This is a genomic window from Leucobacter chromiiresistens (assembly GCF_900102345.1).
Taxonomy (GTDB): domain Bacteria; phylum Actinomycetota; class Actinomycetes; order Actinomycetales; family Microbacteriaceae; genus Leucobacter; species Leucobacter chromiiresistens.
This window is the reverse complement of sequence record NZ_FNKB01000001.1, coordinates 1641585-1698043: the sequence shown is the minus strand read 5'-3', so window position 1 is coordinate 1698043 and position 56459 is coordinate 1641585. Positions and strand designations below refer to the sequence as shown.

At 71.2% G+C, this 56459-nt stretch carries 51 protein-coding genes (1 of these 51 only partly in view); 26 read left to right on the top strand and 25 right to left on the bottom strand.

The annotated features are described in order from the left end of the window. From typA to BLT44_RS07740, 11 genes are all read right to left on the bottom strand, one after another. A protein-coding gene (typA, locus tag BLT44_RS07790) for a translational GTPase TypA (protein WP_010157787.1) crosses the window boundary here: on the bottom strand, positions 1-1477 show its 5' portion. Its footprint begins 428 nt before the window's first position; only the first 1477 of its 1905 coding nucleotides appear in the window; its start codon is at positions 1475-1477; its stop codon lies beyond the left edge, outside the window. A 190-nt stretch (positions 1478-1667) separates the two neighbouring features. Further along, a complete protein-coding gene (locus BLT44_RS07785; protein ID WP_074690106.1) occupies positions 1668-3416 on the bottom strand; it encodes a dipeptide ABC transporter ATP-binding protein in 1749 nt (582 codons plus the stop codon). Next, positions 3413-4399 carry an ABC transporter permease gene (locus BLT44_RS07780; protein ID WP_010157696.1) on the bottom strand — a complete coding sequence of 329 codons (987 nt, stop codon included), beginning with the start codon at positions 4397-4399 and terminating at the stop codon, positions 3413-3415. Before BLT44_RS07780 ends, BLT44_RS07785 begins: the two co-directional genes overlap by 4 nt. A gap of 2 nt (positions 4400-4401) precedes the next feature. Next, positions 4402-5469, bottom strand: coding sequence for an ABC transporter permease (locus BLT44_RS07775; RefSeq protein ID WP_010157697.1), 1068 nt, complete (start codon positions 5467-5469; stop codon positions 4402-4404). A 73-nt stretch (positions 5470-5542) separates the two neighbouring features. After that, positions 5543-7144 carry an ABC transporter substrate-binding protein gene (locus BLT44_RS07770; protein WP_010157698.1) on the bottom strand — a complete coding sequence of 534 codons (1602 nt, stop codon included), beginning with the start codon at positions 7142-7144 and terminating at the stop codon, positions 5543-5545. A 202-nt stretch (positions 7145-7346) separates the two neighbouring features. Then, positions 7347-8582 (bottom strand): amidohydrolase family protein, encoded by a 1236-nt coding sequence (locus BLT44_RS07765; RefSeq protein ID WP_074690104.1) that lies wholly within the window; start codon positions 8580-8582, stop codon positions 7347-7349. Between the two features lie 4 nt (positions 8583-8586). Further along, a complete protein-coding gene (gene hutU / locus BLT44_RS07760) occupies positions 8587-10284 on the bottom strand; it encodes a urocanate hydratase (protein WP_010157701.1) in 1698 nt (565 codons plus the stop codon). A gap of 143 nt (positions 10285-10427) precedes the next feature. Next, on the bottom strand, positions 10428-12155 hold the full coding sequence (locus BLT44_RS07755; RefSeq protein WP_010157702.1) for a dipeptide ABC transporter ATP-binding protein: 1728 nt from the start codon (positions 12153-12155) through the stop codon (positions 10428-10430). Positions 12156-12169: 14 nt separating this feature from the next. Continuing rightward, entirely contained in the window at positions 12170-13123 is a 954-nt protein-coding gene (locus BLT44_RS07750) for an ABC transporter permease (RefSeq protein WP_010157703.1), read from the bottom strand. Next, positions 13116-14042: an ABC transporter permease gene (locus tag BLT44_RS07745; protein WP_010157705.1), complete on the bottom strand. Its 927-nt coding sequence runs from the start codon at positions 14040-14042 to the stop codon at positions 13116-13118. The genes BLT44_RS07750 and BLT44_RS07745 overlap by 8 nt, the downstream gene beginning before the upstream one ends. A 187-nt stretch (positions 14043-14229) precedes the next feature. Next, positions 14230-15858 (bottom strand): peptide ABC transporter substrate-binding protein, encoded by a 1629-nt coding sequence (locus BLT44_RS07740; RefSeq protein WP_010157706.1) that lies wholly within the window; start codon positions 15856-15858, stop codon positions 14230-14232. Positions 15859-16095: 237 nt separating this feature from the next. Here BLT44_RS07740 and BLT44_RS07735 point away from each other — a divergent pair, with 237 nt between their 5' ends. Next, on the top strand, positions 16096-16887 hold the full coding sequence (locus BLT44_RS07735; protein WP_010157707.1) for a CPBP family intramembrane glutamic endopeptidase: 792 nt from the start codon (positions 16096-16098) through the stop codon (positions 16885-16887). 67 nt (positions 16888-16954) lie between these two features. Here the strand turns inward: BLT44_RS07735 and BLT44_RS07730 are convergent, their stop codons facing one another. The 4 genes from BLT44_RS07730 to BLT44_RS07715 are packed head-to-tail and all read right to left on the bottom strand — an operon-like array spanning position 16955 to position 19954. After that, complete coding sequence (locus tag BLT44_RS07730) at positions 16955-17662, bottom strand: hypothetical protein (protein ID WP_010157708.1); 708 nt, start codon at positions 17660-17662, stop codon at positions 16955-16957. A 9-nt stretch (positions 17663-17671) separates the two neighbouring features. Next, positions 17672-18634 (bottom strand): homocysteine S-methyltransferase family protein, encoded by a 963-nt coding sequence (locus tag BLT44_RS07725; RefSeq protein ID WP_010157709.1) that lies wholly within the window; start codon positions 18632-18634, stop codon positions 17672-17674. Continuing rightward, positions 18631-19425, bottom strand: a complete 795-nt coding sequence (locus BLT44_RS07720) for a phosphotransferase (RefSeq protein ID WP_010157710.1) — start codon at positions 19423-19425, stop codon at positions 18631-18633. Before BLT44_RS07720 ends, BLT44_RS07725 begins: the two co-directional genes overlap by 4 nt. 46 nt (positions 19426-19471) lie before the next feature. Further along, on the bottom strand, positions 19472-19954 hold the full coding sequence (locus BLT44_RS07715; RefSeq protein ID WP_074690103.1) for a MarR family winged helix-turn-helix transcriptional regulator: 483 nt from the start codon (positions 19952-19954) through the stop codon (positions 19472-19474). A 51-nt stretch (positions 19955-20005) separates the two neighbouring features. Here BLT44_RS07715 and BLT44_RS07710 point away from each other — a divergent pair, with 51 nt between their 5' ends. Beyond that, positions 20006-21259: a multidrug effflux MFS transporter gene (locus BLT44_RS07710; protein ID WP_010157712.1), complete on the top strand. Its 1254-nt coding sequence runs from the start codon at positions 20006-20008 to the stop codon at positions 21257-21259. 40 nt (positions 21260-21299) lie between these two features. Here BLT44_RS07710 and BLT44_RS07705 read toward each other — a convergent pair whose 3' ends face one another. Both BLT44_RS07705 and BLT44_RS07700 read right to left on the bottom strand, forming a co-directional pair. After that, positions 21300-22052: a GTP pyrophosphokinase gene (locus tag BLT44_RS07705; RefSeq protein WP_040504999.1), complete on the bottom strand. Its 753-nt coding sequence runs from the start codon at positions 22050-22052 to the stop codon at positions 21300-21302. Between the two features lie 56 nt (positions 22053-22108). Then, complete coding sequence (locus BLT44_RS07700; RefSeq protein ID WP_010157714.1) at positions 22109-22318, bottom strand: DUF4287 domain-containing protein; 210 nt, start codon at positions 22316-22318, stop codon at positions 22109-22111. Positions 22319-22545: 227 nt separating this feature from the next. Here BLT44_RS07700 and BLT44_RS07695 point away from each other — a divergent pair, with 227 nt between their 5' ends. Then, positions 22546-24033, top strand: a complete 1488-nt coding sequence (locus tag BLT44_RS07695) for a peptide MFS transporter (RefSeq protein WP_010157716.1) — start codon at positions 22546-22548, stop codon at positions 24031-24033. A 135-nt stretch (positions 24034-24168) separates the two neighbouring features. On the opposite strand, the gene BLT44_RS07690 is transcribed toward BLT44_RS07695, so the two are convergent. From BLT44_RS07690 to BLT44_RS07680, 3 genes are all read right to left on the bottom strand, one after another. Further along, positions 24169-24933, bottom strand: a complete 765-nt coding sequence (locus BLT44_RS07690; RefSeq protein WP_074690102.1) for an SDR family NAD(P)-dependent oxidoreductase — start codon at positions 24931-24933, stop codon at positions 24169-24171. Between the two features lie 36 nt (positions 24934-24969). Continuing rightward, positions 24970-26043 (bottom strand): redox-regulated ATPase YchF, encoded by a 1074-nt coding sequence (gene ychF, locus BLT44_RS07685; protein ID WP_010157719.1) that lies wholly within the window; start codon positions 26041-26043, stop codon positions 24970-24972. Between the two features lie 84 nt (positions 26044-26127). Next, a complete protein-coding gene (locus BLT44_RS07680; protein ID WP_010157720.1) occupies positions 26128-26487 on the bottom strand; it encodes a DUF2200 domain-containing protein in 360 nt (119 codons plus the stop codon). Positions 26488-26591: 104 nt separating this feature from the next. Here BLT44_RS07680 and BLT44_RS07675 point away from each other — a divergent pair, with 104 nt between their 5' ends. The 4 genes from BLT44_RS07675 (at position 26592) to BLT44_RS07660 (ending at position 31151) form a co-directional block, all read left to right on the top strand. Beyond that, entirely contained in the window at positions 26592-27176 is a 585-nt protein-coding gene (locus BLT44_RS07675; protein ID WP_010157721.1) for an exonuclease domain-containing protein, read from the top strand. A gap of 124 nt (positions 27177-27300) precedes the next feature. Next, a complete protein-coding gene (locus tag BLT44_RS07670) occupies positions 27301-28713 on the top strand; it encodes a hypothetical protein (protein ID WP_010157722.1) in 1413 nt (470 codons plus the stop codon). A gap of 62 nt (positions 28714-28775) precedes the next feature. Beyond that, positions 28776-30194 (top strand): DNA recombination protein RmuC, encoded by a 1419-nt coding sequence (locus tag BLT44_RS07665; protein ID WP_010157723.1) that lies wholly within the window; start codon positions 28776-28778, stop codon positions 30192-30194. Between the two features lie 75 nt (positions 30195-30269). Beyond that, the gene (locus BLT44_RS07660; protein WP_010157724.1) at positions 30270-31151 is read left to right on the top strand and encodes an HAD hydrolase family protein; all 882 of its coding nucleotides are present in this window, start codon (positions 30270-30272) and stop codon (positions 31149-31151) included. A gap of 407 nt (positions 31152-31558) precedes the next feature. Here BLT44_RS07660 and glpX read toward each other — a convergent pair whose 3' ends face one another. Then, complete coding sequence (gene glpX, locus BLT44_RS07655; RefSeq protein WP_010157725.1) at positions 31559-32542, bottom strand: class II fructose-bisphosphatase; 984 nt, start codon at positions 32540-32542, stop codon at positions 31559-31561. 64 nt (positions 32543-32606) lie between these two features. Between glpX and fbaA the strand changes: the two genes are divergently transcribed. Beyond that, the gene (fbaA, locus tag BLT44_RS07650; RefSeq protein ID WP_010157726.1) at positions 32607-33635 is read left to right on the top strand and encodes a class II fructose-bisphosphate aldolase; all 1029 of its coding nucleotides are present in this window, start codon (positions 32607-32609) and stop codon (positions 33633-33635) included. Then, positions 33635-34429, top strand: coding sequence for a DUF6264 family protein (locus tag BLT44_RS07645; protein ID WP_074690100.1), 795 nt, complete (start codon positions 33635-33637; stop codon positions 34427-34429). Before fbaA ends, BLT44_RS07645 begins: the two co-directional genes overlap by 1 nt. A 105-nt stretch (positions 34430-34534) precedes the next feature. Here the strand turns inward: BLT44_RS07645 and BLT44_RS07640 are convergent, their stop codons facing one another. After that, positions 34535-35566 carry a 4-hydroxy-3-methylbut-2-enyl diphosphate reductase gene (locus BLT44_RS07640; protein WP_040505561.1) on the bottom strand — a complete coding sequence of 344 codons (1032 nt, stop codon included), beginning with the start codon at positions 35564-35566 and terminating at the stop codon, positions 34535-34537. 150 nt (positions 35567-35716) lie between these two features. Between BLT44_RS07640 and xseA the strand changes: the two genes are divergently transcribed. Next, positions 35717-36955, top strand: a complete 1239-nt coding sequence (xseA, locus tag BLT44_RS07635) for an exodeoxyribonuclease VII large subunit (RefSeq protein ID WP_074690098.1) — start codon at positions 35717-35719, stop codon at positions 36953-36955. A 56-nt stretch (positions 36956-37011) separates the two neighbouring features. Further along, positions 37012-37533: an Lrp/AsnC family transcriptional regulator gene (locus BLT44_RS07630; RefSeq protein WP_029608389.1), complete on the top strand. Its 522-nt coding sequence runs from the start codon at positions 37012-37014 to the stop codon at positions 37531-37533. Positions 37534-37581: 48 nt separating this feature from the next. Here BLT44_RS07630 and BLT44_RS07625 read toward each other — a convergent pair whose 3' ends face one another. Further along, positions 37582-38715: a class II histone deacetylase gene (locus tag BLT44_RS07625; RefSeq protein WP_010157731.1), complete on the bottom strand. Its 1134-nt coding sequence runs from the start codon at positions 38713-38715 to the stop codon at positions 37582-37584. Between the two features lie 249 nt (positions 38716-38964). On the opposite strand from BLT44_RS07625, the gene BLT44_RS07620 reads away from it, so the two are divergent. The 9 genes from BLT44_RS07620 (at position 38965) to BLT44_RS07580 (ending at position 47282) form a co-directional block, all read left to right on the top strand. Beyond that, positions 38965-39951 (top strand): sugar ABC transporter substrate-binding protein, encoded by a 987-nt coding sequence (locus tag BLT44_RS07620; RefSeq protein WP_010157733.1) that lies wholly within the window; start codon positions 38965-38967, stop codon positions 39949-39951. Between the two features lie 70 nt (positions 39952-40021). Continuing rightward, positions 40022-41491 carry a sugar ABC transporter ATP-binding protein gene (locus tag BLT44_RS07615; protein WP_010157734.1) on the top strand — a complete coding sequence of 490 codons (1470 nt, stop codon included), beginning with the start codon at positions 40022-40024 and terminating at the stop codon, positions 41489-41491. Positions 41492-41502: 11 nt separating this feature from the next. Beyond that, positions 41503-42537: an ABC transporter permease gene (locus tag BLT44_RS07610; RefSeq protein WP_010157735.1), complete on the top strand. Its 1035-nt coding sequence runs from the start codon at positions 41503-41505 to the stop codon at positions 42535-42537. A 156-nt stretch (positions 42538-42693) separates the two neighbouring features. Then, a complete protein-coding gene (locus BLT44_RS07605; protein ID WP_010157736.1) occupies positions 42694-42933 on the top strand; it encodes an exodeoxyribonuclease VII small subunit in 240 nt (79 codons plus the stop codon). Between the two features lie 3 nt (positions 42934-42936). Next, positions 42937-43620 carry a DUF4245 family protein gene (locus BLT44_RS07600; RefSeq protein ID WP_010157737.1) on the top strand — a complete coding sequence of 228 codons (684 nt, stop codon included), beginning with the start codon at positions 42937-42939 and terminating at the stop codon, positions 43618-43620. Next, positions 43617-44297, top strand: coding sequence for a carbonic anhydrase (locus BLT44_RS07595; RefSeq protein ID WP_010157738.1), 681 nt, complete (start codon positions 43617-43619; stop codon positions 44295-44297). Before BLT44_RS07600 ends, BLT44_RS07595 begins: the two co-directional genes overlap by 4 nt. A 63-nt stretch (positions 44298-44360) precedes the next feature. Then, a complete protein-coding gene (locus BLT44_RS07590; RefSeq protein WP_010157740.1) occupies positions 44361-45788 on the top strand; it encodes a class II fumarate hydratase in 1428 nt (475 codons plus the stop codon). 133 nt (positions 45789-45921) lie between these two features. Further along, a complete protein-coding gene (locus tag BLT44_RS07585) occupies positions 45922-46470 on the top strand; it encodes a tetratricopeptide repeat protein (RefSeq protein WP_074690096.1) in 549 nt (182 codons plus the stop codon). Beyond that, entirely contained in the window at positions 46470-47282 is an 813-nt protein-coding gene (locus BLT44_RS07580) for an SGNH/GDSL hydrolase family protein (RefSeq protein ID WP_010157743.1), read from the top strand. Before BLT44_RS07585 ends, BLT44_RS07580 begins: the two co-directional genes overlap by 1 nt. A gap of 67 nt (positions 47283-47349) precedes the next feature. On the opposite strand, the gene phoH2 is transcribed toward BLT44_RS07580, so the two are convergent. Then, positions 47350-48654, bottom strand: coding sequence for an RNA 5'-3' helicase PhoH2 (gene phoH2, locus BLT44_RS07575; protein ID WP_040505564.1), 1305 nt, complete (start codon positions 48652-48654; stop codon positions 47350-47352). Between the two features lie 384 nt (positions 48655-49038). Here phoH2 and mtnA point away from each other — a divergent pair, with 384 nt between their 5' ends. The 6 genes from mtnA to BLT44_RS07545 all read left to right on the top strand — a co-directional run bounded on the left by mtnA (position 49039) and on the right by BLT44_RS07545 (position 55650). After that, entirely contained in the window at positions 49039-50172 is a 1134-nt protein-coding gene (mtnA, locus tag BLT44_RS07570) for an S-methyl-5-thioribose-1-phosphate isomerase (protein ID WP_269208774.1), read from the top strand. 37 nt (positions 50173-50209) lie between these two features. After that, on the top strand, positions 50210-51259 hold the full coding sequence (locus BLT44_RS07565) for a BMP family ABC transporter substrate-binding protein (RefSeq protein WP_010157746.1): 1050 nt from the start codon (positions 50210-50212) through the stop codon (positions 51257-51259). Positions 51260-51381: 122 nt separating this feature from the next. Beyond that, a complete protein-coding gene (locus BLT44_RS07560; protein ID WP_010157748.1) occupies positions 51382-52989 on the top strand; it encodes an ABC transporter ATP-binding protein in 1608 nt (535 codons plus the stop codon). After that, positions 52986-54233 carry an ABC transporter permease gene (locus BLT44_RS07555; RefSeq protein ID WP_010157749.1) on the top strand — a complete coding sequence of 416 codons (1248 nt, stop codon included), beginning with the start codon at positions 52986-52988 and terminating at the stop codon, positions 54231-54233. Before BLT44_RS07560 ends, BLT44_RS07555 begins: the two co-directional genes overlap by 4 nt. Continuing rightward, entirely contained in the window at positions 54230-55144 is a 915-nt protein-coding gene (locus BLT44_RS07550; RefSeq protein ID WP_010157750.1) for an ABC transporter permease, read from the top strand. The genes BLT44_RS07555 and BLT44_RS07550 overlap by 4 nt, the downstream gene beginning before the upstream one ends. Next, on the top strand, positions 55141-55650 hold the full coding sequence (locus BLT44_RS07545; RefSeq protein ID WP_010157751.1) for a cupin domain-containing protein: 510 nt from the start codon (positions 55141-55143) through the stop codon (positions 55648-55650). The genes BLT44_RS07550 and BLT44_RS07545 overlap by 4 nt, the downstream gene beginning before the upstream one ends. Here BLT44_RS07545 and BLT44_RS07540 read toward each other — a convergent pair. Beyond that, complete coding sequence (locus BLT44_RS07540; protein WP_010157752.1) at positions 55625-56428, bottom strand: CPBP family intramembrane glutamic endopeptidase; 804 nt, start codon at positions 56426-56428, stop codon at positions 55625-55627. The two genes, BLT44_RS07545 and BLT44_RS07540, sit on opposite strands and share 26 nt — an antisense overlap. Between the last annotated feature and the right edge of the window lie 31 nt (positions 56429-56459).

Sequence of the window (56459 nt, the reverse complement as noted above, 5' to 3'; positions counted from 1 at the left end):
TCGCGATGCCGGTGCCGCGGGTGATGGTCATGAACTCGGAGCGGAACCCGATGAGGCCGCGCGAGGGCACGATGAACTCCATGCGCACCCAGCCGGTGCCGTTGTTCACCATGTTCTCCATGCGGCCCTTGCGCGCCGCGAGCAGCTGGGTGATCGCGCCGAGGTGCTCCTCGGGCGTATCGATGGTGAGGTGCTCGTACGGCTCGTGCTTCTTGCCGTCGACTTCCTTGGTGACCACCTGCGGCTTGCCGACGGTGAGCTCGAAGCCCTCGCGCCGCATGTTCTCGACGAGGATCGCGAGCGCCAGCTCGCCGCGGCCCTGCACCTCCCAGGCGTCGGGGCGTCCCACGTCGAGCACGCGCAGCGACACGTTGCCGATGAGCTCGCGGTCGAGGCGATCCTTGATCATGCGGGCGGTGAGCTTGTGGCCCTTCACCTTGCCGACGAGCGGCGACGTGTTGGCGCCGATGGTCATCGAGATGGCGGGCTCGTCGACGGTGATGGTCGGCAGGGGGCGCACGTCCTCCGCGTCGGCGATGGTCTCGCCGATCGTGATGTTCTCGATGCCCGCGATCGCGACGATGTCGCCGGGGCCCGCCTTCTCGGCGGGGTAGCGGGTGAGCGCCTTCGTGAGCATGAGCTCGGTGACGCGCACGTTCTGCACGGTGCCGTCGTGCTTCACCCAGGCGACGGTCTCGCCCTTCTTGATCCAGCCGTGGTGCACGCGCAGCAGCGCGATGCGGCCGAGGAACGGCGACGAGTCGAGGTTCGTGACGTGCGCCTGCAGCGGGAACGTGTCGTCGAACTGCGGTGCGGGCACGCGCTCCAGGATGGTCTGGAAGAGCGGCTCGAGGTCGGGGTTGTTGGGCAGGTCGCCGTCGGCGGGGCGCTCGTGCGATGCGGCGCCGGCGCGACCCGAGAGGTACACCGTGGGCACGTCGAGCACGGCGTCGACGTCGATGTCGGGGTGATCCTCGGAGAGGTCGGATGCGAGGCCGAGCAGGAGATCCTGCGCCTCGCCCTCGACCTCTTCGATGCGCGCATCGGGGCGGTCCGTCTTGTTGACGGCGAGGATCACGGGCAGCTTCGACTCCAGCGCCTTGCGCAGCACGAACCGGGTCTGCGGCAGCGGGCCCTCGGAGGCGTCGACGAGCAGCACGACGCCGTCGACCATCGAGAGCGCGCGCTCCACCTCGCCGCCGAAGTCGGCGTGGCCGGGGGTGTCGACGACGTTGATGACGATGGGGCCGCCCGAGGCGTGGGCGCCCTCGTACGTGATGGCCGTGTTCTTGGCCAGAATGGTGATGCCCTTCTCGCGCTCGAGATCGTTCGAGTCCATGACCCGGTCGTCGACCTCGGCGTGCGCGTCGAAGGAGTTGGTCTGACGCAGCATGGCGTCGACGAGGGTGGTTTTGCCGTGGTCGACGTGTGCGACGATGGCGACGTTGCGGAGGTCTTCGCGTGTGGCGAGAGCCATAAGTAGGTGAGTCCTAACGAGACGAGGGAGCGTCGGCACGGCGGGTTGCCGGCCACGGAGCGGGATCGCCCCGCGGTGACGCCGAAAGACGCCGACGCACTATTCTAGCGGGTCTCCGCGTGAACGCCCCGCGAACACTTCGGAGGGTCGGGCCGGGCGTGCGCTGCGCCCCGCCCGGCGCGACCCCGGGCTAGGCGCCCGCGATGCCGGCGCGCGCGGCCTCTCGGCGGCGGCGCTGCTCGGCGGGGTCGGGAACGGGGATCGCCGCGAGCAGCTGCTGCGTGTACCGGTCTCTCGGGCTGCCGAGCACCTGCGCCGTGGTGCCCTGCTCCATGATGCGCCCCTGCTGCAGCACGATGATGCGGTCGGAGACGGCGTCGATGACGGCGAGATCGTGGCTGATGAAGAGCGACGCGAACCCGAGCTCGGCCTGCAGCTGCACGAACAGCTCGAGCACCGTTGCCTGCACGGAGACGTCGAGAGCGCTCGTCGGCTCGTCGGCGATGAGCAGCTTCGGGTCGAGGGCGAGCGCCCGCGCGAGCGACGCCCGCTGCCGCTGCCCGCCCGAGAGCTCGTGCGGGAAGCGGTCGCCGAACGCGGCGGGCAGGCGCACGGCGTCGAGCAGTTCGTCGACGCGGGCACGCGCGGCCGTGGGGCCTGATGCGCGGCCGTGCACGATCAGCGGCTCGGCGATGCACTCGGCGATCGAGAGCAGCGGGTTGAAGCTCGTCGCCGGATCCTGGAACACGAAGCCGATGTCGGGCCGGAGCGGCGCGAGCGCCCGCTGGCGCACGTCGCGCATCTCCTGGCCGAGCACGCGGAGCGATCCGTCCACGACCTTCGTCAGGCCGACGACGGCACGGCCGATCGTGGTCTTGCCCGATCCGGATTCGCCGACGAGCCCGACGACCTCGCCGGGTGCGACGGAGAAGTCGACCCCGTCGACGGCGACGACGGCGCCGCGCCCGAACCGGGAGGGGTACCCGATCCGCGCGCTCTCGGCGACGATGAGGTGCCCGGCGGTGTCTCGGGCGGCGGTGCGCTCGGCGGCGGCCGCCGTGCCCTCGGCGGCGGCCGCGTCCTCGGCGGCGGCCGCGTCGCCGCCCTCCGCCTCCCGCGCCTGCGTCCGCGATTTGCCGTGGCCCACGTGCGGTACCGCGGCGAGCAGATCGCGGGTGTACTGCTCCTTCGGGGCGCCGAAGAGCTCGGCGACGGGGGCCTCCTCGATGATCTCGCCGCGGTACATCACGATGACGCGGTCGGCGAGGTCGGCCACGACGCCCATGTTGTGGGTGATGAGCACGATCGTCGCCCCGAACTCGTCGCGGCAGATGCGCAGCAGTTCGAGGATCTCGGCCTGCACGGTGACGTCGAGCGCCGTCGTCGGCTCATCGGCGACGATGAGGCTCGCGTCGAGCACGAGCGCCATCGCGATCACGATGCGCTGCTTCTGACCGCCCGAGAACTGGTGCGGGTACTGGTCGACCCGCTGCTCGGGGTCGGGGATGCCGACCCGCCGGAGGAGGTCGACGGCCCGGGCCCGCGCCTCCTTCGCGCTGATGCGGCCGTGCGCGCGGAGTCCCTCGGCGATCTGCCAGCCGACGGTGTAGACGGGGTTCAGCGCCGTCGACGGCTCCTGGAACACCATCGCGGCGGCGCTGCCGCGCATGCTCCGCATCTGCGCGTGGGAGGCGTGCACCACGTCGGTCTCGTCTCCGGCCCGGGTGCGCACGATCACGGTGCCCGACATGGTCGCGGTCTCGGGCAGCAGGCCGAGCAGGGCGTTCGCGGTGACGGTCTTGCCCGATCCCGATTCGCCGACGATCGCCAGCACCTCGCCCGCGTGCGCCGCGAGACTGATGCCCTTCACGGCGTCGACGGGCGCTTCGTCGGTCGCGAACCGCACCCGCAGGTCGGCGACTTCCGCTATGCGGTTCATGAGGTTCCCTTCGCCCGGCGGCGCTGGCGCAGCCGCGGGTCCGACAGATCGTTGAGGCTCTCGCCGACGAGGGTGATGCCGAGCACCACGAGCACGATGGCGAGGCCGGGGAACACGCTCGTCCACCAGATGCCGCTCGTGACGTCGGCGACGGAGCGGTTCAGGTCGTAGCCCCATTCGGCCGCGGAGGTCGCCTCGATGCCGAAGCCGAGGAAGCCGAGGCCGGCGAGCGTCAGCAGGGCCTCCGAGGCGTTGAGCGTGACGACCACCGGCAGCGATCGCACCGAGTTGCGCAGCACGTGGCGCACGAGGATGCGGCCGGTGGGCACGCCGATCACGCGGGCGGCCTCGACGAACGGCTCGGAGCGCACGCGCACGACTTCGGCGCGGATCACCCGGAAGTACTGCGGCACGAACACGACGGTGATGGAGAGCGCCGTCGCGAGGATGCCGCCGAAGAGCGTGGACTGCCCGCGGCTGATCACGATCGACATCACGATCGCGAGCAGCAGCGACGGGAACGCGTAGATCGCGTCGCAGAGCACGACGAGGATGCGGTCGAGCCAGCCGCCGAAGTACCCCGAGACGAGTCCCAGCGCGATGCCGAGGAAGATGGAGCAGAGGATCGCGGCGGCGATCACGAAGAGCGCGGTCTGGGCTCCCCAGACGACCCGCGACAGCACGTCGAACCCGGAGACGGTGGTGCCGAGCAGGTTGGTGGCGTTCGGCGGCTGCTGCGTGCCGAACGCCGTGCGGTCGACCGACTGCTGCGCCCACCCGTACGGGGCGATCAGCGGCGCGAGCAGGGCGAGCAGTACGAACAGCGCGGTCAGGGCGAGCCCGGCGACGAGCATGCCGCGCTGCAGCCCGACGCTCTGCCGCAGCTGCCGGAGCACCGGCACGCGGTCGCGGAGTCGTCGCCCGCGGGGCACGGCGACGGCGAGGGTCTCCGTCGAGGGCGTGGGGAGATCGGGTACGGTCACGATCAGTACCTCACTCTCGGGTCGACGGCGGCCGCGACGAGGTCGACCACGAAGTTCGTGACGGCGACGATCACCGCGATCATCACGACGATGCCCTGCACCGCGACGAAGTCGCGGGCCTTCAGGTATTCGGCGAGCATGAAGCCGAGTCCCTTCCATTCGAATGTCGTCTCCGTCAGCACCGCGCCCGCGAGCAGGAGCGCGACCTGCATGCCCATGACCGTGATGATGGGGATCAGCGCGGGGCGGAAGGCGTGCTTCGTGAGGAGCCGGTACTCGCTCACCCCGCGGGAGCGGCCGCTCGTGACGAACTGCTGCCCGAAGGTGCCGATGACGTTGGTGCGGATGAGGCGGAGGAAGACGCCCGCGGTGAGCAGGCCGAGGGCGACCGACGGGAGCACGGCGTGCCAGAGCACGTCGCCGACGAGTTGGGTGTCGCCGAGCCGGATCGCATCGAGCAGGTAGATGCCGGTCGGCGAGTCGACGCCGCCCATCACGAGCTCGGTGCGGGTGCCCGCGCGCCCGGCGACGGGGAGCCAGCCGAGCCAGACCGAGAAGACGAGCTTGAGCAGCAGGCCGACGAAGAAGATCGGAGTCGCGTAGGCGAGGATCGCCATGATGCGCAGCACCGCGTCCTGCCAGCGGTCGCGGCGGTACGCGGCGATGAGGCCGAGCGGAATGCTGATGATGAACGCGACGATCAGCGCGTAGCAGACGAGTTCGAGGGTGGCGGAGCCGTACTGGAACAGGATCTCGAGTACCGGGCGATTGTCGGTGATCGAGGTGCCGAAGTCGCCGCGGAAGACGCCGCCGAGGTAGTCGAAGTACTGCACGATCAGCGGCCGGTCGAAGCCGGACTCGTGCACGCGCTCCGCGAGCTGGTCGGGCGGGAGGCGCCCGCCGAGGGCGGCGGTGATCGGGTCGCCGGTGAGGCGCATGAGGAAGAAGACGACGGTGACGAGGATGAACACGGTCGGGATGATGAGCAGGAGCCGGATCAGGACGTAGCGTCCGAATCCGCCCCCGGTCGGGGCGCGGCGCGCCGCGACGACAGGTGCGGGAGCAGTCATGTGTGAGCCTGTTCGCGTCGGTCCGCGACGGCGGGCGCCGGCCCGGAGGCCGGGCCCGCCGTCGCGGCGAGCGCTACTGGGTGATCGGCGCGTACCGGAACTTGAACGACGCGTCGAGGGTGGTGCCCTCGATGTCGGTGCCCGTGTAGGCGACCTGCTTGCCCTGCAGCAGCGGCAGCGTGGACAGGTCGGTGGCGACGAGCTCCTGGATCTTCGCGATCTCGTCCATGCGCTTGCCCTCGTCGGTCTGCGTCTGCTGCTCGACGATGAGGTCGTTCACCTCGGGGTTGTCGTAGTGGTTGCCGAGGAAGTTCTCGGTGAGGAAGAACGGCGACAGGTAGTTGTCGGCGTCCGAGTAGTCGGGGAACCAGCCGAGCTGGTACGCCGGGTAGACGTCGGCGGTGCGGTCCTTGGAGTACTGCACCCACTCCGTCTGCTGCAGGTCGACCTCGAAGAGGCCGTCCTGCTCCAGCTGGGACTTCACCATGGCGTACTCGTCGCCCGAGGAGGGGCCGTAGTGGTCTCCGTTGTACTGGAGGCTCAGCTGCACGGGGGTCTCGACGCCGGCGGCTTCGAGCCGCTCCTTCGCCTTCGCCGCGTCGGGTGCGCCGGCGCCGTCGCCGTACATCTCCTTCAGCGGCTCGGTCGCGCCCGGCAGTCCGTCGGGCACGAACGAGTAGAGCGGGCTGTACGTGTCCTTGTAGACCTCTTTCGCGATCGCCTCGCGGTCCACCAGGTCGGCTGCGGCCTGGCGCACGGCCTGCGCCTTCGCGGGGTCGGCGTTCTCGGCGGTCGCTCCGTAGGGCTGCGTGTTGAAGTTGAACACGATGTAGCGGGTCTCGCCGCCGGGCCCCTCGACGAGCTTCACGTCGTCGTTCTTCGCGAGCTCGTCGTTGTCGGTGGCCGACAGGGAGCGGAAGGCGACGTCGATCGCGCCGCCCGCGATGTCGAGCTTCAGGTTCGACGCGTCGGCGTAGTACTTGACGTTGACGCCGCTGTTCGCCGGCTTCCCGAGATTGCCCTGGTAGCCGTCGAACGGCGCGTAGGCGATGAGCTCGTTGAGCTGGTACGAGGTGATCTCGTACTGACCGGCGAAGGGCTTGCCGGCCACGATCTCGTCGTCGGCGGTGAGCGCATCGGCCGCGAACACGTCCTCGTCGATGATGGGGGCGGCCGGGCTCGAGAGGATCAGCGGCCAGACCTGGTCGTCGCCGTTCTTCAAGGTGAACACCACGGTGGTGTCGTCGGGCGTCTCGACGCTCTCGAGGTTGCCGAGCAGCGAGGCGGGGCCGTTGGGGTCGTTGATGGCGACCTGCCGGTCGAAGGAGAACTTCACGTCGCTCGACGTGAGGTCGTTGCCGTTGGCGAACTTCAGGCCGCTCTTGAGCTTCACGGTGTACTCGGTCGGCGAGGTGAACTCGGCCGACTCCGCGATGTCGGGCGTCACCTCCGCGGTGCCGTACTCGCTGTTGAGCAGGAACGGGTAGACCTGGTTCATGACCGCGAACGATCCGTTGTCGTACGAGCCGGCCGGGTCGAGCGAGGTGACCTTGTCGGTGGTGCCGATCATGATCGCGTCACCACCCCCGTCGCCGCCGTCGCCCGATCCGGAGGTGCTGCTGGTGGCGCATCCGGTGAACAGCAGTGCGGCGCCCATCAGGGCGGCCGCAGACATCATCGTCTTCTTCAATCTCTTTCCCTCTCACTTCCCGGGAGCGCGCATCACGACGGTGTCGATGCGCCCGGGGGTTGCACACTCGCAGCCTAGCGAGAATCGCGCCGCCGGTGATACTGACCGGTAACATCTGTCAGGCAGGTCTCTCTGGACCCCGCCAGAGAGGGCCTTGAGCCGCCGCCGCGCGGTCGCAGCGCCCGGCTCAGGCCACCCGCTGCCCCGCGCGCCACACCGCTCCGACGAGCGGCATGCCCGGCCGGTACGCGAGGTGCGTCGCCGACGGCGCCTCGAGCAGTTGCAGGTCGGCGCGGGCGCCGGGCACGATGCGGCCGACCGCGCCCTGCGCCGCGCCGCTCGGGTCGCGCCAGCCGTCGCGCTCCGCGCCCAGCGCGATGGCCCCGCCGAGCGTCGCCGCGCGCACCGCCTCCTGCACCGTGAGCCCCATCTGCAGCACCGCGGTGGCGACGCAGAACGCCATCGAGCTCGTGTACGAGGTGCCCGGGTTCGCGTTCGACGCGATCGCGAGCACCGCCCCCGCGTCGAGCAGTCTCCGCGCCGGGGCGAACGGCACTCGCGTCGAGAGGTCGCAGGCGGGCAGCACCGTTGCGACCGTTCCGCGCGGCCCCGCTCCCCCGTCCCAGTCGCTCCACGACCCGGCGAGCGCCGAGACGTCGTCGTCGCTCAGATACCCGAGGTGATCGACGCTCAGCGATCCGGCCGCGACGGCGAGCCGCGCGCCGGGCCCGTGCCCGAGCTGGTTGCCGTGCACCCGCGTCGCGAGCCCGGCGCGGGTGGCCGCTGCGAGCACCCGCCCGGTCGCCGCCTCGTCGAACGCGCCCGCCTCGCAGAACACGTCGACCGCGCTCGCATGGGGGGCGACCGCGTCGAGCATGGGCCCCGTCACGAGGTCGAGGTAGGCGTCGGGGTCGACCCCGGTCGGCACGACGTGCGCGCCGAGGAAGGTGACCGCGTCGACGTGCCGCCCCGCGAGCACGGCCGCGCGCCGCTCGTCGGCCACGGTGAGCCCGTACCCCGTCTTCGTCTCGAGCGTGGTGGTGCCGCCGCGCCGCGCCTCCGCGACGAGCCGCGCGAGATTCGCCTCGAGCGCCGCGTCGGTGGCCGCGCGCGTCGCCTCGACCGTCACGTTGATGCCGCCGGCGGCGTACGCCTCTCCGGCCATGCGCGCCTCGAACTCCGCGGTGCGGTCGCCGGCGAAGACGAGGTGCGTGTGCGCGTCGACCCAGCCCGGCAGCACCGCGCGGCCCGCGGCGTCGAAGCGGTCGTCGGCGGCGGGCGCGGCGGCGGCGGGCCCGACCCACGCGACGCGATCCTGCTCGATCACCACGGCGGCGTCGCGCAGGCGCCCGCCCTCGGCGTCGTCGTTCGTGGTGAGCTCGCCGATGCGGTCGATGAGCAGGCTGGCCGCGGGGTGCGTCATCGCGTCACCAGGCCTGATCGGTGTTGCGGATGACCGGCGCGACGGGGATGCGCACGCCTCGCTCGCCCGCGACGTCGACGGCCCGCTGGTACCCGGCGTCGACGTGGCGGATGACGCCCATGCCGGGGTCGTTCGTCAGCAGCCGCTGCAGCTTCTCGGCCGCGAGCGGCGTGCCGTCGGCCACCGAGACCTGGCCCGAGTGCTGCGAACGCCCGATGCCGACGCCGCCGCCGTGGTGCAGCGACACCCAGGTCGCACCCGAGGAGGCCGCCGTGAGCGCGTTGAGCAGCGGCCAGTCCGAGATGGCATCCGATCCGTCGGCCATCGCCTCGGTCTCGCGGTAGGGCGAGGCGACAGAGCCGGAGTCGAGGTGGTCGCGCCCGATCACGATCGGAGCCGACACCCGCCCCTCGGCGACGAGCTCGTTGAAGCGCACGGCGGCCCTGGCGCGGTCGCCGTATCCGAGCCAGCAGATGCGGGCCGGGAGCCCCTCGAACTCGACGCGATCCTGCGCTGCGCGGATCCACCGGTGCAGGTGCTCGTTCTCGGGGAAGAGCTCGAGGATCGCCTCGTCGGTCACGCGGATGTCCTCGGGGTCGCCCGAGAGCGCCGCCCACCGGAACGGCCCGAGCCCCTCGCAGAAGAGGGGCCTGATGTACGCGGGCACGAAGCCCGGGAACTCGAAGGCGCGGTCGTAACCGCCCGCGCGGGCCTCGTCGCGGATGGAGTTGCCGTAGTCGAAGACCTCGGCACCCGCGTCCTGGAACTCGACCATCGCCTGCACGTGCGCCGCCATCGCCGCCTGCGCGTCGCGCGTGAACCCCTCGGGGTCCGCCTCGGCGCGCGCGAGGCGCTCGTGCACGTCGTAGCCGATCGGCAGGTAGCTCAGCGGGTCGTGCGCGCTCGTCTGGTCCGTGACGACGTCGATGGAGATCTCGCCCGCACGATGGCGGCGGAGGATCTCGGGGAAGACCTCGGCGGCATTGCCGACGAGGCCCACCGACCAGCCGCGGCGCTCGGCCTTCGCCTGCTGCACCTTCGCGAGCGCCTCGTCGATGTCGGAGACGACTTCGTCGAGGTAGCGCTTGCCGACCCGCCGCTCGAGGCGGCTCCGGTCGACGTCGACGATGAGGCAGGCGCCCTCGCTCAGGGTGACCGCGAGCGGCTGCGCCCCGCCCATGCCGCCGCACCCGCCGGTGAGGGTGATGGTGCCCGCGAGGGTGCCGCCGAAGCGCTTGCGGGCGACCGCGGCGAACGTCTCGTACGTGCCCTGCAGAATCCCCTGCGTGCCGATGTAGATCCACGAACCGGCGGTCATCTGCCCGTACATGGTGAGGCCCTCGGCCTCGAGCCGGCGGAACTCGGGCCAGTTCGCCCAGTCGCCCACGAGGTTCGAGTTGGCGATGAGCACGCGCGGCGCCCACACGTTGGTGCGGAACACGCCGACGGGCTTGCCCGACTGCACGAGCAGCGTCTCGTCGTCCTCCAGGTCGCGCAGGGTGTCGACGATCGCGTCGAACGCCTCCCAGCTGCGGGCCGCCCGGCCGGTGCCCCCGTAGACGACGAGGTCGTCGGGGCGCTCGGCGACCTCGGGGTCGAGGTTGTTCATGAGCATGCGCAGCGGGGCCTCCGTCTGCCAGCTCTTCGCGGTGAGTTCGCTGCCTCGGGGGGATCGGACGGGGCGTGCGCCGGGAAGTGCCATCGTGGGACCTTTCGCTGAAGTGCCGGATCGCGGGGCGTCGCCCCGCTCCCCCTATCCCAGCCGGTCGGCGGCCCTCCGACAACGCGCCGACGCCCGCGCCTGTCCGGGGTTCCAGACAGGCGCGGGCGTCGTGCGGGAGTGGGTCAGCGCGTCTGACCGAGCTCGATGTGCGCGCCGGGAATGGCGGCGAGCAGGTTCTTCGTGTACTCCTCGCGGGGGTTCTCGAACACCTCGTCGGTGGTGGCCTGCTCCACGATGCGGCCCTGCTGCATCACGCACACGCGGTCCGCGATGAGCCGCACGACCGCGAGGTCGTGCGTGATGAACAGGTACGTGAGGCCCAGCTCGCGCTGCAGCTCGGCGAGCAGATCGAGGATCTGCGCCTGCACGAGCACGTCGAGCGCCGACACGGCCTCGTCGAGCACCAGGATGTCGGGCTTGAGCGCGAGCCCGCGCGCCACCGCCACGCGCTGCCGCTGGCCGCCCGAGAGCTCGTTCGGGTAGCGCGTCGCGAGCTCGCGCGGCAGCGCCACCTGGTCGAGGAGCTCGTAGACGCGCGCCTTGCGGCTCGCGGCGTCGCCCACCTGATGGATCTTGAGCGGCTCCATGATGGTGTTGCCGATGTTGTGGAGCGGATCGAGCGACCCGTACGGATCCTGGAACACCGGCTGCAGCGTGCGGCGCAGATCGAACAGCTCGCGGCCCGACATGTTGCGGGTCTCCTTGCCGCCGACCTTCACCGAGCCGCTCGTGGGGGGCTCGAGCTGCAGCACCATCTTCGCGATGGTCGACTTGCCCGAACCCGATTCTCCGACCAGCGCCATGGTCTCGCCGCGGTTCACGGTGAACGACGCCCCCGCGACCGCGTGGAAGTCCTCCGACCCGAAGCTCCCCTTGCGGATCTTGTAGACCTTGCCGAGGTCGGAGACCTCGATCATCGGCTCGCCGTGCTTCACGACCGGCTTCGGCTCGTCGGAGAGCGCCGCGAGGTCGAAAGTGCGCGTCGGCGCCGTCGGCACCGTGGCATCCGAGCCGATGCGCCGCGACGCGAGGCTGGGCGCCGCCGAGACGAGGCGCTTCGTGTACGGGTGCTGCGGCCGTTCGAGGATCTCGCGGCTCGGCCCCGACTCCACGATGTTGCCCTGGTACATCACGATCAGCTTCTCGGCCCGCTCGGCCGCCAGGCCGAGATCGTGCGTGATGAAGACGACCGCGGTGCCGAGCTGCTGCGTCAAGCCCTGCAGGTGGTCGAGCACGACGCGCTGCACGGTGACGTCGAGGGCCGACGTCGGCTCGTCGGCGATCAGCAGCTGCGGGTTCGCCGCGAGCCCGATGCCGATGAGCGCGCGCTGCTTCATGCCGCCCGAGAACTGGTGCGGGAACTGCTTCATGCGCTGCTCGGCGTTCTGCAGGCCGGCCTGCTCGAGCACCTCGATCGCGCGGGCCCGCACCGCCTTCTTCCCCGAGGCGAGGCCGTTCGAGCGGATCGCCTCCTCGACCTGGAAGCCGACCGACCACACCGGGTTGAGGTTCGACATCGGGTCCTGCGGCACGAGGCCGATCTCGCGGCCCCGGATGTGCTCCATGTCGCGCCGGCCGATCCCGACGAGCTCGCGCCCCTGCCAGAGGATCGATCCGCCCGACACCACACCGGTGCCGGGGAGCAGGTTCATCACCGCGTGCATGGTGGTCGACTTGCCGGAGCCCGACTCGCCGACGATCGCGACGGTCTCGCCGGGGTAGACGTCGAAGCCGACGCCGTGCAGCACCTCGCGCCGCTCCTGCTTCACGCCGAACTCGACCTTCAGGTCGCGCACGCTGAGGATCGGGCGCGTCGGGTCGGCGGCGCGCTCCGCGCCGCCGTGGTTCATCTGTCGCTGGTCGCTCATCGCTGCGCCCTCGCCTTCGGATCGAGCGCATCGCGAACGACCTCGCCCAGCATGACGAAGCCGAGCACGGTGGTCGCGAGCGCGAGGGACGGCCAGAGCAGGAGCTGCGGGTCGTTGCGCAGGTCTCGCTGGGCGGCCGAGATGTCGTTGCCCCAGCTGATGTAGTCGGCCGGCGGCAGCCCGACGCCGAGGAACGACAGCACGGCCTCCGCGACGATCGCGGCGGAGAGCGAGAGCGTCGTCACGACGATCAGGGGGGCCATGGAGTTGGGGATCACGTGGCGCACGAGCGTCTTGAACTTCGACAGTCCGAGCGCCGTGGAGGCCATCACGTAGTCGGCGTTGCGCACGCGGAGGATCTCGGAGCGCAGGATGCGCGCGGAGACCGGCCACGAGAAGCCGCCGATCGCGAACGCGATGGTGAGCGGATTGCGGTACTCCTGGAACACCGTCATCACGATCACCGCGGCGAGGATGTAGGGGATCGAGAAGAAGATGTCGCCGAGGCGCGAGATCACGGTGTCGACCCAGCCGCCGAAGTACCCGGCGAGCGAGCCGGCGATCGTTCCGACGACGAAGGTGATGAGCACCACGAGCAGGCCGACGGAGACCGAGGTCGACGTGCCGTAGAGCACGCGGGAGAACACGTCCTCGCCCTGCGCGGTGTAGCCGAGCGGGTGCCCCTCGGAGGGGCCCTCCTTCGACATGCCGAGGTCGGCGGCGCGCGGGTCGACCTGCGTGAACAGCTGCGGGAACAGGGACACGACGAGTACGACCAGGATGATCGCGGCGGAGATCCAGAACATGGGCCGGCCGCGCATGTCGCGCCACGCGTCGAGCCACAGGTTCGACTTCTTCTCGTCGATCTTGACGGCGTCGACTGCGGCGACGGGCGTCTCCTCGAATGGGGCGACGAAGTGCTCCGGAATCGGGTTCTTCGGCTCAGGCATAGCGGATCCTCGGGTCGAGTACGGCGTACAGGAGGTCGACGAGCAGGTTCACGCCGAGGTAGATGAGCACCATGAAGGTCACGAACGACACGACGAGCGAGTTGTCGCCCTTCAGAATGGCGTTGAAGAGCGCGTTGCCGACGCCGGGCACGTTGAAGATGCCCTCCGTCACCGTCGCGCCGACCATGAGCGTGCCGAAGTTGGTGGCCGTGTTGGTGATCGTCGGGATGAGCGAGTTGCGCAGCACGTGCACCGGCACGACGCGGCTCCGGCTGAGGCCCTTCGCGTAGGCGGTGCGCACGAAGTCCTGGTTCAGCGTGTCGATCACCGAGGCGCGGGTGAGGCGCATGCTCGTCGGGTACAGCGACACGGCGAGCACGATGGCCGGGAGCAGGAGATCCTGCAGCGGGGCGCCGGTGCCGACGGTCGTGCGGAACCAGCCGAGCTTGATGCCGAGGCCGAACTGCGCGATGAAGGCGATGACGAAGATCGGGATGCTCAGGAAGACGAGGCCGATGATCAGGTTCAGGTTGTCGAAGAACTTGCCCTTGCGCAGACCCGAGATGAGGCCGATCGTCACGGCGAGCAGGAGCTCGAACACGATGGCCATCGCCGCCAGCTTGATGGTGACGGGGAACGTGCGCTCGAGGATGCTCGAGACGGGCTGCCCCGAGAAGCTCATGCCGAAGTCGCCGACGAGCACGCCCTTGAGGTACAGCAGGTACTGCACGAAGAAGGGCTGGTCGAGGTTGTACTGCTCGCGCAGGCGCTCGATGATCGCCGGGTCGGGCGTCTTGTCGCCGAACATCGCGAGGATGGGGTCGCCGGGCATGGCGAAGACCATGAAGTAGATGAGGAAGGTGGTGCCCAGGAGTACGGGGATCACCTGGAGCAGTCGGAAGAGGATGTATCTCAGCATGCGAGGCATCCTCTCCGAGCGTCGTTGATAAGCATGTCGCGTTTTCTCTCGCAGTGATGGTGCGATGCGGGTGGGCGGAACGACGGTGTTCTCGACCCGCAGGCGTCGGGGAGCCGGGCGCGCGCGGTGGCGCCGCGCCCAGCGCGGAGGCCCCGAGCACGATGCTCGGGGCCTCCGACAGGGGTGATCAGTTCTTGGTGATCTCGTAGTAGAGCGGCACCGAGTTCCACCCGAACTCGACGTTGTCGACGCTCTCGCCGTAGCCGCCGTTCACGTTGGCGTACCAGAGCGGGAACGCGGGGAGGTCTTCCAGGAGGACCTCCTGCGCCTGCTGGAACTTCTCGTTCGCGGAGGCCGGGTCGGTGTCGACCGAGCCCTCCTGCAGCAGCTTGTCGAACTCGGAGTTCGAGTAGTCGCCGTCGTTCGAGGAGGCGTTGGTCGCGTACAACGGCCCGAGGAAGTTGTACAGACCCGGGTAGTCCGCCTGCCACCCCGTGCGGAACGCGGTGGTGATGGTGCGGTTCGTGATCTCCTCGCGCAGCACGTCGAACTTCGGGTACGCCTTGCCCGCGGCCTTGATGCCGAGCGTCGACGCGATGCTGTTCGACGTCGCGTCGACCCAGGCCTGGTGGCCGCCGTCGGAGTTGTAGGCGATCTCGAAGGTGTCGCCCGACCACGGCGCGATCTCGTCGGCCTCGGCCCAGAGCTTCTTCGCCTCCTCGGGGTTGTACTCGAGCACCTCTGCGCCCTCGAGCGAATCGCTCCAGCCGTCGATGACGGGCGAGGTGAAGTCGCTCGCCGGGGTGCGCGTGCCGTCGAAGATCTTGTCCGTGATCTGCTCGCGGTCGATCGACATCGAGATCGCCTTGCGGCGCAGCTCGCCCTCCTCGCCCGAGAAGTGCTCCAGGCTCTCCGGAATGGTGAAGGACTGGAACACGGCCGCGGGCTGGTTGACCGCGCGGTCGCCGAGGTCGCTCTGGAAGTTCGCGAGCTGCGTCTCGGGAATCTGGTCGATCACGTCGACGTTGCCGCCGAGGAGGTCGGAGTACGACGCGTCCTGCGTCGCGTAGAACTTGATCGTCACGCCGCCGTTCTGCGGCTTGCGCGGGCCGTTGTAGTCCTCGTTCACGACGAGCTCGATCTGCTCGTCGTGCTGCCAGGCGCCCTCGCCGGCGAGCATGTACGGTCCGTTGACGACGGGCATCTCGCCCTGCGCCGCCATGTCGTCGAACGCGACATCGGGCAGCGGGTAGAACGCCGAGTAGCCGAGGCGCTGCGGGAAGTCGGACGCCGCCTTGTTCAGCTTCACGGTGAACGTGGTGTCGTCGACGACCTTGAGGCCGGAGAGCTCGGGCACGCTCTCCTCGTAGCTGAAGCCCTCGATGTCTTCGAAGAAGTAGCTGTTGAGCTGGGCGTTGTCGGCGTTCGCGCCGTAGTTCCACGCCTTCACGAAGTTCTCCGCCTTGACGGGGGTGCCGTCGGTGAAGGTCGCATCGTCGCGAATCGTGATCGTGTAGTTCGTCGCGTCATCGCTCTCGATGGACTCGGCGAGGTCGTTGTGCGCCGCGCCCTCGGCGTCGTAGTACACGAGCCCGGCGAAGATCAGGTCGAGGATCTTGCCGCCGCCGACCTCGTTGGTGTTCGTCGCAATCAACGGGTTCTGCGGCTCCGAGCCGTTGGTGGTGATGATCGCTGCACTGTCGGCGTTGCCGCCCTCGCCGTTCCCGCCGTCGCCGCTCGACGAGCAGCCCGACAGCGCGAGCGCGCCTGCGGCGGCCAGCGCGATGAACGCGTATCCGATCCGTGGTCGCTTCACTGGTTTCCTCCTTGAAATGTCCCCCGACATACCGATTGAACGTCCGTTCGCGGCACCCGAAAGGTTCGATAGTACGCACCCAGACTACAGACCTGTCAGACCGGATGCGCACAATTCGCGTCGGCGTAACTCCTTCGTAACAGAGGCTTGTAGCTCTCCGAGAAAGTTCCGAGCCCCGTGCGACGGTCGCTGTGGGCACTCGACACATTCCTGGGAGTCCGGCGATACGCTGACGGCATGACCTCCGCCGCGCTCCGCACTCGCCTCCGCTGGGAGGTCGGCATCGTGCTCGCGCTCTCGTTCGGCGCCTCGGCGGTGTACGCGATCGTCTCGATCGTCGAGCGGCTCACCCGCGACACGGCGCTGTCGCAGCAGACCGCCACGATCAACCGCCCGCTCTCGGATCGACCGGTCTTCGATCTCGTGTCGCAGCTGCTCGCCTTCGCGTTCGGGCTCGCACCCGTCGCACTGGTCGTCTACCTGCTCTGGTCGGGCGCGCGCCCGCACCTGGCGCGCCTCGGCCTCGGCCGCCCGCCGCACGCCCGTGGGGCGTGGTGGGGCCGCGAGATCGGCGGGGGCGTGCTGCTCGCCGCCGCCATCGGCATCCCGGGCATCGCGTTCTACCTGTTCGCGAAGGCGATCGGCATCAACGCGACGGTGGTGCCGACCGCCCTCGACACCGCGTGGTGGACGGTGCCGGTGCTCGTGCTGCAGGCGCTGCGCGCGGCGCTCAGCGAGGAGCTCGTCGTCGTGGCCTACCTCTGCGACCGGTTTCGGCGGCTGGGGGTCGGTCCGTGGGCGACGATCGTCTCGAGCGCGCTGCTGCGCGGCAGCTACCACCTCTACCAGGGGTTCGGCGGGTTCATCGGCAACGTGGTGATGGGCGTCGTCTTCGGCTGGGCGTACCAGCGATGGGGCCGCGCGCTCCCCCTGATCGTCGCCCACTGGGTGCTCGACATCGTGAGCTTCGCCGGGTACCCCCTCGCCCTCGCCCTCTGGCCGGCGCTCTTCGCGGCGCCCGCCGGCTGAGCGGGGGTCGGGGCGCCGCACCCGGGTGCGGGGCCCGGCGCCGACGCCCCCGGGAGCGGATCGGTCGCTAGCCGACCGGCGTCACGCTCTTCGCGAAGGCATCGGTGAGGCCCCAGAGCTCGTCGTACAGCTCGGGCGCGGCCTCGCACCGCTCGGCGGGCTTGAGCACCGAGTACGACCCGTCGGCGCCCTGCGTCACTCCCCACTGCGACCGCATTGCAGCGCACTCCTCGGGCAGCGAATCGATGAGCGGGCTGCTCAGCTGCAGGTTCACGTTGTCGGGGATCACGTAGCTCGTCATCCCGAACTTCTGGCTGAGCTGCGAGGTCACTCCCCACGCAGGGATGTCGAGCGTGCTCGTCGGCCCGACCTCCACAGCGGGCACCTCGTTCGGATCCTCCGCCTCGGCATCGTCGGTGCCATCGGCGTCGTCCTCCGCGTCGCTCGAGGGCGACGGCGACGGCGACGCGCTCGGCGCCGAGGTCGTCGGCTTCCCCGTCGACGCCTCGTCCGCACCCGCATCGCCGCGGGCGAGGTTCACGAGCACGATGCTCACGACGATCGCGATGACGGCGACTGCGCCGACCACGATCCACGGGAGCGCCTGAGGGGCTCTCCGGGTGACCGTGCGCTTCGGCTCGGTCGCCAGCTGAGCCGTGCGCACGCGCTCCGCCTGCTCGTACGACAGACGCTCCCGCGCGGGCACCGGCCGCGGCTCGGCCGGCGAGCCGGCGTCCGCGGGCCCGAAGAGTTCCTCGAATGGGTCTTTACTCACGTCGACAGCCTAACCGCGCTTGTTGGGAGCCTCGTTCGCGTCGTCCGCGCCGCCGCCGCGTCGCCCGAGCTCGGCGAGGGCGGTGATGTGCGGGACGTCTGTGCCGCAGCACCCCCCGAACACGGTGGCGAGCGGAGCGAGGGTGCGCAGGGCGAACTCGGCCTCGGCGAACGCGCGCGGATCGTCGGCGGGGCGCTCCGAAGCGGCGGCCGGGTCTTCGGTCAGGGCGGCGTTCAGGCGGAAGCCGACGATGCGCTCGAGCTCCGCCGCGCCGGCCGAGCGGGCCAGGCCGGCGGCCACCTCGCTCGGATGGGCGCAGTTGATCAGGTAGCCCTCCGGCGCGGCGTCGGTCTCGCGATCCACGGCGGCGATCGCCTCGACGATCGCGCTGCCGTCGGCGAGCCGGCCGTCCGCGGTCACCGCGAACGAGACGAACACCGGCACGCGCGACGCGAGCGCGGCGCGCACCACCCCGGTGGCCTCGGCGGCGTCGAGTGTCGTCACCGACGTCACGCGATCGGCCCCCGCCTCCGCGAGCGCCCGCACCTGCGGCGCGTGGTACGCCTCCGCCTCGTGCGCGCTCATCCGCTCGGCCGCGACGTAGTCGTCGAACCGCGGGCCGACGCAGCCGTTCACGATGATCTCGGGGCCCGCGACGGGCGCACGGCCCGGCACGGGCTCGTCGAGCTCGCGCACGAATGCCGCGGCATCGGCGTTGACCCGGGCCAGCTCGTCGGCGCCGTAGCCGAGCCGCTCGCCCCAGTCGGGGTTCGCCCGCCAGGTCGGCGTGTCGAGCACGATCGGCAGGCGCTGCTCGCGGGCCAGCGCCAGGAAGGGCGCGTAGTACTCGCGCAGCGCGATCCGGCCCTCCGCCGTGTCGAGCAGCACGAATGCCGCGAACTCCGGCAGCTCCTGGCCGAGCCGGTCGGTGAGCGCGGTCTCGATGCCGCCGTCGGTGACGATGAGCGTCATGGTGCCTCCTTCTCGTTCCGGCGCGCGCCGCCCGGGGGCAGCGCCGCCATGATCTCGCCGCGGCGCCGCGAGAACTCGTCGACGCGTCGATGATGCCGATCCATGATGCCGGCGTCGCGCAGCGCGAGCGTGCCGGGGTCGCCGCGCTCGATCCCGGCGCGCCACCGCTTCGAGATGAGGGCCATGCGCCGTTCGACGGCGTCGAGCAGCGCTCTCGGGGTCACTCCCCCGTACGTCTCCGCGGCGAGCGCGAGCCGCCTCGCCGCGTCGGCCGGGGGGATCTCCCGCAGCAGCGGAACGCCCGACCAGCACAGGAACGCGAGATCGTCGATCGGATCGCCGGGGCCGGCGCGATCCCAGTCGATCATGCCGGCGAATGCGCCGTCGACGACCACCCAGTTGTAGAGCCCGGGGTCGTTGTGGCACACCACCTGGCCCGCCTCGAGGGCCTGCACGCCCTGACGCCACTCCAGAGCGCCCGGTGCGAAGCTCCGCACCGCGTCGTGGTATCGGCGCAGCCACGAGACGGCCTCGCCGAGCGCCGCGTCGCTCACGCCGTCGACCTCGGGGACGAGGGTGCTGCCCGGAAGGTAGTCGAGGATCTCCCGGCCGTCATCGTCGATGCCGTGCACGTGCGGCACCCCGTCGAGGCCCTGCGCCTCGAGATGGGCCAGCAGCGCGTGCACGGCCGGGGTCCAGGGCCCCGTCGGCCGATGCACGCGGGTCTCGCCGTCGGCCTCCCGCACGCGCCATACCCCGCCGGATCCGCCCGGAAGATGCTCCCGCTCCATGCCTCTCACCGTACCCGACCCGGGCGGCGGGAGCGCGCAGGCGGCGTCAGCCCTGCGTGCGCCGACGTTCGACGAGCGCACGAGTCATCTCCTGCAGCGAGGCCGCGACCGGTGCGGTGTCGAGCGCCTGCGGCGCGACCGCGGCGAGCACCTCGGCCCACCGCGCGCGCAGGCGCTCGAGGTTCTGCGCGGCGAGGGGCGTGGGCCGCACGAGCACCCCGCGACCGTCGGGGCTCGATCGGCGGCGCGCGACGAGGGCCTTCGCCTCCAGCCCGCGCAGCGCGATGCTGACGTTCGAGCGCTTGAGGCCGAGCTGCTCGGCGAGTGCACTGGGAGCGGTCTCGCCGCGCCGGTCGAGCGTCGCGAGCACCAGGCGCTCGGTCTGGGTGAGCGGGATGTAGTCGGCGTGCTCGTGCTGGAACTCGATCTCGCGGGCGAGCGCCACGACGGCGCCTGCGAGATCGGCCAGCGCCTCGGGGTCGATCGTCGATCCCGCCGCTGTTCCGGGAGTGGTCGGAGCGTCGTGCATGGATTCATCGTAGGCCACGCACCCCGAACATTTATTGTAAGATAACCACTCGTGACTGCTTCCCCTCTCCCCGCTCCGCACCCCACCGCCGCCGCTCCGGCCGGCAACGCCCTCGGCCCCGGCCTGCTCGTCGTGCTCGGCCTGCTGGCCGCGGTGGCCCCCTTCGGCATCGACCTGTACCTCCCCGCATTCCCCGCCATCGCCCGCGAACTCGGCACCAGCGCGACCGGGGTGCAGCTCACCCTCACCGGCTTCCTCGTCGGCATCATGCTCGGGCAGCTCGTCTTCGGCCCGCTCTCCGACCGCATCGGCCGGCGCCTTCCGCTGCTCATCGGTTCCGTCGTGCTCATCATCGCCAGCGCGGCCGCCGTGCTGGCGCCGAACCTCGGCGTGCTCGTCGCCGCCCGCGTGCTGCAGGGTCTCGCCGGCGCGGCCGGCATGGTGCTCGGGCGCGCCATCATCTCGGACCTCGCGACCGGCGCCGTTGCGGCCCGCGCCATGAGCCTCATGATGATCGTCAGCGGCGTCGCCCCCGTCGTCGCCCCGCTGATCGGCGGCGCCCTCGCCGCACCGCTCGGCTGGCGCGGGGTGCTCGCCGTGCTGTTCGCGATCGCGCTCGTCATGCTCGGCGCCGTCGTCTGGGGCGTGCGCGAGACCCTCCCCGCCGACCGCCGCGCGCAGCTCGCCGCATCGCGGAGCACGCAGGGCTCCCCCCTGCGCCGGCTCGTCTCGCGCCAGTACCTCGGCCACACCGTCGCCTTCGCCGCGGCGTTCACCGTGATGATGGCGTACATCTCGGCATCGCCGTTCCTCTACCAGTCGATGCTCGGCGCGAACGAGCTCCAGTACGGGCTGCTGTTCGGCGCGAATGCCCTCGCGCTCGTCGCGACGAGCGCGGTCTCGGCGCGGCTCGTCACCCGCCTCGGCCCCCGCACCCTCGCGCGCATCGGCCTCGGCGGCGTCGCGGCGGGATCGCTCGTCATGCTCGGCGCGGCGCTCCTCGCCGCCTCGCCGTGGGTGCTCGCGGCGGCCGTCTTCGTCGTGGTGGCCTCGCTCGGTTTCGTCATGGGCAACGTCACCGCGCTCGCGCTCTCGGCCGTGCCCGGCGCGGCCGGAACCGCCTCGGCGCTGCTCGGCGCCCTGCAGTTCGGGTGCGCCGCAGTCGCCTCGCCGTTCGTCAGCATCGGCGGCGAGCGCACCGCCCTGCCGCTCGCGATCATCATGGTCGCCGCATCCGCGATCTCGCTCGTCGCATTCGCCTGCGGGCGGGTGCGCCCCGCCCCGGCGGCGGGCGCGAACGCCTGAGCCGCCCGGGCGCGCGTCAGGGTGCGAGCCCGGGCGGGCGTCAGACGCGGTGGATGCGGTCGCGCACCGCGCGGAGGTCGAGCGGCGGCGTCAGCAGCGGCGGCTCGCCGTGCATCTGCACGTGCAGGCGCTCCATTCGGGTGTCGAGCTCCGCGGCGGTCTCCGCGGCGTGCTTCAGCTCGCGGATCATGGTCTCAGGCACCTGGCGCTCGTACTTGTAGTAGATCTTGTGCTCGAGGCTCGCCCAGAAGTCCATCGCGATCGTGCGGAACTGCACCTCGACGGGCACGTCGACCCGTCCCGTGGAGAGATAGACGGGCACGGAGATAATCGTGTGCAGGCTCTTGTAGCCGTTCGACTTCGGGGTCTCGATGTAGTCCTCGACCTCGAGCACCGTGATGTCGTCCTGCTGCGTGAGCAGATCGAACAGCTGGTAGACGTCGCGGATGAACGCGCAGGTGACCCGCACGCCCGCGATGTCGGAGATCTCCGTGCGGATCACGTCGAAGTCGGTGCCGATCCCGCGGCGCTCGAGCTTCGCCACGAGGCTCTCCACCGATTTCACCCGGCTCGAGACGTGCTCGATCGGGTTGTACTCGTGCATGTGGAGGAACTCCTCGCGCAGAATGGCGAGCTTCGTCTCCACCTCCTCCATCGCGAAGCGGTACTCGAGCATGAACCGCTGCATCTGATCGCCGAGGGTGCGCAGCGCGCTCGGCGAGATGGTGATCTGATCGTCGGCGGGGTCTTCGCGCGCGTCGTGATTCGGCGCGGAGGCCATCGGGGTACTCATGGCTTCAGGCTACCCCTCGGTCGCATGCGCGACCTGAGTTCGGGAGCACGATCCGCTCACGCACCGTCGTGCTCCGCGCGGAAGACGTGCACGAGCGCGTTCGCGTGCCCGTGCCCCATCCCCTGCTCCTTCAGAAACGCGACCTGCTCCATGTGCGCTCGGCCGGCGAGCGGGCGCAGCCGCTCGATCCACGCCTCGATGCTGAGCCCGTACTTCTGCTCGATCGACGGGAAGTACGATTTCGGACCCCTGACCTGCTCCGTCATGGTCGCCTCCTCCTCGAGTGCCATCGCGCGCGGCCGACCGAGTGGGCCGTCGCACCGCCACGGTAGCACGGCGACCTCCTGATGCGAGCAGACGGCCAGCAGACGGCGAGCGCCGGGCTGGCGGCGGGCGGCGGGCGGGCGCAACGCGAGCGGGCAGTCGGCAGTAGGCTGGCTCCTGCATTCCACGAGGGCGGCCGCGCGACACCGACCGCAGAGCAGGGGGAACCATGACCGAGCCCGAGCGCGCGGCGGCACCCGCCGCTTCCGCGGCGACGCACCAGCAGCGCGGCTTCTTCGGCCACCCCTGGGGCCTCGCGAACCTCGCGGGCGTCGAGATGTGGGAGCGCTTCAGCTTCTACGGCATGCAGGGCCTGCTGGCCTTCTACATCTACTACTCGCTCTCGCAGGGCGGCCTCGGCATGTCGGAGGCGGCCGCGACCTCCATCGTCGGCGCGTACGGCGGTCTCGTCTACCTCTCCTCGGTGCTCGGCGGCTGGGTGGCCGATCGCGTGCTCGGGGCGGAGAAGACCCTCGTGGTCTCCGCGGTCGTGATCATGATCGGGCACATCGCCCTCGCCGTGCTCCCCGGGGTCGTCGGGCTGGGCATCGGCCTCGTCTGCGTGGCGCTCGGGGCGGGATCGCTGAAGACCACCACGTCCACCGTGCTCGGCGACCTGTACGAGCCGGGCGACGTGCGCCGCGACGCCGCCTTCTCGATCTACTACATGGGCGTCAACATCGGCGGGTTCATCGGCCCGATTCTCACGAGCCTCGTCTGGGGGTGGCAGGGCTTCCACTGGGGGTTCGGCCTGGCCGCCGTCGGCATGGCGCTCGGCCTGCTGCAGTACCTGCTCCTGCGTCGGCACACGGTCACCGAGGGGGGCTCGCGCCCCACCAATCCCCTCACGCGGGCGGAGCGCGTGCGGTGGATCGCGATCGTCGCGGGTGCGGCCGTCGTCGTCGCAGGCGCCGCGCTGCTCGGGCTGCTGCGCGCCGAGAATCTCTCGGTCGTCGTCGTCGCGCTCACGATCCTCTCGGCCGTCGCCGTCTTCGCGGTGATCGCGTCGAGCTCGCGGGTGAGCGCCGAGGAGCGCAGCCGGGTGTTCTCGTACATCCCGCTCTTCATCGCGTCCGCGGTGTTCTGGACGCTCTTCCAGCAGCAGTTCACCGTGCTCGCGATCTACGCCGATCAGCGTCTCGACCGCAACGTCTTCGGCCTCGAGATCGCCCCGAGCGTCGTCACGTCGATCAATCCCGTGTTCATCATCATCTTCGCGGGCGTCTTCGCGGCCATGTGGACCCGGCTCGGCGAGCGCCAGCCGAGCACCCCGATCAAGTTCGCCCTCGGCACGATAATCATGGGGCTCGCATTCCTCGCCTTCATCCCCTTCTCGGGCGGCGCCGACGGTTCGGTCCCGTTCATCGCTATCGTCGTCATCCTGCTGCTCTTCACGTTCGCGGAGCTCTGCATCTCCCCCGTCGGCCAGTCGCTCGCGACGAAGCTCTCGCCCCACGCGTTCCACTCGCAGATGGTGGCGCTCCACTTCATCTCGATCGCGCTCGGTTCGGCGGCCGCCGGCGCGCTCTCCGGCTTCTACTCGACGGACGACGAGGTGCCCTACTTCCTCACGATCGGGCTGATCTCGATCGCGGTCGGCATCGTGCTCGTCTTCGTGCGGGCGCCGATCCTGCGCCTCATGCGCGGCGTTCGCTGACGGGGTCGCGGCGCGGCGCCCCGCGGCGGCGCGGCGAGCCGTGAGCGGTCAGTAGGGTGCACTCGTGCCCGGCATCATGCGCTGTACTGGCCGGCGAACGGCGGCCACCGGCTCAATGCACCCAGAAGCGCCGGCTCAATGCACGGAGAAGCCGCCGTCGACCGGGATCGCCTGACCGGTCACGTACGCAGCGCCGGGCCCCGCGAGGAACACGGCGGGCGCGGCGAAATCCTCGGGCGCGCCGTTGCGCCCGATGAGCGTGCGCGCCTCGAGCGCGCGCACCGCCGCCGGGTCCGATGCGAGGCGCTCGTTCAGCGCAGTGCGCACGAACCCGGGCACGAGCACGTTCGCGGTCACCCCCCGCGGTGACCACGCCTCCGCCTGCGATCGCGCCAGGGCTTCGACACCGGCCTTCGAGACCCCGTAGGCGCCGCTCGAGGCGAACGGGCGCTGCGCCTGCTGCGAGCTGATGTGGATGATGCGCCCGTAGCCGCGCTCCGCCATGCCGGGGGCGAGACGCTGGCCCAGGATGAACGGGGCGTCGAGGTTCACGCGCATCGTCGCATCCCACACCTCCTCGGTGAGGTCGGGCAGCGGCGGGCGCAGGTTGACTCCGGCGGAGTTCACGAGCACATCGACATCGCCGACACGGTCGGCGAGCGCGTGAGCGCCGGATCGCGCGGCCAGATCCGCCACGATCCCCTCCGCCGCCCCGCCCCGCCCGGCGATCTCCGCGACCGCGGCGTCGAGCGTCGCCCGCGTGCGGGCCGCGACGACGACGTGCGCGCCGGCGTCGGCGAGCGCCACGGCGATGGCGCGGCCGATCCCGGAGCTGCCGCCCGTGACGAGCGCCCGACGGCCGTCGAGTGAGAACAGGTCGCGCAGTGCCTCGTGATGCATGAGGTCACTCTAGCGACGCGCGGCGCGCGGACGCGATCAGACGTTGAACCGCCACTCGCAGACGTCGCCGTCCTGCATCACGTAGTCCTTGCCCTCCATGCGGGCCTTGCCCTTCGCGCGCGCCTCGGCGACCGAGCCCGCCTCGACGAGGTCGTCGAACGAGATGATCTCGCCCTTGATGAAGCCCTTCTCGAAGTCGGTGTGGATCGCGCCCGCCGCCTGCGGCGCCGTGGCGCCGCGCTTGATCGTCCAGGCGCGCGCCTCCTTCGGGCCGGCCGTCAGGTAGGTCTGCAGCCCCAGCGTCTCGAAGCCGACGCGGGCGAGCTGGTCGAGGCCGCTCTCCTCCTGCCCGATCGATGCGAGCAGCTCCGCGGCGTCCTCCGCGTCGAGCTCGATGAGCTCGCTCTCGATCTTGGCGTCGAGGAAGATGGCCTTCGCGGGAGCCACGAGCGCCGACAGCTCGTCGAGCTTCGCGCGATCCTGCAGCACCGTCTCGTCGACGTTGAACACGTACAGGAACGGCTTCGCGGTGAGCAGCCCGAGCTCCCGGATCGGCTCGAGGTCGATGCCCGACTGCGAGAGCACCTTCCCGTCGTTGAGCGCCGCCTGCGCCGCCTTCGCCGTCTCGACGACCGAGGCGTCGATCTTCTTGTTCTTGAGCTCCTTCTCGAAGCGCACCAGCGCCTTCTCGATCGTCTGCAGATCGGCGATGATGAGCTCGGTGTTGATCGTCTCCATGTCGCTGGCCGGGTTCACCGCGCCGTCGACGTGGATCACGTCGGGATCGGAGAAGCCGCGCACCACCTGGGCGATCGCGTCTGCTTCGCGGATGTTCGCGAGGAACTGGTTGCCGAGCCCCTCGCCCTCGCTCGCGCCGCGTACGATGCCCGCGATGTCGACGAAGCTGACGGGCGCCGGGAGGATGCGCTCCGAGCCGAAGATCTCCGCGAGCGCGTCGAGCCGGCGATCGGGCAGATTGACCACGCCGATGTTCGGTTCGATCGTCGCGAACGGATAGTTCGCCGCGAGCGCGTCGTTCTGCGTCAGAGCGTTGAACAGCGTCGACTTGCCGACGTTGGGGAGACCTACGATGCCGATAGTGAGAGCCACGGGAGACGAGTCTACGCGGCTCCGGGGCGCCCCGGCGACGAGCGCGGCGGCGCCGGGGCGACGAGGATCGGTACGGCCGAGGCGTCAGGCCGGCGTTCCGCGCAGTATGGACGTCATCTTCTTGCCGCGGGCGACCTCGTCGACCAGCTTGTCCAGGTACCTGATCTGCTGCATGAGCGGATCCTCGATCTCCTCGACGCGGATCCCGCAGATGACTCCGGTGATCAGGTTCGCGTGCGGGTTCATGCGCGGCGCCTCGGCGAAGAACGTGCGGAAGTCGGTCTCGTCGGCGACGATGCGCGCGATCGCCTCCGCGTCGTAGCCGGTGAGCCAGCCGATCACCCGATCGACCTCCTCGCGGGTGCGCCCCTTGCGCTCCGCCTTCGCGACGTAGTGCACGTAGACGCTGCCGAAGCTCGTCGAGAAGATGCGATGCTCGGTCATGCGGTGCCTCCGATCCGACTGGCGCGGTGCCGCCTCCATTGTCGCACCGCGCGTCAGTGTCAGGGGCGCGCGTCAGTGTCAGGGGCGTGTGTCAGAGTTGATGCGTGCCCGTCGACTTCACCGCCATCGATTTTGAGACCGCCAACAGCCATCCGTCGTCCGCGTGCTCGGTCGGCATGGTGCGGGTGCGGGCGGGCGCGGTCGTCGATCGCGTCCACTGGCTGATCCGGCCCCCGGCCGGCCACGACGCCTTCCTGCCGTTCAACACCCGGATCCACGGCATCACCGCGGCGATGGTCGCCGAGTCCCGCGACTGGGCCGGGCAGCTGGCCGAGCTGCGGGAGTTCATCGGCGGCGACGTCGCCGTCGCGCACAATGCGAGCTTCGACATGGGCGTGATCCGCGCCGCGTGCGCCGAGACCGTGACGCCGACGCCGCGCCTCAAGTACCTGTGCAGCGTGCAGGTGTCGCGCAAGACCTACGCGATTCCGTCGCACCGGCTCCCCCTCTCCGCCGCCGCGGCCGGGTACGGCGAGTTCGCGCACCACGACGCGCTGGCCGATGCGGAGGCGTGCGCGGCGATCATCTCCGACGCCGCCGTGCGCCACGGCGTCGACTCCGTACCCGCGCTCGCGAAGCAGACGGGCGTGCGCATTCAGCAGCTGAAGGCGATTCCCCTGAAGCTGTGACGGGCGCGAGTACGCTCGTCGTATGCGGGTGACGGGCGGAGGCGCGAGCGGGAGCGTACGCGGGGGCGCGGGCGACGGCGCTCGTGCTGCGGGCGCTCGTGCTGCGGGCATTCGCGGGGCCCGGGTGACGCGAGTGCGTCGCGCCGGGGCGCTCGCGGCCGTCGTGCTGCTCCTGAGCGGGTGCGCGAGCTGGGGCCTCACCCAGCGCGAGTGGGCGGCGACGCTCGAGGCGAGCGACGGCGTCGTCTCCGCCGACTGGCGCTACCAGAACAACTGGCCGAGCAGCAGCCCGCGCTACGATGCGACCATCGTCGTCGAGCGAGGCGTCACCGTCGACGAGGCGCGTCGCATCGCCGATGCGAGCTGCGCGACCGAGACCCGCATCGACGGCCTCACCATTCGCACGGACGACGCACCGGCCTCCGAGGGCACTGACGACGCATCGGGCTCCGAGGGCTCGGACGAGGCACCGGCCGAGGGCTCCGTCGAGCTCCGCACGGAACGATCGTGCGCCTCGCGCGCCGACCTCGAGCGCTTCGCCGGCGCCGTCGACGCCCTGAACCGGCTCCCCGACGCGACGGGGGTGCGATTCTCGGTCGACCGCACCGCTCGCCACGATGGTGCCGGCGCCAAGCAGCTCACCGTGCGCGTCACGGCGCCCGACGAGGAGGCGCTCGGGTCGATCCTGCCCGCGCTGCACGAGGCCGCGGGAGACGACGGCCTCGCCCTCACCGCGGAGCGCATCGGCGCACAGGGAGGCGCCGGCACCACGGTCGAAGCGATCCTGCCGCCAGGCGCGCGCATGGACGACCTCATGAGCCTCTTCGCGCTCGCGACGCGCATCGACCACCGGCGCATCTCCCTGACCGATGCCTCGATATCGGTCTCCGCCTCCTCGACTGCGGCTGCGGAGACGGACGCGGCCGCAGAACTCGCCGCAGCGGGGGCGAGACTCGGCATCGACACCCGGGTCGCGTTCGACACCGCCGGCGCGTCCGGCGAAGCAGGCGGCTCGGATGCCGCGGGCGGGTCGAGCGCCTCGGGCGCCGATGCCGAGGCGGCCCGGGCCGCCGCGCTCGAGCGGCTGACCGAGGTGCCGGGCGGCGCGGTCGTCGAGCACGTCGCCGTGGGCGGCGAGCTCTCCGTTCGCACGCAGGGCGCCGGCGGCGTGGAGGCCGCGGTGCGCATCATCGCGGAGACACCCGAACTCGGCGGTGAGTACCGCGTCCATGCGCCCGAGAGCGATGGCCTGTTCTGGGTCGCGATCCGGGCCGGATCGCCCGCCCCCGACGTCGCCGATGCGGCGACGCGGTCCGGGCTGAGCATGCGGGAGCGCATCCCGTCGATCGATCGCACCATCGTGTCGCTCACCGGCGACGAACCGGAGCTGACGGTGTATCTGCGCGATTCGAGCGCCGAGTCGGTAGCGGCGGCGCGCGGCACTCTGGAAGAGGTCGCAGCGAGCGGGGTGTTCGGCGAGGTGCGGCTCGCCGCGGACGGCATCGATTTCGATGATCAGGTCGTGCCTGCGCCCTGAATGTCGGCGGTGCGTGAGACGGTACTTCTGCACACCCACTCCTCCTCGAAACACGGTGCTCCATGAACACACTGACGATCGCGCTGCTGAGCGCCAACCTGCTCCTCCTCATCGCCGTGCTCATCGTGGTGCTGATGCGCACGGGGCGCCGGGTCGACGCCACGTCCCCCTCCGGCGACCTGCGCGCGCTCCCGGCCGAGATCCGGCAGGATCTCTCGGCGCAGCGCGCCGAGATCGGGCAGTCGCTCTCGGGCATCACGGATCGCCTGCACACGAGCGCGCAGGCGACGCTCGCGTCGCAGAACACCCTCCGCGCGAGCGTCGAGGCCCGCTTCGACGATCTCCGAGCCGCGAACGACGCGAAGCTCGAACAGGTGCGGGTGGCGGTCGGCGAGCAGCTGCAGCAGCGCTTGAAGGCGTCGCTCGACGAGAACGCGCGCCGCGTGCAGGCGCTCGGCGAGGTGCACGTCGCGAAGCAGGCCGAGCTGCAGGCCGTGCTGCGGGAGGAGCTCGAGAAGCTGCGACTCGGCAACGAGGCGAAGCTCGAGAAGATGCGCGAGACCGTCGACGAGAAGCTGCAGGGCACGCTCGAGCGCCGCCTCGGCGAATCGTTCCGCCTGGTCAGCGATCGGCTCGAACAGGTGCAGAAGGGGCTCGGCGAGATGCAGACGCTCGCCTCCGACGTGGGCGGCCTGAAGCGCGTGCTGACCAACGTGAAGAATCGCGGCAGCTGGGGCGAGGTGCAGTTGGCCCGCCAGCTCGAAGACATGCTGACGCCCGAGCAGTACGCGGAGAACGTCGCCGTGCGGCCGAGCTCCGCCGAGCGGGTCGAGTTCGCCGTGAAGCTGCCCGGCCGCGGCGACGACCACGAGACGGTGTGGCTGCCGATCGACTCCAAGTTTCCCCAGGAGGACTACGAGCGTCTCCTCGAGGCGCAGGAGGGCGGCGACCGCAGCGCGGTCGAGGCGGCGAGCAAGGTGGTGGAGCGCGTCATCATCACGCAGGCGAAGCTGATTCGCGACAAGTACCTGGAGCCGCCGCACACGACCGACTTCGGCATCATGTACCTGCCCACGGAGGGCCTGTTCGCGGAGGTCATCCGGCGCCCGGGCCTCACGAGCAGGCTGCAGTCGGAGTTCCACGTCACCGTCGCCGGGCCGACCGTGCTGATGTCACTCCTCAACAGCCTGCAACTCGGGTTCCGCACGCTGGCCATCGAACGACGCAGCTCCGAGGTCTGGCAGGTGCTCAGCGCGGCCAAGGGCGAGTTCCAGAAGTACGGGCAGGTCTGGGAGAAGCTCGGCAAGCAGCTCGCCACCGCGCAGAACACGGTGAGCGAAGCGGGGCGCCGCACCCGCGCCGTCGAGAAGCGACTCCGCGCGGTCGAGACGCTGGAGCCGCAGGGCGCGGCCACCGCGATCGACGAGCTCCTCCCCGGGGCGGAACGCGACGGCAGTGAAGCATTCTGGGACGACGAGTGAACGCCCGTTGACGCCGCGGGCGGCAGTACGCGGGTGCGGCCGCGCGGGCGCAACGCCGTGCGCTAGCGTAAGACCATGGCCTCTGACGCGCTCTCGCGCGCCGCGCATCACGGTGCGGCTCCCTCCCCTCGCCCGACGACACCGCTGCGGCTCCTGGCCCTCGACATCGACGGAACGCTGATCGACAGCGCCAAGCAGATCATGCCGTTCACGCAGCAGGAGGTCGCCCGAGTCGCTGCGACGGGCGTGCATCCGGTGATCGTGACGGCGCGCGCCATCAACGCTTCGCTGATCATCGAGCGCAAGCTCGGCGTCGCCGCCTCCCACATCGCATTCGGGGGCGGCACGGTGCACGTCCGCACCGGCAGCGGGCTGACCGTGCTCGAGGAGCACCCGTTCGAGCGTTCCGACGTCGCGCTCATGCTCGACGCCGCGAACGGCGCCGATGTGCACATCGGCGTGTACACCGCGACGGAGTGGCACGTGAGCGACCTCGGGTTCTGGGGGCTGCGCGAAGCGCGCAACACGTCCATCTGGCCCGACTCGGTCGGCGACGGATCGCCGCTCCGGGCCCCCGCCGATGCGGTGTTCAAGCTGATGTTCCGCGGCCTGCCCGAGGCGCTCGCACCGATCAAGGAGACGATCGACCGCGAGCTGCCGGGCGCGTTCGCGCACCTCTCCGCCCGCGTGCTCGAAGTCACGACGTCGCGCAAGCACGGAGCCCTCCGGGCGTTGAGCGATCATCTCGGCATCGCACCCCACGAGGTGATCGCCTTCGGCGACACCGAGGCCGACGTCCCGATGCTCGAAGCGGCCGGTGTCGGCGTCTTGATGGGCAACGCCGATCCCGCGCTCCGAGTCGCGCCGCACGTCGAGCGCACCCTGTCGAACGATGAGGAGGGCGTGGGGCTCAGCCTCCGCAAGCACTTCCCGACCGACGCGCCGTTCCGCATCTGACGCGGGGCCCGCACGGCGCCCGGCTCCGCTCACCGCCTGTCGCCGCCGCCCTGCGTCGCCCTGCGCCGATGCACACCTCTTTCACCGAACCACCCGGGAATCACAGGTGCATCGGTGAGAAAGGGGTACAGCGGCGGAAAGGGGTGCTGCGGCGAGAAGTGGCGCGACCCCGAACGAGGCGCAGCCGAGCACCCCGACGACGCGGGCGCCGCTGCACCGAGAATTCACCGAAGCACCCGGGAATCACAGGTGCATCGGTGAGAAAGCGGTGCGTCGGCGAGAGTTCGCCGAGCCGCGGCGCGCACGCGCGCTTTCACGCCAATGGGCACGCGCGCACCCGAACGCGCCGACGCCGACAACCGCGCGCACGCACGCCGACGAGCACGCCGGAGCGCGCCCGCGGTGGGCTAAGACCAGCGGTTGGGGTCCATGTCGCTCGTGACGTGGCGGATGGTGCCCGAGTGGGCGCGCATCACGATGCTCTCCGCGCGCACGAACGGCCCGTTGCGCTTCACGCCGTCGACGAACTCGGCGTCGGTGATGCCGGTCGCGACGAAGTAGCAGTTGTCGCTCGCGACGAGATCGTTCGCCTCGAGCACGCGGTCGAGGTCGTGGCCGGCGTCGAGGGCGCGCTGGCGCTCCTCGTCGTCCTTCGGCCAGAGCCGGCCCTGGATCACGCCGCCCAGCGCCTTCACGGCGCAGGCCGTGATGATGCCCTCGGGGGTGCCGCCGATGCCGACGCACAGGTCGATGTTCGAGTCCCAGCGCGCCGCGTTCACGCCGCCGGCCACATCGCCGTCCATGAGCAGTCGGGTGCCCGCGCCGGCCGCGCGGATCTCGGAGATCAGCTGCTCGTGGCGCGGGCGATCGAGCACCGCGACGCGGATGTCCGACACATCGACGCGCTTGGCCCGCGCGAGCGCGCGGATGTTCTCGCCGATGGGGCGGCGAATGTCGACGACGCCGACCCCGATCGGGCCGCACACGAGCTTGTCCATGTAGAAGACGGCCGAGGGGTCGTACATGCTGCCGCGGTCGGCGACCGCGATGACGGAGAGCGCGCCGGGGCGCCCCTCCGCGGTGAGCCGGGTGCCGTCGATCGGGTCGACCGCGACGTCGCACTCGGCGCCCTCGCCGTTGCCGACCACCTCGCCGTTGTAGAGCCAGGGGGCGTCGTCCTTCTCGCCCTCGCCGATCACGACGGTGCCGCGCATGTTGACGGTCGAGAGGAAGCGGCGCATCGCGTCGACCGCTGCGCCATCCGCTGCGAGCTTGTCGCCGCGGCCGATCCACGGCGTCGAGCGCATCGCCGCCGCCTCAGTAGCGCGTACGAGCTCCATTGCGAGGTTGCGATCGGGCTGCCATTCGCCCAGCGAATCCGGTTCAGTCATGCCTGCAAGCCTACCGCGTAGACTGGTGCGACGAAGCGGACCCCAACGAAGTCAAGGAGCGCACATGCCCGTCGCAACACCGGAACAGTACGCCGCCATGCTCGACGCCGCGAAGACCGGAGCGTTCGCGTTCCCCGCGGTCAACGTGTCGAGCTCGCAGACCCTGAACGCCGCCCTGCAGGGCTTCGCGGAGTCGGGATCGGACGGGATCATCCAGGTGACGACGGGCGGCTCCGACTACCTCGCGGGGCACACGGTCAAGAACCGCGCGGGCGGCGCGATCGCGTTCGCGAAGTACGCGGAGGAGGTCGCGAAGGCGTACGACGTGACGGTGGCGCTGCACACGGACCACTGCCCGAAGAACGCACTCGACGACTTCCTGCTGCCTCTGGTCGCGGCGAGCGAGGCGCGCGTCGCCGAGGGCGGCCTCCCCTACTTCCAGTCGCACATGTGGGACGGCTCGGCGGTGCCCCTGCCCGAGAACCTCGAGATCGCCCAGGAGCTGCTCCCCCGGCTCGCGGCGATGAACGTCGTGCTCGAGGTCGAGATCGGCGTCGTCGGCGGCGAGGAGGACGGCGTCAGCCACGAGATCAACGATCAGCTGTACACGACGCTCGACGACGCGGTGGCGACGGTCGAGGCGCTCGGTCTCGGCGATCGGGGTCGGTATCTCACGGCGCTCACCTTCGGCAACGTGCACGGCGTGTACAAGCCGGGCGGGGTGTCGCTGCGGCCCGAGCTGCTCGCGGAGATCCAGCAGGGCCTGCAGGCGAAGTACGGCACCGGCGAGAAGCCGCTCGATCTCGTCTTCCACGGCGGATCGGGCTCCTCCGCCGAGGAGATCGCCGAGGCGGTGCGCAACGGCGTCATCAAGATGAACATCGATACCGATACGCAGTACGCCTTCACGCGCGCACTCGCGGGCTACATCTTCACGAACTACGACGGCGTGCTCAAGATCGACGGCGAGGTCGGCAACAAGAAGCAGTACGACCCCCGCGCCTGGGGCAAGGTCACGGAGTCGGCGATGGCGGCCCGAGTCGCGGTCGCCGCCGAGCAGCTCGGCTCCGCCGGGAAGTCGGTGAGCGCGTAGTGGCTCTCTCCAGCGACGACGCACCGCAGGCGCAGCCCGCGGAACGCCCGCGCCCGGCCTACGGCGAGCTCGCTCCCGAGGGCTGGGAGTGGACGCCCGAGACGAGCGACGGCGCGCGCGCGAACGAGTCGGCGCCCGCGGGCGGCCGCTCGGGGTCGCCCGTGACCGGGGTGCCGCACAATCTGGGCGCGCGGGGCGACGGGTCGGCTCCCGCGTCGGCGCCGTCGGCAGCCGCTCCGGGGTCGGGGTCGGGATCGGCGGCGGGGTCGCGCGATCCCGAGCCGTACCGCGCCGCCGCGCCTCAGGCTCCGCGCGAGTCGATGCCGCCTCGGGCGGCCGAGCCCTCGGCTGCGCAGAACGGGTACGGGGCGCCGCAGCGGAAGCCGCGCACTGCGGATCGCGTGATCACGATCATCCTGCTCGTTCTGGGCATGTTCGGGTCGCTGAACTTCGCGGGATCGATGATGAGCCTCCCGGCGAGCTTCTCCCTCATGGGCTCCGCGTTCGAGATCGACGGCTTCACCGTGCCCGCGTGGGTCGGCACTGTCGGCACCGTGACGGCGATCGCGATCTTCGCGGTCTTCGCGGTGAGCCTCATCTTCTCGATCCAGCGGATGCGCGCCCGCAAACTCGCGTTCTGGGTGCCGCTCACCGCGGGCGCGATCGTCGTCGTCGGCACGATCATCGTGACCACGGTGGTGCTGCTCAACGTTCCCGAGCTGATGAGTGCGGCCTCGGATCCGACCGCGATGCAGAAGCTGCTCGACTCGCTGTCGGAGATGAGCCAGCCCTGACGGCGCGCGCGAGCGCTCGATCGGGAATCGGGCGCTCCCGCACCGCTACTCGCACCGCACCGCCCGCACCCCGACCCGCCCTGCGCGCGGCACGGGAACGCGGCCTCAGCGCGCGCGACCGCCCAGTGCGCGGGCGTCGCGATTGCCCGCGGCATCCTGCCGCAGCTCCTTCGGCAGCGAGAACACCAGGTCCTCCTCCGCGGTGACGGCGGCCTCGACGTCGCCGTAGCCGGCGTCGGCGAGGTCGTCGAGCAGCTCCTGCACGAGCACCTCGGGCACCGAGGCCCCGCTCGTCACGCCGATCGTGCGCACGCCGTCGAGCCACTCCTGCCGCACCTCGCTCGCGAAGTCGACGCGGTGCGCGGCGCGTGCGCCGTACTCGAGCGCGACTTCCTTCAGGCGCACCGAGTTCGACGAGTTCGCGGAGCCGACGACGATGACGAGGTCGGTCTGCGGGGCGATCTGCTTGACGGCGACCTGGCGGTTCTGCGTCGCGTAGCAGATGTCGTCGCTCGGCGGGTCCTGGAGGTTCGGGAACCGCTCGCGCAGGCGGCGCACGGTCTCCATGGTCTCGTCGACGGAGAGGGTGGTCTGCGACAGCCAGACGAGGCGGTCGGGGTCGCGCACCTCGAGGCCGTCGACGTCGTCGGGCGAGTTCACGATGGTGATGCGGTCGGGGGCCTCGCCCGCCGTTCCCTCGACCTCTTCGTGGCCGGTGTGGCCGATGAGCAGGATGTCGAGGTCCTGCTTCGCGAAGCGCACCGCTTCGCGGTGCACCTTGGTGACGAGCGGGCAGGTCGCGTCGATCGCGTGCAGCCCGCGCACCGCGGCCTCGTCGACGACCGCGGGCGAGACGCCGTGCGCCGAGAAGACGACGTGCGCGCCCGGCGGCACCTCGTCGACCTCCTCCACGAAGATCGCGCCCATCTGCTCGAGCGTGCGCACGACGTGCACGTTGTGCACGATCTGCTTGCGCACGTAGACGGGGGCGCCGTAGCGCACCAGTGCCTTCTCGACGGCGACGACCGCGCGGTCCACACCGGCGCAGTACCCGCGGGGGGCCGCGAGGATGACCTTCTTCGCCCCCGCCACCGGGAGATCGCGCAGACGCCCCGCCTGCCGGCGCAGCCGGGGCATCGCCAGCGTCACCACGGGTGCGCCGATCGTGCGCTGATCTCGCACCTGGGTGTCGTTCATGCGCCCGATTCTACCGCCGCCATCTGCGGGGATCCGGGGTGCGGCGGCCAGCCCGCGGAGCGCCCGCCGCGGGCTGGCTAGGCTGGACGCATGGCAGACGCAGCATCGGCGGGCCCGGCGACCCGCGACTCCCCGTGGCCGGTCGCGGAGATGAGCGAGAAGATCGCCGCGTGGATCGACCGCCTCGGCCAGGTGTGGATCGAGGGCGAGGTCACGCAGTGGCAGGTGCGCGGCGGCCACGTCTACGGCAAGCTCCGCGACCTGCAGCAGGACGCCACGATCAGCTTCACGGTGTGGCGGTCGGTCGCGCAGCGGCTGACGAGCGACTTCGCGCAGGGCGACCGCGTGGTGGCGCTCGTGAAGCCGAACTTCTGGGTGAAGGGCGGATCGCTCACGGTGCAGGTGCTCGACATCTCGCACGTCGGCATCGGCGAACTGCTCGAACGACTCGAGCGGCTGCGCCGGCAGCTGCAGGCGGAGGGCCTCTTCGACGCGGATCGCAAGCGGCGACTGCCCTTCCTGCCGGGCCGCATCGGGCTGGTCACGGGGCGCGATTCCGACGCCGAGAAGGATGTCGTGCGCAATGCGACGCTGCGCTGGCCGGGCGTGCAGTTCACGATCCGCTACGCCGCGGTGCAGGGGGATCGCGCGGCCGCCGAGGTGACGGCCGCCATCGAGGCGCTCGACCGCGACCCCGAGGTCGACGTGATCGTCGTCGCGCGCGGCGGCGGCGACTTCCAGAACCTCCTCCCCTTCAGTGACGAGCGCGTGGTGCGCGCGGCGAGCGCGGCCTCCACGCCGATCGTGAGCGCGATCGGGCACGAGGCGGATCGCCCGCTGCTCGACGAGGTCGCCGATCTGCGCGCTTCGACGCCGACGGACGCGGCGAAGCGCGTGGTGCCCGACGTCGGCGAGGAGCTGGCGGGGCTCGACCAGGCGCGCGCCCGGCTGACGACCCGGCTCGGCCAGATGCTCGCCCACGAGACCGATCGCATCGCGCAGCTGCGCGGCCGCCCCGTGCTCGCGGCCCCGGTTCGCCTCGTCGACGAGCGGGCGGAGGAGCTCGTGCGGTGGGTCGCCCGCGGCGCCGAGCTCGCCGACCGCGCCGTCGAGGATCGTCGGCGGGCGCTCGTGGAGGCGCGGGGCCGGTTGAACGCGCTCTCGCCGCGCGCCACCCTGGAGCGCGGGTACGCGATCGCGCAGATCGTGTACGGCTCGGGGGCGCCCGGCGCCGTGCTGCGCGATCCGGCGGAGGCCCCGGCGGGCACCGCGATCCGGCTCTCGCTCGCCGACGGGTCGCTCGACGCGGTGGCGGTCGAACCCCGGTAGCGCGGGGCGCGGGGGCGCATGGGCGCCGGGCGCCGGTGCGTGCCATACTGCTGGGCATGGCGAAAGCACGGAAGCCCGGCACCGATGACGGAGCCCGAACGCCCGAGGCCCCCGAGCCGTTCGGCGTGCTCGACGAGCTCGACGAGCGGCTGATCGTGCTGCTCGAGCGCGACGGACGCATGAGCTACTCCGACCTCGCCAACGAGGTGGGGCTGACCCCCGGCGGTGCGCGTGCGCGGGTGAAGCGGTTGCAGGAGCGCGGCGTGGTGCGGGTGCTCGGCGTGACGAGCCCGAACGCGGTCGGCCTGACCAGCATCGCGAGCCTGCAGATCGAGGTGTCGGGCGACATCGACGCGGTGGCCGACCGCATCGCGGCCGTCGACGGGGTGCGCTACGTCGTGCTCGGATCGGGGCGGTTCAGCATTCTGGTCGAGGTCTACGCGACGACGCCCGCCGAACTCTTCACGCTCATCAACCGGCAGATCCGCGAGATCCGCGGCGTCTCGCACATCGAGACGTTCCTCTACGACTCGGTGCACACGCACCGGCCGATCTTCCCGCTGCTGAACGGGCGGTGACGCGCAGGCGCCCGCCCGTTCTGCGCGCGGGCGCCTGCGCTCCGCCGATCAGTCGCCGGCGCGCCGGGCGACGAGCCCGAGGGCGCGGGCGAGCTCGGCCGATCGGTCGATCACGTCGGTCTGCCAGTCGGTGAGCTCCCGCGTGGGGGAATCGCCGATCGAGAGGGCGAAGGGATCCTCGACGCCGGTGCGCACGCCGCTCAGCGCCTCGAGCACGGCGACGCCGCAGAACGGCACGTGCACCGCCGAGTACCCGCCCTCGTGCGAGAAGACGATCCGGCCGTCGCACGCCTCGTCGGCGATGTCGAGCAGCCGCTCGGCGATGCCGCGGAAGCCCTCGGAAGTGACGCTCATCCGCCCGAGCGGGTCGAGCGCCGAGGGGTCGAATCCGCTCGAGACGAGGATCAGGTCGGGCGCGAACGCGGTGATCGCCGGGCGGGCGACCTCGTCGACGGTCGACCAGTACGCCCCGTCGCCCGAGCCGGCGGGGAGGGGCACGTTGATGTTCGTCCCGGCGCCCGCTCCCGCGCCCTGCTCGTCGACGAGGCCGCTGTCGACGGGGAAGAGGCGATCCTGGTGCACGGAGATGGTGAGTACGTCGGGGTCGTCCCAGTAGATCTTCTGCGCGCCGTTGCCGTGGTGGACGTCGTAGTCGAAGATCGCGACGCGGCGCACGCGCCCCGCAGCGCGCAGCGCCTCGATCGCGACGGGGATGTTCGCGAACAGGCAGTAGCCGCGCCCCTGATCGGGCTCGGCGTGGTGCCCGGGCGGGCGCACGAGCGCGTACGCGTTGTCGACGACGCCGTCGAGCACCGCCTCGGCCGCCGCGAGCGTGCCGCCCGCGGCGAGCCGCGCGAGGTCGTACCCGCCGCGCCCGAACGGCGAGAAGCCGTCGCCCGCGTCGCCGCCCGCGTGCTCGGACTGCTCGCGGATCCGCTCGACGTGCTCGGCGGTGTGGACGCGCAGCAGGTCCTCGGCCGAGACCTCCCGCGCTGGGATGCGCACGAGCGAGTCGAGCAGGCCCGACACCTCGACGAGCCCCGCGAGGCGCGCCTTCGACTCGGGGCTCTCGAAATTGCGGTAGGGCTGCACGAATCCCCCGGAGGGGTAGATCCCGGCATGCGTGCCCGTGTCGTGCCATGCGTACCGTTCGTGCCAGACGTATCCGGTTCTGCGCTCCATTGCGTGTGTCCTTCCAGCTCGTCGCGGCCGGTCGCGCCCGATGGCGTCCGCGCCGGTCGGCACCACCGTAGCCCAGCGGATTCACGATCCACAAACAAATATCGCTCTTCGGTGTCGAAATATAAATGAAACAATCGAAGCGTTGACTTTTGGAGCGCCACCGTGGTCTTATGGTGACGCTACGAGCCAGGGTCGGCTCGGCACCGGAGGCAGCGGAGCCCCCGAGCACCCCGACGAAGGAGTCAACTCATGAAACGCACCCGCGCACTGTTCGGCGGCATCGCACTCGCGGCGACCGCCGCGCTCGCCCTCACCGGCTGCTCCTCGGACGCCTCCGGAGGCGACCCCTCCTCCGAATCGGGATCGAAGGGGGCGGTCGCCATGAGCTTCGCCGGCCTCGACATCCAGATCTGGAACGACATGCTCCCCTTCATGGAGACGATCGTGACCGACGCCGGCTACGAGTTCGTCACCGACGACCCCAAGTGGAACGCGCAGACGCAGGTGCAGGACTGGGAGTCGTGGCTCGTGCGCGGCGACATCAAGGCGATCATGGGCTACCCCGTGCAGTCCGACGCCATGGTCGCGGTGACGCAGCAGGCCGCCGACTCGGGCATCCCGATCCTCGGCTACGGCAGCACCTGGGAGGGCGTCGCCGCCGCCGTCACCCTCGACCACGAGGCCGACGGCAAGCTCGCCGGCGAGAAGGCCGCGGAGTGGATCGCGGAGACCTACGGCGACGAGGAGGTCGACGTCGCCTTCCTCGGGTGGCCCGACACCGACCTCGGGCGCCTCCGCGGCCAGGGCATGCTCGGCGCGCTCGAGGCTGCGGACCTGAACCTCGACATCACCGAGCACAAGGTGCTGAGCCTCGACGACGGCTACGCGGCGGTGCAGAACCAGCTCAACGCCGCCCCCGACACGAAGGTCTGGCTCGCCATCGCGAACGATCCCGCGCTCGGCGCCTACCAGGCGCTCACCGACTCCGGGGTCTCCCCCACCGACGACAGCATGCTGCTGCTCAACCTCGACGCCACCGACGCCGAGCTCGAGGTCATCATGCAGCCGGACTCGTTCTGGCGCTACGCCTACATCGCGCCCGCCCGGCAGCTCGCCGAGGCGAACGCGCAGATGCTCGTCGACGCCGCCGAGGGCGACCCCGTCGAAGACCAGTCCGTTCCGGTGACCGAGGTCACGAGCGAGAACGCCGAGGACTTCCTGCTGGCGAACCAGTAGCACCTCCGGGTCGCCCGGCAGCCGCCGGGCGACCCGACGCATCCGTTCGCGGCGCAGAGAGGACCCCCGCATGGCCGCCACCCCTCGACTCGAGTACACCGGAGTGACCGTCGACTTCGGCGCGACGCGCGCACTCGAGGACATCACCTTCGCGATCGCCCCCGGGGAGATCGTGGGCCTGCTCGGCCACAACGGAGCGGGCAAGAGCACGCTCTTCAACGTCACCACCGGGGTGATCGGGGCGAGCAGCGGCGCGTTCAGCATCGACGGCGCGCGCATCGAGAAGCGCCTGACGCCGCGCGAGGCAGCCCAGCACGGCGTGACCGTCATCCATCAGGAGCCCGCGCTCGCCCCGAACATGACGGTGCTCGAGAACCTCTTCCTCGCCCGACCGACCCCGAGGGCCGCCGAGCGCCGAGCGCAGGCGCGCAGCGCCCTCGCGGCGGTGGGCGCCGACCTTCCGCTCGAGATCCCCGTGGAGGCCCTCGGTCTCGGGGAGCGCCAGCTCGTCGACATCGCCCGCGGCATGCTGTCGGGCGAGATGAAGGTGCTGCTGCTCGACGAGCCGACCGCGGCCCTCGGGCGGGCCGAGACCGACGCCCTGCACGAGCTCATCCGCGGCTTCGCGGCGCGCGGCATCGCCGTGGTCTACGTCTCGCACCGCCTCCCCGACATCATGGAGGTGTGCTCCCGCATCGTGGTGCTGCGGGGCGGCCGCCTCGTCGTCGACGGGCCCGCGACCGACTTCACCCCGGCCAGGCTCGCCGACGCGCTCGTGCCCGACCTGAGATCGCTCGACTTCACGCACGTCGACCCGGGCGCCGAGGTCGTCTCCGTCGACGTTCCCGGCGGGGCCGTGCGCGCCCGGGCCGGTGAAGTGGTGGGCCTCTTCGGCATGGCCGGCGGCGAGCAGTTCGAGATCGCGGCCCGCCTCGCGGGGGCCGCGGACTCCGCGCAGCCGTACACGCTGAGCGGCGCCTCCGCGCGGTTCCGCTCCCCGGCGCAGGCGATCCGCCGCGGCGTCTTCTTCGTGCCGCCGGATCGCGATACCGAGGGCCTCATCGCCTCCGAGACCGCGCTCGACAACGTGATGCTCCCCTGGCACTCCACGGGCGGAGCTCGGGGGTGGTGGGTGTCCGCGGGATCGGGTGCCGACGTCTACGAACGGGCGCGCGCCGCGCTCGACATTCGCGGCCCCTCCGGCGATGCCGAGGTCTCGCAGTTCTCGGGCGGCAACCGGCAGAAGCACCTGCTCGCCCGATGGCTCTACCCCGCGCAGCCCGACCTCCTGATCCTCGCCCAGCCGACGCAGGGCGTCGACGTCGGCGCGAAGCTCGACATCGTCGAGGCGACGCGCGACGCGGCGGCGCGCGGAGCCGCCGTGCTCGTCGCGTCCAGCGAATCCGACGAGATCGCGAGCATGTGCGATCGCGCCTACACCGTGCTCGGCGACCGCCTCGAGCCCGTCCCCCGCTCCAGCACCTTCAACGAAGACCTCCTGACCTCGCTCCTCGCCATCGCCGAGCCGACCCGCGCCTGAACGGACCCCTCATGAACGCAGAACGCCTGAAGATCTTCGCCGCGAAGAACGGCATCTTCCTCGCCCTCATCGTGCTCGTCGCCGTCTTCTCCATCCTCCGGCCCAACTTCTTCACCTTCGCGAACGGGCAGAGCATCCTGCTGCAGGCGGCGGAGCTCGGGCTCATCGCGATCCCCGCCGCGTTCCTCATCATGTCGGGCACCATCGACCTCTCGGTCGGCTCGGTCGCCTCGGCGGCAGCCATCACCGGCGGCCTCGCGATGAGCGGGACCGGATCGACGCTGCTCGGATTCGCGGCGGCCATCGGCACCGGCATCGTCGCCGGGGCTCTGAACGGGTTCCTCGTCGCCTACCTCCGGCTGAACTCCTTCGTCGTGACGCTGGGCGCCCTCAGCGTGTGGGGCGGCCTGGCGCTGCTGCTCTCCGACGGACGCACCATTCCGCGCGCGGAGCTGCCCGAGGCGTTCCGTGCCATCGGCACCCTGAAGGTGGGCCCCGTGCCGATCCAGATCGTCGCGCTCATCGCGGTCATCGCCCTCGGCTGGTACGTGCTCAACCACACCGCGTTCGGCAAGTCGGTCAAGGCGATCGGCGGCAACGAGCGGGCCGCCCGGCTCATGGGCGTCGACGTGCAGCGCTCCCGCTTCCTGCTCTTCGTCGCGACCGGCGCGTTCGCGGCCCTCGCCGGCCTCTTCCTCTCGGCGAAGGTGCAGTCGGCCAACCCGAACATCGGCTCGGGCCTCGAGCTCGAGGTGCTCACGGTGGTGCTGCTCGGCGGCGTCGCGTTCGAGGGCGGCGTCGGGCGCATCAGCGGCGTCGTCGCCGGTCTCCTCTTCTTCCGCGTGCTGCGGGCGGGCCTCGTCTTCATGCAGGCGTCGCCGTTCCTCCAGACCATCCTGGTCGGCGCGACGCTGATCATCGCGGTCGCCCTCGACAGCTCGATCCAGCGCATGATCCGCTCCTCCTGGGCGAAGCTCGGCAAGCGGGCGGCGACGCGGGAGGCGGTCGACGAACCGGGGCGGGCGACGACCGTGTCGGGCGGCTGACGCGGGATCGGGGCTTCGGCGGGCCGGCGCGGGCCGGCGCCTGCCGGCTCCCGCCCGATCCGGCCCGATCCGGCTCCGATCCGGCCCGCGACCGGCCCCGAGGGGCCGCTCCGGCACCCGGCATTCGCGTCGGCGGCGGCGGGTAGACTGGTCGGCATGGCAGATACGGTGGTTCCGGATCCCGCCTCCCTCTCGTACGAGGAGGCGCGCGACGAGCTCATTCAGGTGGTCGGCCGCCTCGAGCAGGGCGGAGCGACCCTCGAGGAATCGCTGATGCTCTGGGAGCGCGGGGAGGCGCTCGCGTCGCGCTGCGAGGAGTGGCTGCTCGGGGCGCGCAAGCGGCTCGAGTCGGCGCGCAAGAGCGTCGGCGAGGGCTCCGTCGGGGGTGACGCGTAAGCGATGGCGAAGCAGCGCAAGGCGCCGGCGATCGTCGCCGAGCTCGGCAGGCCTGAGACCCCGCAGGAGACCGCGACGCGCAAGGCCCGCGACAGCCGGCTCTACCGCGAGCGCAAGACGGTCAACAATCTCGTCTTCTCCCTGCTCGTGAGCCTCGGGCTCGTGCTCGTCATCTTCCTCATGGTGCCCCGCGGCACCGGCGGTTTCGCCGAGCACGAGGTGAACGTCGCGTCGCTCGCCGCCGACGCCGCACCGAGCGCCGGGCGAGAGCTGGCCGCACCCGAGGTGCCCGACGCCTGGAAGGCGAAGCAGGCCGAGCTGCGCGGCGGCGACGGGGTGACCGCGTGGCAGATCAACTACACGACGGTCGACGAGGCGACGGGTGTCGAGGCGTACGCCGCGGTGGCGCAGGCGTTCACCCCCGACGGCGCCGCCGTCGACGACGTCTGGATCTCCCAGCAGCTCGAGCAGCAGGCCCCGACCGGCAGCGAGACCCTGGGAGGCCTCGACTGGATCGCCTACGATCACAGTGACCGCGACCCCGACAGCACGAACGTGCTCTTCGCGCTGCAGGCGCAGCACGGCGACGACACGATCCTCGTCTACGGCACCGATTCGCCGGCGACGCTCCGCATGCTCGCGACCGAGGTCGCCGAATCACTCTCCGAACCGAAGGGAACCGCATGACCGCCCCCAGAGTCACGCCGCAGCAGGCGTGGGACGCACTCGTCGCCGGAAACCAGCGATTCATCGACGGGGGGCCGCAGCACCCGCGGCAGGACGTCGAGCGACGCCACGAGCTGACGAAGGGGCAGGATCCCGATGCCGCGCTCTTCGGCTGCTCGGACTCCCGCCTCGCCGCCGAGATCATCTTCGACGCCGGCCTCGGCGACCTCTTCATCGCCCGCAACATGGGGCACGTCGTCGCGGAGTCGATCACCGCATCCATGGAGTACGCCGTCGCGAACCTCGGCGTCGCCGTGATCGTCGTGCTCGCCCACGACTCCTGCGGCGCGGTCGCCGCGGCCATCGGGCAGATGGAGCAGGATCCCGCCGCCGTGCCGACGGCGGTCGAGAACACCCTCGCGCCGATCCTGCCCTCCGTGCAGGAGCTCTGGCTGCGCGAGCACCGCGACACCCCGTACGTCGACGCGGCGTCCATCGACCCCGACGCCGTCGGCCGGGTGCACCTCGCCGCCACCGTGAACCAGCTGCTGCGCAGCTCGCGCATCATCAGCGACGCCGTCGCCGCAGGCCGGCTCGGCATCGTCGGCTGCCAGTACCGGCTCTCCGAGGGCCGCGCCGTCGCCGTGAGCGCCGTCGGCCACCTCGACATCGCCGCAGCCGCGCCGGTCGCCGCCTGAGCGCACGGCTCCGCCACGAACCTCTCCGACCCACGAGCAGTATCCACGAAACGAAGGATGATTGTGACCGAAGATCGCAGCGCCACGGGCGCGGAGACCGAGTACCGCATCGAGCACGACACGATGGGCGAGGTGCGAGTGCCGCAGCACGCCCTGTACGCCGCCCAGACGCAGCGCGCCGTCGAGAACTTCCCCATCTCGGGCTCGGGGCTCGAGCCCGCGCAGATCGTCGCGCTCGCGCGCATCAAGCGAGCGGCGGCCATCGCGAACGGCGACCTCGGCATCCTCGACGCTCCGGTGGCGCAGGCCATCGTGGCGGCGGCCGATGAGGTCATCGCGGGCGACCACCACGACATGTTCCCCGTCGACACCTACCAGACCGGCTCGGGCACCTCCTCGAACATGAACATGAACGAGGTGCTCGCGACGCTCGCCACCCGCCACCTCGGCGCGCCCGTGCACCCGAACGACCACGTCAACGCCTCGCAGTCGTCGAACGACGTCTTCCCCACCTCGGTGCACATCGCCGTGACCGGCGCGCTCATCGAGCAGCTGAAGCCGGCGCTCGCCCACCTCGCCGAGGCGTTCGAGACGAAGGCCGAGCTCTGGAAGACGGCGGTCAAGTCGGGCCGCACGCACCTCATGGACGCCACCCCCGTCACCCTCGGCCAGGAGTTCGGCGGTTTCGCCGCGCAGATCCGCTACGGCATCGAGCGCATCGACGCTGCGCTCCCCCGCGTCGCCGAGGTGCCGCAGGGCGGCACCGCCGTGGGCACCGGCATCAACACGCCGCTCGGCTTCCCCGAGAAGGTCATCGCCGAGATCGCGCAGTCGAGCGGGCTGCCCATCACCGAGGCGCGCAACCACTTCGAGGCGCAGGCCAATCGCGACGGGCTCGTCGAGGCCTCCGGCGCGCTCCGCACCATCGCGGTGTCGCTCACCAAGATCAACAACGACATCCGCTGGATGGGGTCGGGCCCGAACACCGGTCTCGCCGAACTCCACATCCCCGACCTGCAGCCCGGCTCGTCGATCATGCCCGGCAAGGTCAACCCGGTCATCCCCGAGGCCGTGCTCATGGTGTGCGCGCGCGTCATCGGCAACGACGCGACGATCGCCTGGGCCGGCGCCTCGGGCGCATTCGAGCTCAACGTGCAGATCCCCGTTATGGGCACCGCGCTGCTCGAATCGATCCGCCTGCTCGCGAACGCCTCGACGGTGCTCGCCGATAAGACGATCGCCGGGCTCGAGGCGAACCTCGAGCGCGCGGCCGCCCTCGCGGGCATGAGCCCCTCCACCGTGACGCCCCTCAACCGGCTCATCGGGTACGAGGCGGCCGCGAAGATCGCGAAGCACTCGGTCAAGAAGGGCATCACGGTGCGCGAGGCCGTTGTCGACCTCGGCTACGTGGAGCGCGGCGAGGTCTCGGAGGAGGCCCTCGACCAGGCGCTCGATCTGCTGTCGATGACCCACCCGGGCGTCGCCAAGTAGCGCGCTCGAGCACGCCCGTCGGGCCCGGGATCGCAGTGCGCCGATCCCGGGCCCGACGTCGTTCGCCCGGCGGAGCCGGCGCGATCGGCGCGGCCGGTGCGACGTCGGCCGCGCCGCTCCCTAGGATCGAGCCATGACCTCTCCCGCCCCAGACTGGCAAGCACGCGTCGACGACGCCTGGAACGACCCGCTGAGCACCCCTGCGCAGACCGTCGCGCGCATCGCGGCGCTCGCCGCCGAGCTGCCGCACGATGACCCGCGCGGACCGTTCGAGCTCGGGGGCGCCTACGATTCGGCCGGATCCGAAGCCGCCGCCGCGGAGCAGTACGAGCGCGCCATCGCACTCGGCCTCTCCGGCCGCGCGCGCGCCGAGCTCGACATCCAGTACGCATCGACGCTGCGCAACCTCGGCCGCGCCGAGGAGGCCGTGACGACGCTCGAGGCGAGCAGCGGCGACCCCGCGCTCGGCGCCGCGCGCGCCGCGTTCCTCGCACTCGCCCTGCACTCGGCCGGACGGCCCGGCGCGGGCCTCGCCGTCGCGCTCGAGGCGATCGCCCCCTCCCTGCCCCAGTATCAGCGATCGGTGCGCGCGTACGCGGCCGAGCTGCGCCGGGGCGAGAACGGCGGGCAGCACGATCCAGCCGCGGGCGCCGACGCCGCACCCACCGGGCCGAACCCGTGATGCCCGCCGGGGTTCCCCGCGACGGCGTGCGCGCGCTCGCGCTCTCAGCCGCGGCCTCGCTCGCGCGGTCGTTCGGCTGGCACGACGTGCACGAGCGCGTGAACCGGCCGCTCATGGAGCTCGCGGAGATGCAGCCGGTGACCGCCGCGTGGTGGCGGGAGCGCCGCAAGCAGCCGGGCACCTTCGGGTACCTCGCGCTCGGTGATTCCACGGCGCAGGGCATCGGCGCCTCCGTGCCCGGTCGCAGCTACGTCGGGCAGCTGCTCGACCGCATCGAGGCGCGCACCGGGAGGCACGTGAAGGTCGTCAATCTCGCGGTGTCGGGGGCGACGACCGCGCTGTGCGTGCGCGATCAGCTCCCGAAAGCCGAGAAGGTGCTCGCCCGCGGGCCCGAACTCGTGACGGTCGACATCGGCGCGAACGACATCGCCGACTGGAACCCGGTGCGCTTCCACCGCAACATGACGCGGATTCTCGGGGCGCTGCCCGCCCACACCATCGTCGGCGAGCTCCCCTGCTTCCACCTGCCGTGGAACGAGCGGAAGGTGCGCGAGGCGAATCGCATAATCCGCGCCATCGCCGCCTGCCGGGGCATGCGCGTCGTCCCGCTGCACGCCGCGACGCGGGAGCGCGGGGTGCACGGCGTGCTCACCGAGTTCGCCGCCGACGCCTTCCACCCGAACGATCGCGGGTACGAGGTCTGGGCCGACGCCTTCTGGCCCCTCGTCGAGCAGCGGATCGCCGCCGTCGCGCAGCCCCGGACGGGCGCGGCGGGCGGGCACGGGGGCGCGCCGCCGGAACCCGCGGGCTGAGCGAACGGATCGGGCGGATCGGGCGGGCGGTCGAAGCCCGCACCCGCCCGCCCGGCCGGCCGGCGCGCTACGGAGTGTCGAGCAGGTCCGTGACGAGCGCCGCGATCTCGCTCCGCTCCGACCGCGTCAGCGTCACGTGGCCGAAGAGGCGGTGCCCCTTCAGCTTCTCGATGACCGCCGCGATGCCGTCGTAGCGGCCGACGCGGAGGTTGTCGCGCTGCGCGACGTCGTGGGTGAGCACGACGCGCGAGTTCTGACCGATGCGGCTGAGCATCGTCAGCAGCACGCCCCGCTCGAGCGACTGCGCCTCGTCGACGATCACGAACGCGTCGTGCAGCGAGCGGCCGCGGATGTGCGTGAGCGGCAGCACCTCCACGAGATCGCGCGCCACGACCTCGTCGAGCACGTTCTGCGACACGATCGAGCCGAGCGTGTCGAAGACGGCCTGCGCCCAGGGGTTCATCTTCTCCTGGTGGTCGCCCGGCAGGTACCCGAGATCCTGCCCGCCCACGGCGTAGAGCGGGCGGAACACCATCACCCTGCGGTGCTGGCGCCGCTCGAGCACCGCCTCGAGCCCCGCGGCGAGCGCGAGCGCCGACTTGCCCGTTCCCGCGCTCCCGCCGAGCGAGACGATGCCGACCTGCGGGTCGAGCAGCAGGTCGATCGCGAGGCGCTGCTCGGCGCTGCGACCCGTCACCCCGAACACCTCCCGGTCGCCGCGCACCACGTGCAGGGAGCGATCGCCGTCGACGCGGCCGAGAGCGGATCCCCGGGGCGACGTGAGCACGAGGCCCGTCCCGAAGGGCAGGCCGGCCGCGGCCTCCACATCGTCGAGGCGCTCGTCCTCCCACAGCACCCGCATCTGCTCCTCGTCGAGCGGCACGGAGGCGACGCCCGTGTACGCGTCGTCGCGGGCGAGCTCGGCCCGGTACTCCTCGGAGCCGAGGCCCAGCGCGGCCGCCTTCAGGCGCATCGGCAGATCCTTCGAGATCACCGTCACGTCGAGACCGTCGGAGGCGAGGTTCTGGGCCACCGCGAGAATCCTGGTGTCGTTGTCGCCGAGCCGCATGCCGCTCGGAAGCCCGTCGAGACTCGTGTGGTTGAGCTCCACCCGCACCGTACCGCCCGCGTCGCCGACGGGCACGGGGATGTCGAGCCTGAGGTGCCGGCCCCGCAGCTCGTCGAGGATGCGCAGCGCGCGCCGGGCGAAGTACCCGAGTTCGGGGTCGTGGCGCTTCTTCTCCAGTTCCATCACGACGACGACGGGCAGCACGACCGAGTGCTCGGCGAAGCGGAAGAGCGCGGCCGGGTCGCTCAGCAGCACGGACGTGTCGAGCACGTAGGTGCGCAGCTGCTGCAGGGTGCCGCCGATCGGATCGGTCGAGCTCGACGACCCGAGCGCTGCGGTCCGATCGGTCGTCGACGAGGGAGCATCCGGCTCGATGACGGCCGGAGAGGGTGTTGCGGAGTGATGGATCTCAGCCACGATGGCTCCTCTGCACCGGGGCAGGGCCCCGACTCAGCGAGTTGGCCAGTGGCTCCGAGGTGGTGACCGACCGGCCTCCTCGATCGGGCACCCTGCCCGATGCGTCACACGCTACGCCGCCCCCGCAGCCGTGCGCGATGCGACACGCATATCGATCCGTGAACGATGCGTGTACGGTCGGGCAACGAAGCGCGACGCCGCCGACCGGGAACCGCTTGTGGAACTCCCACAGCGGGACCGGCGGGGCGCTCGCGTCGGGTATTCTGAGAGCTGCGATATCGCAGCCCGGGGTGGGGGTGCCGGCACTCCCCGACACGCACCGACCCCTGCGGCGACACTGTCACGAAGAAGGAGCACCGCTTGCGCACGATCGACTGGGTCGACGGGGCCATCGAACTGATCGATCAGACGCTGCTCCCCCAGCGGGTCGAGGTACGCCGCATCACCGAGCTGCCCGAGCTGATCGACGACATCCAGCGCCTCGCGGTGCGCGGAGCCCCGGCGCTCGGGGTCGCCGGGGCGTTCGGGGTCGCGCTCATCGCGGCGTCGGTGCAGGCGTCGCGCGGCGAGGACGAGCTCGACCGCGACGAGGTGCGCCGCCAGGCCGCCGTGCTGCGCGAAGCCCGGCCGACCGCGGTGAACCTCTCCTGGGGCGTCGACCGCGCCCTCACGCGCCTCGACGAGGGGGCCGCCGCCGTGCTCGACGAGGCGATCCGCATCCGCGATGAGGACATCGCGGCGTGCATCTCCATGGGCCTGCGCGGCGCCGATCTGACCCGCGAGCTGGCCGGGCAGGATCGCGTGAGCGTGATGACCATCTGCAACACGGGCAGCCTGGCCACCGTCGAGCGCGGCACGGCCCTCGGCGTGATCCAGACGCTCCTCGAGCAGGGCTCGCTCGTCGAGGCGCTGCCGCTCGAGACGCGCCCGCTGCTGCAGGGCGCGCGGCTCACCGCCTGGGAGCTGCAGCGCATGGAGGCGCCGTTCCGTCTGCTGATCGATTCCGCCGGCCCCTTCCTGCTGTCGCGCGGGATCGCGGACGCCGTGTTCATCGGCGCCGACCGCATCGCCGCCAACGGCGACACCGCCAACAAGGTCGGCTCGTTCTCGCTCGCCCTCGCCGCGCGGCATGCGGGCGTGCCCTTCATCGTGGTCGCCCCCGAGTCGACGATCGACATGCGCACCGCGAGCGGCGCCGACATCGAGATCGAGGATCGCGGCGTCGACGAGGTCGCCGGTTTCGGCGGCACCCGCACGGCCCCCGCAGGCATCGACGCCGTGAACCCCGCGTTCGACGTCACCCCGCACGAGCTCATCACGGCGATCGTCACCGAGCGCCGCGTGATCCGTCTCAGCCGGGACGAGACGCTCGCAGACGTGTCGCTCGAAGCGCTCCGCTCGTAAGCTCATCACCAACCCCTTCCGTTCGAAAGGAACACCCATGTTCTTCACCAAGCGCCGCGCTCGCGCGGCACTCGTCGCGGGCGCGGCCTCGGCCGCCCTGCTCCTCACCTCGTGCTCGGGTGGCGGCGACACCGAAGAGGCGGCCGCCGACGGCCCCAGCTTCATCTACATCACCAGCGACCCGATCGGCCAGAACGAGTTCCTGAAGTCGGGCAAGATCGGCATCGAGTCGGTCGCCGAGGAGTTCGAGGGCACCGCGAAGACCTTCGAGTCGAAGGACGACGCGACGCGGCGCTCGAACCTCGAGGCCGCCATCGCGGAGGCCCCCGAGGTCGTCGTGATGCTCGGGTTCCAGTTCGGCGACGTCGCCAAGGAGCTCGCGGAGCAGAACCCGCAGCAGAACTTCGTGCTCATCGACACCTTCGTCGACGGCGCACCCGACAACCTGTACCAGGCGACCTTCCGCGAGCAGGAGCCGTCGTACCTGCTCGGCATGGAGGCCGGGCTGCTCACCGAGGCGAACAAGGTCGGCTCGGTCATCTCGGTCGACAACGAACTGCTGCAGAAGTACTCCGACGGGTTCGCCGAGGGCGCCAAGAGCGTGAACGCCGACGTCGACACGGTGGCCCCGCAGGTCATCGGCGGCGACAACCCGTTCGCAGACCCGGCCCGCGGCAAGGAGCAGGCCCTCGCCTTCGCCTCGAGCGGCGTCGATCAGGTGTTCGCCGTGGGCGCCGCCTCGAACGGCGGCATCATGGAGGCCGCCGCCGAGAAGGGCTTCTCCGCCTACGGCGTCGACGCGAACCAGTGCCCGATCGCCCCGGGCTCCGTCGTCGACGGCACCGTCAAGTCGGTGAACCGCGTCGTCGAGACCGTGGTCGGCGAGATCATGGACGGCAAGAGCTCGAAGGACGCGACGAGCTCCTTCGGCCTCAAGGAGGAGGGCATGACGATCGTCAGCCTCACCGAGGACGCCGCCGACTCGCAGTGCACCATCATGGAGAACGAGGACGTGCTCGAGCAGGTGACGCAGGCGCGCGACGACATCGTCTCGGGCAAGATCAAGGTCACCGACCCCCTCGCATAACCCCCTCCCGCCGGTCGAGCCGAGCGCTCCGCGGCCGAACCCGTTGCCCGTGCTCCGGGTCTCGGCCGCGCCGCGCTCGATCGACCGGCGGGTGTCATGCACCACCAAGAGAAGGAATGCGGATGGTCGCCGAAGTCTCGATGCGCGGGATCACGAAGCGCTTCCCGGGCGTACTCGCCGATGATCAGGTCGACTTCGAGGTCGAAGCCGGCGAGATCCACGCGCTCATGGGCGAGAACGGCGCCGGCAAGTCGATCCTGATGTCGCAGCTCGCGGGCGTCTACCAGCCCGACGAGGGCGAGATCTTCATCCGGGGCGAGCGCCGCGCCTTCGCGTCGCCCCTCGACGCGATCGACGCCGGCATCGGCATGGTCTTCCAGTCGTTCAAGCTGTTCCCCTCGCTCACCATCGCGGAGAACGTCGTCTTCCGCAGCGAGCCGAGGAAGCGCGGCCTGATCGATCGCAAGGAGGCGAATCGAACGGTCGCCGAGATCGCGGAGCGCTACGGCCTCTCGCTCGATCCGCAGGCGCGCGTCGACTCGGTGCCCGTCGGCGTGCTGCAGCGTGTCGAGATCGTGAAGGCGCTGTACCGCGAGGCCCGTGTGCTGATCCTCGACGAGCCGACCGCCGTGCTCACGCCGCAGGAGACCGAGCGGCTCTTCGACGTGCTGCGCGCGCTGAAGGCCGATGGCCGCACCATCATCCTCATCACGCACAAGCTCGGCGAGGTCATGGCGATCTCCGACCGCGTCACAGTGCTGCGCGACGGCCGCAACGTCGCCCGGCTCGTCACCGCGGAGAGCTCCCCCGACGAGATCACCCGGCACATGACCGGGCGCCACGTCGACCTCACCGCTCCACCGCCGGCCCACGCACCCGGCGAGGTCGTGCTCGACGTGCGCGGGCTGACCGTGCCCGGCTCGGGCGGGCGCGACGCCGTCTCCGATGCGAGCCTCTTCGTGCGCCGCAACGAGGTCGTCGGCATCGCGGGCGTGGCCGGCAACGGCCAGGTCGAACTCGCCGAGGCCGTCATCGGCATGCGCAAGGCGAACGCGGGCGCCGTCGTCGTCGCGGGCCGGGACCTCAGCACCACATCCATCGCGCAGCGCCGCGACGGCGGCATCGCTTACATCCCTGAGGACCGCCACGCCGTCGGCAGTGCGGGAGGCGCCGACGCCATCGACAACCTCGCGCTCGGCCACCACCGCAGCGCCCCGCTGCTCAAGCGCGGGCTGCTCTCCCGATCCGCCATGCTCGACCACGCGAAGCGGCTCATCAGCCGGTTCGGGGTGAAGATCGCCGGGCCGACCACCCGAGTGGGCACGCTCTCGGGCGGCAACCTGCAGAAGGTCGTCGTCGCCCGCGAACTCGACTACGGCTCCCCCGTGCTCATCGCGGAGCAGCCCACCCGCGGCGTCGACATCGGCGCGATCGAGTCGATCCACCGCGAGCTGTGCGCCTACCGCGACACCGGCGGCGCGCTGCTGCTCATCTCCGCGGAGCTCAGCGAGATCATGTCGCTCTCCTCGCGCATCGTCGTGATGTTCGAGGGCCGCATCGTCGCCGAGGTACCGCAGGCCGAAGCGACCGAGGCGCTGCTCGGCCTCTACATGGCGGGCCACGCACCCGAGGAGCGGCACCGCCCGGGCGCGTTCGACGCCCTCCGCGACGCTCCCACCGCCGCGGGCGGGCCGCGAACCGACGTTTCCGAGAAGGGGGCCGCACGATGAACGCCGCACGCAAGGCGGGCCGCTGGCTCTCCGGCCCCATCCCGGTCTCCGTCGTCCTGGCGCTGCTCATCGGCGCCTGCTTCATGATCATCGCGGGAGTCGATCCCGTGAGCGGCTACGTCGCCATGCTCCAGGGCTCCTTCGGCACGGGATCCGGTCTCGCCAACACGCTGCAGCGCGCCGTCCCCATCATCGGCATCGGCATCGCCATCGCCATCGCCTTCCGCGCGGGCGTGCTGAACCTCGGCACCGAGGGGCAGGCGGGCCTCGGCGCGCTGACCGGCGGCATCGTCGCCGTCTACGTGCCCGGCCCCGCGATCCTCGTCGTGCCGCTCGCCTTCGTCGTCGCGATCGCGACGGGCGCCGCCTGGGGCCTCATCTCGGCCCTCCTGCAGAACCTCCTCGGCGTGCCGATCCTGCTCTCCACCCTGCTGCTCAACTACCCGGCGCGGTACTTCTCGTCCTGGCTCATCCGCTTCCAGCTCAACGATCCGAGCACCGACCTCGTCGCCACGCAGCAGCTGCGCCCCGAGGTGCAGCTCGGCATGCTCGTGCCGAAGGACTCGGCATTCGCCGACACGCTGCGCTCGACGTTCGGGCCGACGAGCCCCATCACGGCCGTGCTCACCGGCGTCAACTGGTCGATCATCGTGCTCATCATCGTGATCGCCGCAGCGGTCTTCGTGAACCGCCGCACCCGGTTCGGATTCGAGTCGGGCCTGAGCGGCCAGAACGCCGAGTTCGTGCGCTACGGCGGGGTCAAGCCCGGGCCGCTCGTCACCCGCACCATGGCGCTCTCCGGCGGTCTCGCCGGCCTCTTCGGCGTCATGCTGATCATCGGCGCCCCGAGCACCCGCCTCATCGAGGGCTACTTCGTGCAGACGAACTACGCCTTCACGGCGCTGCTCGTCACGCTGCTCGCCCTCTACCGTCCCATCGGCACCGCGATCGCCGGCCTCTTCTTCGCCGCGATCATGGTCGGCAGCGACGCCATGGGACGCGAACTGGGGCTCTCCCCGCAGATCGCCGCCGTGATCCAGGCCCTCGTCATCGTGCTGCTCGCCTTCCGCGTCGCGCTCCCCCGCATGCGCAGGCGCGGCGCGAACGGCGCCGCGGCCGGCGAGCCGATCGGCGAACCGCCGCTCACCGAGCACGCCCTCGCCGAACCCCACGCCCCCGTGCCCGGGGCACCGCAGCACGCACCGACCGCGACCGGCGCCGACACGAAGGAGTCGGATCGATGAACTTCCTCGATCTCTTCGACCAAGACCTCATCGGCTCCGTGCTGCGATCGCTCATCCCGATCCTGCTCGCAGCCCTCGGCGGCATGATCGCCGAGCGCGCCGGCATCTTCAACATCGGCCTCGAGGGCATGATCCTCGTCGGCGCCTTCGCCGGCGTCGCCGCGTCGTTCTTCACGCACAGCTGGCTGCTCGGCGTCATCGTCGCGATGGTCGCGGGCGCGCTGTTCTCGCTGATCCTCGGCTACGGGGCGGTCTACCGCAAGGGCGACCCGATCGTGCTCGCCGTCGCGATGAACATCCTCGCGGTCGGCATGACCAGCTTCCTGCTGGTCGCGATCTTCAACGTGCAGGGCGTCTTCCAAGACCCCGGCATCGTGGGCATCCCCGTCTGGCGCATCCCCGTGCTCGCCGACATCCCGTGGATCGGGCAGCTCTTCGCGCTCACCCCGCTCGGCTACCTCGCGCTCCTGCTCGTGCCCGCGCTCTGGATCATGCTCTTCCGCACGCCCCTCGGCCTGCGCCTGCGCGGCGTCGGCGAGCGGCCCCTCGCCGCCGCCACGATGGGTGTCGACCCGCAGCGCTACCAGCTCGGAGCGGTGATCGTCTCGGGCGCCCTCGCCGGCCTCGGCGGCGCGCAGCTCGCACTGGGCAACGTCGTGCAGTTCACCGAGAACATGTCGGCCGGGCGCGGGTGGATCGCCGTCGTCGCCGTCATGCTCGCCCGAGCGCACCCCGTGGGCGTGCTCGGCGCCGCGCTGCTCTTCGGATTCGCCGACGCCATCGGGTTCCGCCTGCAGTCGTTCGGCCTGCCGCAGCAGCTGACCGACGCCGGCCCCTACGTGGTCACGCTCATCGTGCTCGTGCTGCTGAGCAAGCGGTTCCGCAAGACCCGCGAAGCCGCGCTCGCGTGAGCGGCGATCCGCGCACGCAGGCGGGCCCCGACGCGACCGGGCTGCCGCCCGAGGCCGCGCGATGGGTGGAGCGCCTCGCACTCGAACCGCTCGAGCACGAGGGCGGGCTCTACCGCCGCATGCACCTCGACGAGCACTCGAGCGCCATCTACTACCTGCTCGCCGACCCCGACTTCTCGGCGCTGCACGCCCTCGCCTCGGTCGAGGTGTACCACTGGTACGCCGGCGATCCGCTGCGCCTGCTGCTGCTGCACCCCGACGGCCGCGCCGAGGAGCGCCTGCTCGGGCCCGATGCCGACGCCGGCCAGCTGCCGCAGCTCGTGGTGCCGCCGGGCGTGATGCAGGGATCGTCGTCGCTCGGATCGTGGAGCCTCGTCGGCACGACGATGTCGCCGCCCTTCGCGTGGAACGGGTTCGAGCTCGGCGATCGCACCGTCCTGTGCGAGCGCTACCCCGACGCGGCGGAGCGCATCGCCGAGCTCACGCGCCCGGCTGACCAGGTGTAGCCGCGGGCAGCTCCGAGGCCGACGCCGGCTCGGCAACGGCTTCCCGCGCCCGCACCCGCCGCGGCGCGAGCTGCGGCTGGCGATCCCCGCGGAACTGCCCGCACACCGCGAGCACCGCCACCGCGATCGCGATCACGATCCAGCCCGAGACGCCGAGGGGCATCGCCAGCGCGGGGTCGAGCGGCGAGTCTGCGGCGGCGAGCACCACGATCACGCCCGCCGAGGCGTTGAGCGCACCGTGCCCCACGACCGCCGGCCACACCGACCCGCTGCGCAGCCGGGACCAGCCGAGCAGCGCTCCCCAGGCGATGCACCCCGCCGTCATCAGCGCGACGCCGCGCCAATCGGTGAGGCCGAAGTTGTAGCCGAGCAGAATGAGGGGCGAATGCCATAGACCCCAGACAGCGCCCGAGACGAGGATCGCGGGCCACGTGCCGAGCGGCAGGAGCGCGGGCAGCAACCAGCCGCGCCACCCGATCTCCTCGCCGAACGCGAGCACGCTGTTGACCAGGGCGCCGAACGGCACCATCACGAGCTGCAGCGCGACGAGCAGACCGACGGGCGGCATCGTCGCGCGTGCGACGTCGGCCATGTCGCCGTCGAGCGTCGCGAGCTGCGCGTCGAGCGTCGCCTGGAACCCCGAGAAGTGCACGAGATCGAGGCGCACCCAGCCGAAGAGCGCCGAGACGCCCGCGGCGGCGAGCACCACGACGAGCGGCGCGAACAGGGCCGCCGCCGTGAACCATACGACGCGGCGGGCGGGGCGGAGCGGCCACATGCCGAGGAAGCGGAGCCGTTCGCGTCGCGGA

Excerpts from the sequence above, each read along its gene's own strand:
- BLT44_RS07785 (WP_074690106.1), bottom strand. The coding sequence starts at position 3,416 with ATGAACCGCATAGCGGAAGTCGCCGACCTGCGGGTGCGGTTCGCGACC.
- BLT44_RS07775 (WP_010157697.1), bottom strand. The coding sequence starts at position 5,469 with ATGACTGCTCCCGCACCTGTCGTCGCGGCGCGCCGCGCCCCGACCGGG.
- BLT44_RS07770 (WP_010157698.1), bottom strand. The coding sequence starts at position 7,144 with ATGTCTGCGGCCGCCCTGATGGGCGCCGCACTGCTGTTCACCGGATGC.
- BLT44_RS07765 (WP_074690104.1), bottom strand. The coding sequence starts at position 8,582 with ATGACGCACCCCGCGGCCAGCCTGCTCATCGACCGCATCGGCGAGCTC.
- hutU (WP_010157701.1), bottom strand. The coding sequence starts at position 10,284 with ATGGCACTTCCCGGCGCACGCCCCGTCCGATCCCCCCGAGGCAGCGAA.
- BLT44_RS07755 (WP_010157702.1), bottom strand. The coding sequence starts at position 12,155 with ATGAACCACGGCGGCGCGGAGCGCGCCGCCGACCCGACGCGCCCGATC.
- BLT44_RS07750 (WP_010157703.1), bottom strand. The coding sequence starts at position 13,123 with ATGCCTGAGCCGAAGAACCCGATTCCGGAGCACTTCGTCGCCCCATTC.
- BLT44_RS07745 (WP_010157705.1), bottom strand. The coding sequence starts at position 14,042 with ATGCTGAGATACATCCTCTTCCGACTGCTCCAGGTGATCCCCGTACTC.
- BLT44_RS07735 (WP_010157707.1), top strand. The coding sequence starts at position 16,096 with ATGACCTCCGCCGCGCTCCGCACTCGCCTCCGCTGGGAGGTCGGCATC.
- BLT44_RS07725 (WP_010157709.1), bottom strand. The coding sequence starts at position 18,634 with ATGACGCTCATCGTCACCGACGGCGGCATCGAGACCGCGCTCACCGAC.
- BLT44_RS07720 (WP_010157710.1), bottom strand. The coding sequence starts at position 19,425 with ATGGAGCGGGAGCATCTTCCGGGCGGATCCGGCGGGGTATGGCGCGTG.
- BLT44_RS07715 (WP_074690103.1), bottom strand. The coding sequence starts at position 19,954 with ATGCACGACGCTCCGACCACTCCCGGAACAGCGGCGGGATCGACGATC.
- BLT44_RS07705 (WP_040504999.1), bottom strand. The coding sequence starts at position 22,052 with ATGAGTACCCCGATGGCCTCCGCGCCGAATCACGACGCGCGCGAAGAC.
- BLT44_RS07700 (WP_010157714.1), bottom strand. The coding sequence starts at position 22,318 with ATGACGGAGCAGGTCAGGGGTCCGAAATCGTACTTCCCGTCGATCGAG.
- BLT44_RS07695 (WP_010157716.1), top strand. The coding sequence starts at position 22,546 with ATGACCGAGCCCGAGCGCGCGGCGGCACCCGCCGCTTCCGCGGCGACG.
- BLT44_RS07690 (WP_074690102.1), bottom strand. The coding sequence starts at position 24,933 with ATGCATCACGAGGCACTGCGCGACCTGTTCTCACTCGACGGCCGTCGG.
- BLT44_RS07680 (WP_010157720.1), bottom strand. The coding sequence starts at position 26,487 with ATGACCGAGCATCGCATCTTCTCGACGAGCTTCGGCAGCGTCTACGTG.
- BLT44_RS07665 (WP_010157723.1), top strand. The coding sequence starts at position 28,776 with ATGAACACACTGACGATCGCGCTGCTGAGCGCCAACCTGCTCCTCCTC.
- BLT44_RS07660 (WP_010157724.1), top strand. The coding sequence starts at position 30,270 with ATGGCCTCTGACGCGCTCTCGCGCGCCGCGCATCACGGTGCGGCTCCC.
- glpX (WP_010157725.1), bottom strand. The coding sequence starts at position 32,542 with ATGACTGAACCGGATTCGCTGGGCGAATGGCAGCCCGATCGCAACCTC.
- fbaA (WP_010157726.1), top strand. The coding sequence starts at position 32,607 with ATGCCCGTCGCAACACCGGAACAGTACGCCGCCATGCTCGACGCCGCG.
- BLT44_RS07640 (WP_040505561.1), bottom strand. The coding sequence starts at position 35,566 with ATGCCCCGGCTGCGCCGGCAGGCGGGGCGTCTGCGCGATCTCCCGGTG.
- xseA (WP_074690098.1), top strand. The coding sequence starts at position 35,717 with ATGGCAGACGCAGCATCGGCGGGCCCGGCGACCCGCGACTCCCCGTGG.
- BLT44_RS07630 (WP_029608389.1), top strand. The coding sequence starts at position 37,012 with ATGGCGAAAGCACGGAAGCCCGGCACCGATGACGGAGCCCGAACGCCC.
- BLT44_RS07625 (WP_010157731.1), bottom strand. The coding sequence starts at position 38,715 with ATGGAGCGCAGAACCGGATACGTCTGGCACGAACGGTACGCATGGCAC.
- BLT44_RS07620 (WP_010157733.1), top strand. The coding sequence starts at position 38,965 with ATGAAACGCACCCGCGCACTGTTCGGCGGCATCGCACTCGCGGCGACC.
- BLT44_RS07615 (WP_010157734.1), top strand. The coding sequence starts at position 40,022 with ATGGCCGCCACCCCTCGACTCGAGTACACCGGAGTGACCGTCGACTTC.
- BLT44_RS07610 (WP_010157735.1), top strand. The coding sequence starts at position 41,503 with ATGAACGCAGAACGCCTGAAGATCTTCGCCGCGAAGAACGGCATCTTC.
- BLT44_RS07605 (WP_010157736.1), top strand. The coding sequence starts at position 42,694 with ATGGCAGATACGGTGGTTCCGGATCCCGCCTCCCTCTCGTACGAGGAG.
- BLT44_RS07600 (WP_010157737.1), top strand. The coding sequence starts at position 42,937 with ATGGCGAAGCAGCGCAAGGCGCCGGCGATCGTCGCCGAGCTCGGCAGG.
- BLT44_RS07595 (WP_010157738.1), top strand. The coding sequence starts at position 43,617 with ATGACCGCCCCCAGAGTCACGCCGCAGCAGGCGTGGGACGCACTCGTC.
- BLT44_RS07585 (WP_074690096.1), top strand. The coding sequence starts at position 45,922 with ATGACCTCTCCCGCCCCAGACTGGCAAGCACGCGTCGACGACGCCTGG.
- BLT44_RS07580 (WP_010157743.1), top strand. The coding sequence starts at position 46,470 with ATGCCCGCCGGGGTTCCCCGCGACGGCGTGCGCGCGCTCGCGCTCTCA.
- BLT44_RS07565 (WP_010157746.1), top strand. The coding sequence starts at position 50,210 with ATGTTCTTCACCAAGCGCCGCGCTCGCGCGGCACTCGTCGCGGGCGCG.
- BLT44_RS07560 (WP_010157748.1), top strand. The coding sequence starts at position 51,382 with ATGGTCGCCGAAGTCTCGATGCGCGGGATCACGAAGCGCTTCCCGGGC.
- BLT44_RS07555 (WP_010157749.1), top strand. The coding sequence starts at position 52,986 with ATGAACGCCGCACGCAAGGCGGGCCGCTGGCTCTCCGGCCCCATCCCG.
- BLT44_RS07550 (WP_010157750.1), top strand. The coding sequence starts at position 54,230 with ATGAACTTCCTCGATCTCTTCGACCAAGACCTCATCGGCTCCGTGCTG.
- BLT44_RS07540 (WP_010157752.1), bottom strand. The coding sequence starts at position 56,428 with ATGTGGCCGCTCCGCCCCGCCCGCCGCGTCGTATGGTTCACGGCGGCG.